This is a genomic window from Chitinophaga sp. 05T412, from assembly GCF_056396465.1.
In genome coordinates, this window is the sequence record NZ_JBFTLN010000020.1 from 1 (window position 1) to 57,671 (window position 57,671).

The 57,671-nt window shown below is 43.1% G+C and carries 51 protein-coding genes and 1 tRNA gene (1 of these 52 running past the window's edge); 21 read left to right on the plus strand and 31 right to left on the minus strand.

What is annotated here, in order from left to right; translation table 11 throughout:
* Positions 1-155 precede the first annotated feature (155 nt).
* From AC1DFM_RS31170 to AC1DFM_RS31190, 5 genes are all read right to left on the minus strand, one after another.
* Positions 156-851 (minus strand): M48 family metallopeptidase, encoded by a 696-nt coding sequence (locus AC1DFM_RS31170; protein ID WP_477080697.1) that lies wholly within the window; start codon positions 849-851, stop codon positions 156-158.
* On the minus strand, positions 852-3,902 hold the full coding sequence (locus AC1DFM_RS31175) for a type I restriction endonuclease subunit R (protein WP_477080698.1): 3,051 nt from the start codon (positions 3,900-3,902) through the stop codon (positions 852-854).
* 102 nt (positions 3,903-4,004) lie between these two features.
* On the minus strand, positions 4,005-5,219 hold the full coding sequence (locus tag AC1DFM_RS31180) for a restriction endonuclease subunit S (protein ID WP_477080699.1): 1,215 nt from the start codon (positions 5,217-5,219) through the stop codon (positions 4,005-4,007).
* On the minus strand, positions 5,213-7,693 hold the full coding sequence (locus AC1DFM_RS31185; protein ID WP_477080700.1) for a type I restriction-modification system subunit M: 2,481 nt from the start codon (positions 7,691-7,693) through the stop codon (positions 5,213-5,215). The genes AC1DFM_RS31180 and AC1DFM_RS31185 overlap by 7 nt, the downstream gene beginning before the upstream one ends.
* Positions 7,694-7,913: 220 nt before the next feature.
* Positions 7,914-7,987, minus strand: a tRNA-Arg gene (locus AC1DFM_RS31190).
* A 134-nt stretch (positions 7,988-8,121) separates the two neighbouring features.
* On the opposite strand from AC1DFM_RS31190, the gene ung reads away from it, so the two are divergent.
* Both ung and AC1DFM_RS31200 read left to right on the plus strand, forming a co-directional pair.
* Positions 8,122-8,793, plus strand: coding sequence for a uracil-DNA glycosylase (ung, locus tag AC1DFM_RS31195; protein WP_477080701.1), 672 nt, complete (start codon positions 8,122-8,124; stop codon positions 8,791-8,793).
* A gap of 11 nt (positions 8,794-8,804) precedes the next feature.
* On the plus strand, positions 8,805-9,548 hold the full coding sequence (locus tag AC1DFM_RS31200; RefSeq protein ID WP_477080702.1) for a lysophospholipid acyltransferase family protein: 744 nt from the start codon (positions 8,805-8,807) through the stop codon (positions 9,546-9,548).
* A gap of 137 nt (positions 9,549-9,685) precedes the next feature.
* On the opposite strand, the gene AC1DFM_RS31205 is transcribed toward AC1DFM_RS31200, so the two are convergent.
* Positions 9,686-12,397: a putative LPS assembly protein LptD gene (locus AC1DFM_RS31205; RefSeq protein WP_477080703.1), complete on the minus strand. Its 2,712-nt coding sequence runs from the start codon at positions 12,395-12,397 to the stop codon at positions 9,686-9,688.
* Between the two features lie 251 nt (positions 12,398-12,648).
* Between AC1DFM_RS31205 and AC1DFM_RS31210 the strand changes: the two genes are divergently transcribed.
* From AC1DFM_RS31210 to AC1DFM_RS31245, 8 genes are all read left to right on the plus strand, one after another.
* Positions 12,649-13,872, plus strand: a complete 1,224-nt coding sequence (locus AC1DFM_RS31210; RefSeq protein WP_477080704.1) for an N-acetylmuramoyl-L-alanine amidase family protein — start codon at positions 12,649-12,651, stop codon at positions 13,870-13,872.
* 128 nt (positions 13,873-14,000) lie between these two features.
* Entirely contained in the window at positions 14,001-15,002 is a 1,002-nt protein-coding gene (locus tag AC1DFM_RS31215; protein WP_477080705.1) for an MlaD family protein, read from the plus strand.
* 6 nt (positions 15,003-15,008) lie between these two features.
* Positions 15,009-16,889 (plus strand): OstA-like protein, encoded by a 1,881-nt coding sequence (locus AC1DFM_RS31220; protein WP_477080706.1) that lies wholly within the window; start codon positions 15,009-15,011, stop codon positions 16,887-16,889.
* Between the two features lie 135 nt (positions 16,890-17,024).
* On the plus strand, positions 17,025-18,236 hold the full coding sequence (nhaA, locus tag AC1DFM_RS31225; RefSeq protein ID WP_477080707.1) for a Na+/H+ antiporter NhaA: 1,212 nt from the start codon (positions 17,025-17,027) through the stop codon (positions 18,234-18,236).
* 89 nt (positions 18,237-18,325) lie between these two features.
* Positions 18,326-18,859, plus strand: coding sequence for a hypothetical protein (locus AC1DFM_RS31230; RefSeq protein WP_477080708.1), 534 nt, complete (start codon positions 18,326-18,328; stop codon positions 18,857-18,859).
* Between the two features lie 100 nt (positions 18,860-18,959).
* Positions 18,960-20,477, plus strand: a complete 1,518-nt coding sequence (locus AC1DFM_RS31235; RefSeq protein ID WP_477080709.1) for an NAD(P)H-hydrate dehydratase — start codon at positions 18,960-18,962, stop codon at positions 20,475-20,477.
* 182 nt (positions 20,478-20,659) lie between these two features.
* A complete protein-coding gene (locus AC1DFM_RS31240) occupies positions 20,660-22,876 on the plus strand; it encodes a sodium-translocating pyrophosphatase (protein WP_477080710.1) in 2,217 nt (738 codons plus the stop codon).
* A gap of 429 nt (positions 22,877-23,305) precedes the next feature.
* Positions 23,306-23,935 carry an NAD(P)-dependent oxidoreductase gene (locus AC1DFM_RS31245; RefSeq protein WP_477080711.1) on the plus strand — a complete coding sequence of 210 codons (630 nt, stop codon included), beginning with the start codon at positions 23,306-23,308 and terminating at the stop codon, positions 23,933-23,935.
* Between the two features lie 46 nt (positions 23,936-23,981).
* On the opposite strand, the gene AC1DFM_RS31250 is transcribed toward AC1DFM_RS31245, so the two are convergent.
* Positions 23,982-24,977: a helix-turn-helix transcriptional regulator gene (locus tag AC1DFM_RS31250; RefSeq protein WP_477080712.1), complete on the minus strand. Its 996-nt coding sequence runs from the start codon at positions 24,975-24,977 to the stop codon at positions 23,982-23,984.
* Positions 24,978-25,085: 108 nt separating this feature from the next.
* Between AC1DFM_RS31250 and AC1DFM_RS31255 the strand changes: the two genes are divergently transcribed.
* The 7 genes from AC1DFM_RS31255 to AC1DFM_RS31285 all read left to right on the plus strand — a co-directional run bounded on the left by AC1DFM_RS31255 (position 25,086) and on the right by AC1DFM_RS31285 (position 33,797).
* Entirely contained in the window at positions 25,086-25,298 is a 213-nt protein-coding gene (locus tag AC1DFM_RS31255; protein ID WP_477080713.1) for a hypothetical protein, read from the plus strand.
* Between the two features lie 192 nt (positions 25,299-25,490).
* On the plus strand, positions 25,491-27,875 hold the full coding sequence (locus AC1DFM_RS31260; protein WP_477080714.1) for a TonB-dependent receptor: 2,385 nt from the start codon (positions 25,491-25,493) through the stop codon (positions 27,873-27,875).
* Between the two features lie 21 nt (positions 27,876-27,896).
* Complete coding sequence (locus tag AC1DFM_RS31265; RefSeq protein WP_477080715.1) at positions 27,897-28,766, plus strand: DUF4249 family protein; 870 nt, start codon at positions 27,897-27,899, stop codon at positions 28,764-28,766.
* Positions 28,767-28,892: 126 nt separating this feature from the next.
* Positions 28,893-29,765, plus strand: coding sequence for a sterol desaturase family protein (locus AC1DFM_RS31270; protein WP_477080716.1), 873 nt, complete (start codon positions 28,893-28,895; stop codon positions 29,763-29,765).
* Between the two features lie 101 nt (positions 29,766-29,866).
* A complete protein-coding gene (locus tag AC1DFM_RS31275) occupies positions 29,867-30,256 on the plus strand; it encodes a BlaI/MecI/CopY family transcriptional regulator (RefSeq protein ID WP_477080717.1) in 390 nt (129 codons plus the stop codon).
* A gap of 10 nt (positions 30,257-30,266) precedes the next feature.
* Positions 30,267-32,555, plus strand: coding sequence for a M56 family metallopeptidase (locus tag AC1DFM_RS31280; RefSeq protein WP_477080718.1), 2,289 nt, complete (start codon positions 30,267-30,269; stop codon positions 32,553-32,555).
* A 114-nt stretch (positions 32,556-32,669) separates the two neighbouring features.
* Positions 32,670-33,797, plus strand: coding sequence for a C1 family peptidase (locus tag AC1DFM_RS31285; RefSeq protein ID WP_477080719.1), 1,128 nt, complete (start codon positions 32,670-32,672; stop codon positions 33,795-33,797).
* Between the two features lie 362 nt (positions 33,798-34,159).
* On the opposite strand, the gene AC1DFM_RS31290 is transcribed toward AC1DFM_RS31285, so the two are convergent.
* From AC1DFM_RS31290 to AC1DFM_RS31365, 16 genes are all read right to left on the minus strand, one after another.
* Positions 34,160-34,447 carry an acylphosphatase gene (locus AC1DFM_RS31290; RefSeq protein WP_291918633.1) on the minus strand — a complete coding sequence of 96 codons (288 nt, stop codon included), beginning with the start codon at positions 34,445-34,447 and terminating at the stop codon, positions 34,160-34,162.
* A 538-nt stretch (positions 34,448-34,985) separates the two neighbouring features.
* Positions 34,986-35,582, minus strand: a complete 597-nt coding sequence (locus AC1DFM_RS31295; protein WP_477080720.1) for a 2'-5' RNA ligase family protein — start codon at positions 35,580-35,582, stop codon at positions 34,986-34,988.
* A 236-nt stretch (positions 35,583-35,818) separates the two neighbouring features.
* A complete protein-coding gene (locus AC1DFM_RS31300; RefSeq protein WP_477080721.1) occupies positions 35,819-36,343 on the minus strand; it encodes a GNAT family N-acetyltransferase in 525 nt (174 codons plus the stop codon).
* Positions 36,344-36,488: 145 nt separating this feature from the next.
* The gene (gene tpiA, locus AC1DFM_RS31305) at positions 36,489-37,250 is read right to left on the minus strand and encodes a triose-phosphate isomerase (RefSeq protein ID WP_477080722.1); all 762 of its coding nucleotides are present in this window, start codon (positions 37,248-37,250) and stop codon (positions 36,489-36,491) included.
* A 13-nt stretch (positions 37,251-37,263) separates the two neighbouring features.
* Positions 37,264-38,442 carry a putative sugar nucleotidyl transferase gene (locus tag AC1DFM_RS31310; protein WP_477080723.1) on the minus strand — a complete coding sequence of 393 codons (1,179 nt, stop codon included), beginning with the start codon at positions 38,440-38,442 and terminating at the stop codon, positions 37,264-37,266.
* 69 nt (positions 38,443-38,511) lie between these two features.
* Positions 38,512-38,763 carry a type B 50S ribosomal protein L31 gene (locus tag AC1DFM_RS31315; RefSeq protein WP_145674946.1) on the minus strand — a complete coding sequence of 84 codons (252 nt, stop codon included), beginning with the start codon at positions 38,761-38,763 and terminating at the stop codon, positions 38,512-38,514.
* Positions 38,764-38,838: 75 nt separating this feature from the next.
* A complete protein-coding gene (locus AC1DFM_RS31320) occupies positions 38,839-39,330 on the minus strand; it encodes a YajQ family cyclic di-GMP-binding protein (RefSeq protein WP_477080724.1) in 492 nt (163 codons plus the stop codon).
* A gap of 93 nt (positions 39,331-39,423) precedes the next feature.
* Positions 39,424-40,158, minus strand: a complete 735-nt coding sequence (locus tag AC1DFM_RS31325) for a head GIN domain-containing protein (RefSeq protein ID WP_477080725.1) — start codon at positions 40,156-40,158, stop codon at positions 39,424-39,426.
* A 41-nt stretch (positions 40,159-40,199) separates the two neighbouring features.
* Positions 40,200-41,285 (minus strand): hypothetical protein, encoded by a 1,086-nt coding sequence (locus AC1DFM_RS31330; RefSeq protein ID WP_477080726.1) that lies wholly within the window; start codon positions 41,283-41,285, stop codon positions 40,200-40,202.
* Positions 41,269-41,826 (minus strand): hypothetical protein, encoded by a 558-nt coding sequence (locus AC1DFM_RS31335; protein WP_477080727.1) that lies wholly within the window; start codon positions 41,824-41,826, stop codon positions 41,269-41,271. The genes AC1DFM_RS31330 and AC1DFM_RS31335 overlap by 17 nt, the downstream gene beginning before the upstream one ends.
* Complete coding sequence (locus AC1DFM_RS31340; RefSeq protein ID WP_477080728.1) at positions 41,826-42,392, minus strand: RNA polymerase sigma factor; 567 nt, start codon at positions 42,390-42,392, stop codon at positions 41,826-41,828. The genes AC1DFM_RS31335 and AC1DFM_RS31340 overlap by 1 nt, the downstream gene beginning before the upstream one ends.
* 335 nt (positions 42,393-42,727) lie before the next feature.
* A complete protein-coding gene (locus tag AC1DFM_RS31345; protein WP_477080729.1) occupies positions 42,728-45,205 on the minus strand; it encodes a TonB-dependent receptor domain-containing protein in 2,478 nt (825 codons plus the stop codon).
* A gap of 312 nt (positions 45,206-45,517) precedes the next feature.
* Positions 45,518-46,453 (minus strand): DUF2167 domain-containing protein, encoded by a 936-nt coding sequence (locus tag AC1DFM_RS31350; protein ID WP_477080730.1) that lies wholly within the window; start codon positions 46,451-46,453, stop codon positions 45,518-45,520.
* 171 nt (positions 46,454-46,624) lie between these two features.
* Positions 46,625-47,056 (minus strand): hemerythrin domain-containing protein, encoded by a 432-nt coding sequence (locus AC1DFM_RS31355; RefSeq protein ID WP_477080731.1) that lies wholly within the window; start codon positions 47,054-47,056, stop codon positions 46,625-46,627.
* Between the two features lie 7 nt (positions 47,057-47,063).
* Positions 47,064-48,365, minus strand: a complete 1,302-nt coding sequence (locus AC1DFM_RS31360) for a prolipoprotein diacylglyceryl transferase (RefSeq protein ID WP_477080732.1) — start codon at positions 48,363-48,365, stop codon at positions 47,064-47,066.
* A gap of 128 nt (positions 48,366-48,493) precedes the next feature.
* On the minus strand, positions 48,494-48,907 hold the full coding sequence (locus AC1DFM_RS31365; protein ID WP_291918592.1) for a BrxA/BrxB family bacilliredoxin: 414 nt from the start codon (positions 48,905-48,907) through the stop codon (positions 48,494-48,496).
* Between the two features lie 237 nt (positions 48,908-49,144).
* On the opposite strand from AC1DFM_RS31365, the gene AC1DFM_RS31370 reads away from it, so the two are divergent.
* Entirely contained in the window at positions 49,145-49,597 is a 453-nt protein-coding gene (locus AC1DFM_RS31370; RefSeq protein ID WP_477080733.1) for an Hsp20/alpha crystallin family protein, read from the plus strand.
* Between the two features lie 214 nt (positions 49,598-49,811).
* Positions 49,812-50,645, plus strand: coding sequence for a hypothetical protein (locus AC1DFM_RS31375; protein ID WP_477080734.1), 834 nt, complete (start codon positions 49,812-49,814; stop codon positions 50,643-50,645).
* A gap of 378 nt (positions 50,646-51,023) precedes the next feature.
* On the opposite strand, the gene AC1DFM_RS31380 is transcribed toward AC1DFM_RS31375, so the two are convergent.
* On the minus strand, positions 51,024-52,424 hold the full coding sequence (locus AC1DFM_RS31380) for a type III PLP-dependent enzyme domain-containing protein (RefSeq protein ID WP_477080735.1): 1,401 nt from the start codon (positions 52,422-52,424) through the stop codon (positions 51,024-51,026).
* Positions 52,425-52,683: 259 nt separating this feature from the next.
* Entirely contained in the window at positions 52,684-53,310 is a 627-nt protein-coding gene (locus AC1DFM_RS31385) for a WbqC family protein (RefSeq protein ID WP_477080736.1), read from the minus strand.
* A gap of 487 nt (positions 53,311-53,797) precedes the next feature.
* Here AC1DFM_RS31385 and AC1DFM_RS31390 point away from each other — a divergent pair, with 487 nt between their 5' ends.
* Complete coding sequence (locus AC1DFM_RS31390; RefSeq protein WP_477080814.1) at positions 53,798-54,169, plus strand: LEA/WHy family protein; 372 nt, start codon at positions 53,798-53,800, stop codon at positions 54,167-54,169.
* Here the strand turns inward: AC1DFM_RS31390 and AC1DFM_RS31395 are convergent.
* From AC1DFM_RS31395 to pyrE, 3 genes are all read right to left on the minus strand, one after another.
* Complete coding sequence (locus tag AC1DFM_RS31395; RefSeq protein ID WP_477080737.1) at positions 54,155-54,610, minus strand: hypothetical protein; 456 nt, start codon at positions 54,608-54,610, stop codon at positions 54,155-54,157. The genes AC1DFM_RS31390 and AC1DFM_RS31395 overlap by 15 nt on opposite strands.
* 189 nt (positions 54,611-54,799) lie before the next feature.
* A complete protein-coding gene (locus AC1DFM_RS31400) occupies positions 54,800-55,177 on the minus strand; it encodes a heavy-metal-associated domain-containing protein (RefSeq protein ID WP_477080738.1) in 378 nt (125 codons plus the stop codon).
* Between the two features lie 52 nt (positions 55,178-55,229).
* Entirely contained in the window at positions 55,230-55,865 is a 636-nt protein-coding gene (gene pyrE, locus AC1DFM_RS31405) for an orotate phosphoribosyltransferase (protein ID WP_477080739.1), read from the minus strand.
* A 159-nt stretch (positions 55,866-56,024) separates the two neighbouring features.
* Between pyrE and AC1DFM_RS31410 the strand changes: the two genes are divergently transcribed.
* Positions 56,025-56,645, plus strand: coding sequence for an NUDIX hydrolase (locus AC1DFM_RS31410; RefSeq protein ID WP_477080740.1), 621 nt, complete (start codon positions 56,025-56,027; stop codon positions 56,643-56,645).
* 54 nt (positions 56,646-56,699) lie between these two features.
* Here the strand turns inward: AC1DFM_RS31410 and AC1DFM_RS31415 are convergent, their stop codons facing one another.
* The 3 genes in view from AC1DFM_RS31415 to AC1DFM_RS31425 are tightly spaced (at most 20 nt apart) and all read right to left on the minus strand, a layout consistent with a single transcriptional unit that may run on beyond the window.
* On the minus strand, positions 56,700-57,131 hold the full coding sequence (locus AC1DFM_RS31415) for a hotdog fold thioesterase (RefSeq protein WP_477080741.1): 432 nt from the start codon (positions 57,129-57,131) through the stop codon (positions 56,700-56,702).
* A gap of 20 nt (positions 57,132-57,151) precedes the next feature.
* Positions 57,152-57,628, minus strand: coding sequence for a pantetheine-phosphate adenylyltransferase (coaD, locus tag AC1DFM_RS31420; RefSeq protein ID WP_477080742.1), 477 nt, complete (start codon positions 57,626-57,628; stop codon positions 57,152-57,154).
* Positions 57,629-57,644: 16 nt separating this feature from the next.
* Positions 57,645-57,671 carry the 3' portion of an RsmD family RNA methyltransferase gene (locus AC1DFM_RS31425; RefSeq protein ID WP_477080743.1) on the minus strand. It continues 528 nt past the right edge of the window, so the window shows 27 of its 555 coding nt (coding positions 529-555); the start codon falls outside the window, past its right edge; the stop codon is at positions 57,645-57,647.

Below are 57,671 nucleotides of genomic sequence, written 5' to 3' on the forward strand. Positions count from 1 at the left end.
CGGGAAGTATCAAAAAAATGGACCATGCCCATTAGAAACTGGGGCATGATCCTAAATCAGTTTTTAACTATTTTTGATAAAAGAGTGAGAATCTAACTTTTAATTTGATCCCCCGATTTTTAAGTTTACACACTTAGTGAAATAGTCCCAATTAATCATAACGGTAGCTGATTTAGCAATGCTTTCTGCATCCGCCAATTGGGCATATACCTATTCATAAGCATAACGAAATTTTTATTGTGATTCCGTTCGAAAAGATGAACTAACTCATGCACCACAACATACTCAATACAGCTAACAGGCTTTTTGGCCAGTTCAACATTAAAAAGGATATTACCACTTTCTGTTGCACAACTGCCCCACTTTGTTTTCATCTTACGGACCTGGAATTTCGGCACCTTTATCTGCATTACCTTTTCGTAATGTGCAATGTATTTCGAAAGAACCTTAATTAGTTCCCTTTTATACCATCTGTATAGGGTACTCCTCTTTTGGCCAACTGTAGTATCATCCGGTGCCCAAAGCTCTATCTTACTATGCTTTAATATAATGGTGGTCTTACTACCTCTCTTAAGTTCCAGTAAATAGCGCTTTCCAAGAAAATGATGACTTTCCTTAGTTATATAAAGTCTCTCGGCTTCCCTGGCTTGTTCCCGTATCTTCTTTCGCTCTTTCTTAATCCAGGATAGCTTGGTGGCCAGGTAAATCTTCACCTTTTCCAAATCGTAAAACTCCGGAGACGCAACTGTTACCCTTCCATCCGGAGGATAAACACTAAGATGTAAATTCTTAATTTGCTTAAACCTAACCTCCACTTGAATCTCAGCGAGACTGATAACAGTTGTATTCATCTAATAATCATGCTTATGCATTTTCACAATCTGGTAAATTTCTTCGGCCTTCGCATTATCATGTATTACAGTTCTGATAGCATTTTGTACTTTGCGTTCTTTCATCTTATTTTCTCTGAAGCCTTCCTGCTTGGCTTCCTGCACTTCGTAATCCACTGACAAAGCTAGTTGTTCGTCATTATCAAGCGCATGGAAGATGGCCAATTTTCCTTGCGTATTAATAGACACAGGAACATCATCATCTTTACCTGTATCTACTTTACGTGCAAGTTCGGCCATTTGTTTCAAATATTCCTGATAAGATATCAAATCTCTTTTGCGTGCTTCAATCAATTCTTTGAGCAACACTGACATTTGTTCAAAGTACTTAGGATCACGCAAATGTTCTTCCACAATTTTGCTACGCACATTATTCTCCATTGTTTCGGCCATGGCTTCTTTACTCCGCCTCGTCGATTTGGGCATACTATTAATGGCCTTATCCATATCCAGGCTCATCAACTGCAATAGCGATATATCTTCAAACGGTGAAATAGATTCCGCATCCTCCGCCCGGATATAAGTATCTAGCAGGAACCGCATATCTGCTTCATAGGCTTTTAAATCAATGATTTCCTTACTTGCCAGCTTAATCACTTCTCTTACATTCAGATAATGTTCCAACCGGTCTTTGAAATGTTGAATTTTGGCGGGGCTATATCCAGCGGACTCAAAGTCTGTGGCCATGTTAGCATATGCCCGGATATATTCTACAATCGCCTTGTATAATGCCATCCGCTTATACTCATTTGCTTTCAGATCCTCTTCGATTTCAACATTTCCACAGAAAAACTGGATGAACTCTAAATCTGTTTTAGGCAATGGTACATTTTCACATATTGCTTCCAGTGTTTCCAATGCCACTTCCAGGCGATCGGTAGCAATTTTGATCCTATCTTTCAGTTGTACCTTCACTTCTTCCTCAGTAAATCCTTCACAATCCAGCTCTGAGGTATATACGTCAATGGCATCGGTTACTTTACCAAATAACTCCATATAATCCACGATGTACCCATAATCCTTATCATCGGTATCCAGCCTGTTAACCCTGCAAATAGCCTGAAACAATGTATGATCCTGCATCTTTTTATCTATATAGATATAGGAACATGGAGGAGCATCAAACCCTGTCAGCAGTTTTGAAACCACAATCAATAACTTCATTTTGGCAGGTTCCTTACGGAATTTTTCTTTGGCCTGTGTTTCGTAGGCTTCCGTTTTAGATTTATTTCCGGTTACCGTTACATGCTTTAGTAACTCCTCATAAGTCTTATATATATATTCTCTGTCTGTTTCTGTATTAGCCCCCGTGTCTTCTTTAGATACATCTTTTGCTTGCGGATTATAAGACGTAATGATGGCACATTTGCCCTTAAGTTCTGTCTGTAAAAAGAGATTATAATATTTACAAGCCTCATAGATGCTCCCTGCGACTAAAATAGCATTTCCCATCTGGGATAACAACCGGGGCTTAGTACTGAAATCGAGGATAATATCTGAAACAATTTTCTCCATCCGGCTTTTCGAACTAAGAACATTTTGCATAGTGCCCCATTTCTTTTTCAGCTCGTTCTTCTGGAAGTCGTTAAGCCCCTTGGTTTTAGCATCAAACCATTGATCAATTTTAGTTTGAGAGGTAAGGTTTTGATCTATCGCGCGGCCTTCATAAACAAGATCCTTTACCACACCATCATCCACTGCCTCTTTAAATTTATAAGTATGAATATAGCGACCAAATATATCCATGGTCGTCTTCCTATCTGCTCTTAACAATGGCGTGCCGGTAAACCCAATAAACACAGCGTTATGAAGAACAGCTTTCATTGCCTCATTCAATTTTCCTCCTTGGGTACGGTGACATTCGTCCACAAACACGAAAATCTTCCCATAAGTTTGTACAGGATTATCCCGCAAATCTTTTATAAATGTCTCATAGTCTGTCTCTGACTTATTCCCAAATTTGTGAATCAGGGAACAGATAACACTTGGCGTTGATGCCTGCAAAAACTTCATGAGTTCTTTACCTGATCCTGCCTGGGAAATACTAATTCCAACATCACCAAACACGCGTGCTATCTGATCATCGAGTTCGGTACGATCTGTGAGTATCGCCAAACGGGAATTCGGAATATTCTCTAAAATCCACTTACCCAATATTACCATCATCAATGACTTCCCAGAGCCCTGTGTTTGCCATATAATACCTCCCTCCTCCCGGCGGATAAATGGCTGCGCTTCCTTTAGGCCAAAATATTGATGCGGACGCGGGAGCTTTTTAATGCCAGCATCGAAAATAACACCGTTGTAAATGATATCAATCAGACGTTCCTTATCACAAAGCTTCCGTAAATATTTGTCAAGTTTATAACCATTGTCATCCTCTTCGTCCTCCTTCCAGTTGAGATAGTATTTTTCAGGAGTTTCTATTGTCCCATAGCGGAGCMCCTGGGTATTATTACCAGCCATTATCAGTTGAATAGTAGTAAAGAATCCCTGGCTAAAACTTTCCTGCTGATTAGAAATATTCTGACGCACACTTTCCGCAATATCCACTGTGCCTCGCTTTAATTCCAATACCCCCAATGCGATCCCATTCACATACAATACAATGTCCGGACGCCGGTTATTTTTTCTGTTATTCAATGTCACTTCCTCGGCAATGGCGAAATCATTCCGTTCCGGATGTAGCCAGTCAATAGGAAAAATCGTATCAAATTGCTCCCCTAAGTCAGGTCGGGCCTTTACGCCATATCGTAATAATGAATACATGGCTTTATTACGATCATAAAGATTACCATTATTTGAAGTAGCTAGCTGGTATACCTCTGCAACTGTCTTATCCGCTAATACCGGGGCATATCCTTGCTTCAGTAAAAAAGCCCGGAGATAATCCCGTTCCACATTGCTGTTATTTATTCTATCTTCCCAATTGCCATAATATTTGTAGCCTAATTGATCCGTAAATAACTTAATAACGCGATTCTGGGTTAGGCGTTCTACAGGGTTTACCATATCAGTACATTTTTCAGGTGGACATTTATAAAAGGGCGCGCCTACTTAGGGCATAAGTCTTGCAACGTTTTCGTCTATTTTAATAGCTATATAAACTTAATATTATACCAATCTTACTCTGCCAGTCAACAAGTCTTGCATCATGCCTTGTTTGATTTGTTGGGCTTTTTCTAATTGTGCTTCTAATGATTCAATTTCAGTGTCCATATCGGAAAGGATATTGGCGATGCGAATTTGTTCGGAAAGGGGCGGAATAGGGATAATAACATCCTTCAATCTTGCTGTTGAAATGCCCAATACCTTTGTCCCTTGTGACTCTTTTAGTATTTGTCTTTTCAGATAAGAGGTCTGCCACACATATCCTAAGTATGATTTAAAAAACACTCCAGGCAATGGTCTAAAATGAATTGTATGAAGTCCACATACAATCTGTTTATCACCTATGCAACTGATTTCTATAGCCTTCCCAATATCTTCTTCATTCTCAGAAGCATCTGCAATAACAAGGTCTCCTTCAATACAATGGGATAAAAATTTGGCGGGCGACATATCTGGATTCACAAATGGGACGTTCTCATTATCAATATTGAAATGAGTTTTAAATTGTGTGTGGATGTCTCCGTAATGTATATTATAAACTTGCCCTTCATGATAATTCAGATTATCTCGGGACAGTGAATTAGTTGGAAAAAAAAAGCCCAGCTCTCCGATCTTCTTAATTTCCCAATCGCCAGGAACTCCATTACTAACAGGTTTCGTAAATAGGTCTTGTAATGCACAATGTCTAATAGATTGGCTTTTTGCTATTGACTTCTCGAGGCATGCAATCCATGTATCAGTGTCACTCAGAACCTTGGCTATAATTTCTTGTTCAGCCAAAGGAGGAATAGGTATTTTCATCTCCGCAATAGTATCCATACGAACACTGTCTACAGATGACTTAGCTGTCATCTGTGAAATTCTCTCTAAAAAGTTATTTTGAAAATACTTAAAGAAGTAATATCCATTAACGATACTTTGAAAATTTGTAATTGCATAAACCCTCTGGTGATAATCAAATTTTCCATTGATGTAGTGAAAGACTTTACCAACACCAACTCCATCTCCCGCGGTCAAAACAGCCTCGCCATCAAACGAATAAGAGTTAATTCTTTCCACAATTTGAGACCGAACAAAAAATGGGTAGATACCATTTTCTACACGATCCTGCGTATTTCTACCACCTGTTTTAATTTCAGCAATCTCGTACACATTTTTAACACTCCAATCCTCCGGAATCACTCCAATCTCCGTCTGCCTATATCCAACTTTTACCATGACCATCCCATTTTAGCTAAATGTTGTTTTACCTTTTCACTTGCAATACCCACCTCAGCATTTAATGCCTCTAAAGTAATTGCATACCGTTCCGCTAACTCTTTAATACGTTGACTTAAATTCTGACTAACACGATCTAATTCCTGTGTAAGCGCACCTTGCAAATACGCCTTCCATTTATATTGGATGACAGCCTTCTTTATTTCTTCATCACTTAACGCAGGATACTTCAGCATTACGTTCCTCTCTAAAGCATTATTTAAAGTTTGTACTTCCTTATTAGCTTCTTTGATTTTCTCCGTCAACATCAGGTACTCCTCCAATATTACTATTTCAGACTCCTCCTCCGATATAACTGCTTCCTCTCCCTCAAAAACCAACACCCCCTTGGTTTCCTTTTTCCTTGCCTTCAGGAGCTTATTTACCTCCACCGCATTCACTTTTTCTAAATCCCCAAACAAACCATCCTCTCCCGAATTCTCCTCCTCGATTTCTTTTATACGGGAACTCATGTGCTCTATTGACTGTTCCGTTTCTTCAATAAGTTTCTTTTCTCCAGCAAAGTAGAGATCAACCAATAAAGTGGGAGGAATCATCCGACCCTCAATACCTGCAAGCCCCGGAATATCCTTATCCTTTGCAGTTTTGCCATCTTTACCTCTCTTCCCCTTTATTACCAACCGCTGGTATTCATTACCAGCTTTCCAGCCATCCAGACTAATGGAATACACATCATCCTGCATGGTTTCATTCCAATACTGCATTAAGCGTTCATAGAGATCGTAGTTGTTTATCAGTTTGTGTTCTCTGAAAGCAACTAACAAACTTTCACCCATGGAGGCAATAACTTCCTTGGGATGTACCCCTTGCTCCATAACTTCCCAACTCTGKGATTGAATATTTAACCAACCATCAAATTGCGCATGCACCTGACGATGAAATGCCGTAAACTCAGGATGTTCGAAAATCGTCTTCTTTATCTCCGCTGGCGATGTTTTCAGCTTCAAAAAACCTTCCCGTAATGAATCAAAAAGATCCACTCTTAACTGAGGGAAAGTTTCCCAATATACCTTCATCGCATCAATATCTGCCTGTGGAATTCCACCAAATAAATGGGCAGAAATGCTCTGAATATCCTCCGCTTCCTGCGTATCTACATAACGTGGTATGTTAAGGTTGTAATCATTTTTAATGTCCGCAATTTCCTTCATCGGAACCATCCTGCTGTATTTAGGCACCTGCAGCTCCTGTGTAAATACATCCGTAATTCTTCGTATATCCTGCTCCATTAAGCGATTCTTATTACCATCTTTTGCAAACCCTTTGCTGGCGTCAATCATAAAAACGCCCTTACGATTAGCTGCCTTTTCTTTGTCAAGAATGATGATACAGGCAGGAATACCGGTACCGTAAAAGAGGTTAGGCGGCAACCCGATAATGCCTTTTATATATCCTTCTTTCAGGATATTCTTTCGAATTTCACCTTCGGCATTTCCCCGGAATAATACACCATGAGGTAATACCACCGCTGCTTTACCTGTAGCCTTTAACGACTTCAGTATATGTAATAAAAAAGCGTAATCCCCATTTTTCTCAGGAGGTACACCTAATTCAAATCTTCCGAATTCATCATTATCCACTTTCACTCCATTACTCCAACTCTTCAAAGAAAACGGCGGGTTGGAAACTACATAATCAAAACGCTTCAGGGAACCATCGTCTTCCTTGAAAGCAGGACGCGTCAAGGTATTATCCGCTATAATAGTGGCTGTTTCTGCATTGTGCAGAATGGTATTCATGTGTGCAAGGTTAGCTGTGGTCATCTCCTTTTCCTGACCATAAAGATCAACAGACTTACCAGCTTCGGCACGAACCTTTAATAACAGCGATCCAGATCCACAAGTGGGGTCATACACAGTTGTTTGTCGTGTTGAGTTCTCTGGTGTAATGCCGATGACTTTTGCTAATACTCTTGAAACTTCCGCTGGTGTATAAAATTGGCCCTTGGATTTACCTGATTCGGTTGCAAAATGACGCATCAGGTATTCATAAGCATCTCCCAGAATATCATCACCCTCAGCTGTGTTTTTAGAAAAATCTAAAGAGGGATCATTAAAAATGCGGATCAGATTAGAAATTGTATCCACCAGGTCTGCGCCCTTTCCTAATTTATTTTCATCATTGAAATCAGGAAAGTCATTCAATCCATTTGCCTCCTTAATCTTGTTGAGAACCTTTTTATTGATATCATCTCCTATGTTAGTGGTGCCAATGAGGTTCACCATATCATCAAAAGAAGCTCCCTGAGGTATGGTAATCGCAAAGTTTGAATCATGCTTTGCCTTATCTGAAATATATTTCACGAAAAGTAACGTCAATACGTAATCCTTATACTGTGAAGCATCCATGCCTCCACGCAGTTCGTCACAACTAGCCCAGATGGAGCTATATAACTCAGATTTTTTAATTGCCATGATGGATCGAAAAAGGTTAGATTAAATCGTTATTTGATGTTGTTGTGATGATAGTAAACCTTTAATTTACGAATAACGATGGAAGTCAACAATATTTTGATTGGGATAAGTATCATGTTCAATATAACACTATAAAAATCTCTACACTTGACTGTCATGTCATCGACAAACTAAAAGTATCAAAACAAAAAAGGACAAATCATTCCTGATCTGTCCTTCGTGTCCCGGATTGGATTCGAACCAATGACCTACTGCTTAGAAGGCAGTTGCTCTATCCAGCTGAGCTACCGAGACTTATATATCTTCTTCCCCTTGTAGTGTGAAATAAATCGTTATATTTATCTCGTTTTGGGAGTGCAAATTTATGTAATTTTCTCTCAATAAATCAAATTTAATTTAATTTTTCTTTAAATATAGTTTTGCATACTATGGATGTACAAATAGAAAGTAGCTGGAAGGAAGCGCTGAAAGATGAATTTAATAAGGCCTATTTCGATCAGATCGTCATGTTCCTGAAACATGAAAAAGCCCTGAATAAAGTGATTTATCCCACTGGCAACCTGATCTTTAATGCCTTCGATAAAACACCTTTAGACAAGGTAAAAGTAGTGATACTCGGCCAGGACCCCTATCATGGCCCCGGACAGGCACATGGACTCAGCTTTTCTGTTTTAGATGGTGTGAAGCCTCCTCCCTCCCTGGTAAATATCTACAAAGAAATGAAAACTGACCTGGGACTGGAGATCCCTACTGGCGGCAATCTTACTAAATGGGCGGAACATGGTGTGTTATTATTAAACGCCTTCCTGACTGTAAGAGCCAGCGAACCTGCCTCACACAGCAAAATAGGCTGGGGCGATTTTACGGATGCCGTTATCAGAACCATTTCTGAAAAACGGTCAGACGTGGTATTCCTGCTCTGGGGACGGTTTGCACAGGATAAACAATACCTTATTGATGCTACCAAACATCATATTTTGCAGGCAGCACACCCCTCTCCTTTCAGCGCTGATAAAGGATTTTTTGGATGCAGACATTTTTCAAGAACCAATGAAATACTCGCTAAGGCAGGCATTGCACCAGTAGACTGGAGACTCTAAAAGCAAACACTATGTTGAAAAGTATCTTCGGCAGAATATATGCCCTCTGGGCTTTGCTGTTGTTTGCAGGCACCATGCTGGTGGTTTTTATCCCTATCTGGATTATCTCCTTCTGGCCAGATCCAACGAAATCCAGGGGCTTCCTGGCGATCGGCAGGATATGGATGAAAGTATATATGCCACTGATTGGATGCCCCGTAAAACTAAAAGGCACCAATTATTTTGCTCCCGGACAAACCTATGTGATTGTATGCAATCATAATTCACTGATAGATGTGCCGGTTACTACTGCTAAAATTCCTGGCGCCAATAAAACACTGGCCAAAGCCTCTATGGGCAAAATACCGCTCTTTAGCGTGTTATATAAAATAGGGGGCATCATGGTAGATCGCAGCAGTGAGGCCAGCAGAAAGCAAAGCGTAATTGATATGAAAGAAGCCCTTAAAATGGGCCTGCACATCTTATTATACCCGGAAGGCACGCGTAACCGCACAGACGAACCGCTGAAAGCCTTCTACGACGGCGCTTTCGCACTGGCTATTGATACACAACTGCCACTGATTCCGTCGCTGCTTTTTCACACAAAAAAGATATTACCGGTAAATAGAAAGTTTTTTGCCTGGCCACATCGGATTGAATATCATTTCCTGCCACCCATGCCTACTGCGGGTCTTACCAAAGATGATCTACCGGCATTTAAGGAAAAAGTATTTAAACAGATGTGGGATTATTATATCGCAAACGATACCAAATAGCATAAAGCATAAAGCATAAAGCAGAAAGCCTAAAGCAAAAAGCTATTAAAGCGAATGACATAAGCGAGTAATATATAACTCATACGCTTATGTCATTCGCTTTAATAGCTTTTTGCTTTAGGCTTTCCGCTTTATGCTTACAAATCGTAGAACTGTCTCGATCGGTTGATCCGAAGATCCCGCAGAATACCGGCTTTCGGGTTAATGGTGATACTAAACTGCCGGAAAGTACCAAACGGTATCAGGTTGATAGACATTTGCCAGCAGTGCAGATCCCGCGAGATATACATATTCGTATAAGCTATCTGCATATTCGTAAAGTCGAAACCACTGTTCAGACCAATCTTCCATTTAGGCGTCAGGCTAAAATCGCCGTTAAAGCTGACATATTGCGTAATACGTCTTACTACACCACCGGAATCCGGGATAATGGTATTGGTATAGGATAAGCTATAGGAGAGATCCACCCGCCATGGAATATCGAAATCCACGTACTCTCCAGGATTGTTACGTACCATTTGCAGCTGCCGCTGTTGCGCAGCAAAAGCCGCATCGGTGCTCTGTGCATTCTGTATGGAGTCGATGGTTTGCTCTTTCGCCTTGCTCTTTTTATCCTTCGATTGGAACGACGTACTCATCGAAATACTTGCATTCGTTAAACGTCCCAGAGAGATCTTTCCATTCTGCCATACGTATTTATCAAGGCGACGACCACGTGCATCTGTCTGATATGGATCAATATTACCGCTGGCGGAGATGTTCAGCTTATCGAACAGGTTAGTACGGGCGTACAGACTGAAGGTCGACAGCTTAAAGGAATCAGCCACCAGGTTATAACTGCCATTGATACCGAAACCATCCAGCAGCTTGATTTTTCGTTCATGGTTACCAGTGGTATCCTTCTTCGAATACACCTTCATTTCAAGGTTGTTATCCAATCCAAAGTTCAAACCACCAAAGGAACCGGAAGAAGGTACGCCAATAATAGCTCCATCATACACGGATACCATGGACTTATCCCCTGCATTATTGTATTGTAATAGCTTATAGAGATTTGGATTCAGGTCCGGACGGAAGCTGGCACTCAACGTAGGACGCATTACGTGACGGATAGCCTTTATCTTGGAATTTTTGTTGAATGCATACATACCATATACCGCAGTAGACAATGCCAAACTGGTGCTCACGTCACGCGCAGTAAAGAATCCAGCCTGATAAGCAGTATCAATTGCACCGTTGGTTCCTGTACCTGGATTGAATTTATTGGGATTCCAGGTACGATTAAACTTCTTGGTATACCAGTATTCGCTATAGTTAATACCCGGCGACAACGTAAAGGCCTTATTAAACACCGGAATAGAAAAGGAGATCGGAATATTGTGCTGCATACCGGTTTGCATCGCATCAAACATGGCTTGCTTACCAAAGAGCGAATCTTTGAAGTTGGCCTGGTTACGCAGTACCGTGTTATAAGAAATACCAATTTTCTCGTACCATTTCGGACTACCGATCATTTCTTTACGTTGGAAAGGATAGATAGTATTCACGGTAAACGTTCCATCCGGGAAAGAAACCGATACATCGCGGGTGCTAAGGTTTTGAGAGTGGTTCAAACCTAAGCTGAGGTTATAAGGCTTTCCAACCCATGTTTTCGAAAACGTGATAGATGATCCGATGTTATTATTAACACGCGTATTATAATCATACACATTGTACCTGTTATAAGAAGAGGTCCCGAAGTTCACTGCAGCGCCAAAGTTCACACCAGGACGGGCTTTGCTGTCCATGCTGTGGTTCCAGGTTACGCGGAAATCTTTGGAAGTACTGAACTCTGACTTCACCGCCGGGTCACCAAAGCGGGTATTGGCGAAGCTCAGGTTAAGGCCCCCACTGTACTTATAGCGCTTGCGATAGGTAGGGCTACCCGTAAGGCTCCAGCTACCGTAAGAATACACATCCCCACGCATGGTGAGGTCGAAGTTATCGCCCAAACCAATATAGTATCCACCATTTTCAAGTCCAATCCCTTTTTGTTGATTCACCACATACTGTGGCGGCAAGATGCCCGACCGTTGCCCTTGTGTAATAGGGAAAATGGCGAATGGGATGAACAACGGCGTCGGAATTCCTTCAATTTCCAGATTAGCTGGTCCGGAAATCACCAATTTATCAGGGATAACCTTTATTTTGCGGGCCCGGAAACTGAAATGCGGGGTATCCAGGTTACAGGTAGTATAACCGTTCTTAAAACCGAAGATGGTATTATCAGCCGCTTTTTTGGTTTGTGCACTGTGAATATAGCCTTCTCCGTATTGGGAGCGTGTATTGTAGATCTTTGCCTTCTGGGAAGTAAAATTATACCGGAGGGTATCTGATTCGAAGCTCTGGCCGCCATCGTTCATAACAGGGCCGCCAAACAGTTTGCCGGCAGTATCTTTGGCATTAGTAGCCTCCAGTGTACCGGTTTCCTGGTCGAAATTCATTTTTTCGGCCGTCAAATCAATGGTTTTGTATTTTGTGTTGGCAGCACCATACAAATAAAAGCGCTTATCAGGCACCATCAGGATAATGGAGTCTTTGGCTTTATAAGTAACCGGCGCATCCAGCGTGTCTTTTGATATCTTTGGAACATAAAGCGTGTCCACGGTGACTGGTCCGCTGGTATCGGTTGCTTTCGACAGCACATTAGTATCCGCTGCAGCAGCGGGCTTAACGGCAGGACGTTTGATTTTACCGGTATCTTTGCGGACTACCGGAACGGTATCTGCCAAACTTTTGTTAAAAAACGAAGTTGCATGTGGCCTGGAGCCTGCAACTGCATCTATAATAAAGGGAATGGCAATAAACATACCGGCAAAAACCAGGTATGTATGTCGAAAAAACTTTTTATAATTATTTTTGTAGCTAGCGTTCATGTGTTATGGCGGCCACAAACCTACAAGAAATTATACAATTTATTACAAATGGTAACTTGTAATGTTGAAGAAAGGATATGTGGAAAAATGGCGCAAACTCACATGGAGTAAGCCAATGATTAATTTAACAGATAAACTTATTTTTTTATTTTTTGTGATAAACAGCACCCATTAAAATGAGAATCATGCGCTGGAACCGATTTTGGATTTTAGGACTGGGAACACTATTCACCTGTACCTTTTTTATTCAGGCCAAAAATAATCCCGTTTCCACTAAACAGGATAAGCCTATACGAACGATTGTGATTGATGCCGGCCACGGTGGTACAGACCCTGGCGCTAAAGGAAGCTACTCTACCGAAAAACAGGTAACCCTCGAAGTAGCCCTCAAGCTGGGTAAAATCCTCGAAGAAAACATGCCCGATGTAAAGGTAGTGTATACACGAAAAACCGACCGTTTCGACGATCCCCGCGTAAAAGCCCAGATCGCCAACGACAACAAAGGCGAATTATTCGTGTCTATTCACTGTAACTCAACTGGTAAGATCCGTAAAGTGGTAGACTATAAAACCGTATACCGCAAGAAAGGAAAACGGAAAATAGCCGTTAAACAACCCATATATGCCTACTACCCCAGCAATGCCAAAGGCACGGAAACGTATATATGGGCTACCAGTAAGAACAACGCGAAAATGGAATCCCTGAAACAGAATTCCGTGATCGTACTGGACGACAACTCAGAAGAAAGTAAACAACTGATTGGCGATGACCCGGAAACATTCATCCTGCTCAATACCCTGAGAAACTCCTACTTMGATCAAAGCCTCCGGCTCTCTACCCTGATTGAAGACGAGTTTACCCGTGTAGGACGTATCAGCCGCGGAGCAAGACAAAGAAATGAAAAAGGTATCTGGGTACTATCTGCCACCGCTATGCCTAGTGTACTGGTAGAACTTGGATTTATCAGTAACCCGGAAGAGGAAGATTACCTCAACTCCAGCAATGGACAAACAGAACTGGCTAACTGTATCTATAAAGCGATTAAGCGTTACCGTGATGAACTCGACAGGTTCACCAACAACCGCAACTCCCAACCGTCTACTACCCGTATTTCTTCTAAAAACAAAAGTTCTCATGCCGTCGCACTGTCAGGCAAAGGAGCCAATGGCAAACCCCAGTCTGCCGATAGCTACTGCGTGCAACTGCTGATAACAGATAAATTATATAAACCAGGAGCTTCCATTTTCAGGAAGCTCCATGGTGATATCAATCGCCAACAGATAGTCATGAATAAAAAAAAACTGAACAAGTATATCTGGGGACGCTTCAAAACAGACCAGCAAGCCTCCGGAGCCCTGCGTAAGGCCCGTAAACTAGGATTCAAAGACGCTTTTGTTACCTCCTGCTAGTCCCCGCCCTCTTCCCCAATTCCCCCCCACTCTTTTCCCCCTTTCCGCTTTTTTATTAGCAACATTTTTTTCCGATCACTCCCCGTGCATGCTTTTTGATTATTTTTGCGTGAACGTATACGAATCTCATGCTCAAATTATCTAATGAAACCAAAGTTGGTATATTAACGGTGCTGGGTATAACCTTACTTGTGCTGGGCTTTAATTTATTGAAAGGAAAAAGCTTTTTTTCACATAACAAAACCATCTATGCTGTATATAAACAGGTAAATGGTTTACAGCCAGCCAATGCCGTACAGGTAAATGGCTTAATAGTAGGTAGTGTTTCCAACCTCGAAGTAATGGATAACGACGCCTCCCGCATCCTCGTTACCCTCACTATTACCAAAAAAGTGGAAATTCCACGCAACTCCGTTGCCCGCATCAGCAGCGACCTGCTGGGTACCAAAACTGTACAGATGGACCTGGGTAACGCCAGCGAATATCTGAAAAGCGGCGATACCATCTACGCAGCTGTAGACGGCTCCATGACAGACGCGCTGAAAGAACAACTCAGCCCGCTCGTAAAAAAACTGGAAGGGACCCTCTCTAATATCGATTCTGTATTAATGTCTGTGAATGCTATCCTGGATACCACCGCAAAAGGAAATCTCCAGGACGCTATCCGCAACCTGAATGTCACCATGCGTAACTTTACGCACACTTCCGCTTCCCTGAATGGTATGCTGGACCCTAATTCAGGTAATATCCAGAAAACATTCAACAACCTGGCAGCGGTTACCGGTAACCTGAAAGATAACAACGCAAAAATTACCGGTATCCTCGACAACGCCCAGAAAGCAACAGATGCACTGGCAAAAGGTAATATCGATAAAACACTGCAACAGTTACAGCAAACCGCTACTAACCTGAATGCGACCATTGCCAAACTGAATACCACAGATGGCACTGCCGGCATGTTGCTGAACGACAAAAAAGTGTATAACAATCTTCAGTATTCCCTCGGAAACCTGAATAAGCTGCTGGAAGACCTCCGCGTCAATCCTAAACGCTATGTACACTTCTCCCTCTTCGGCAAAAAAGATAAAACGAAGCCGTTACCTTCTGATACAGCAGCGGCACAACAATAAGAATCAATGCATCGATACATAAAATCAGGGATTTTTCTGGCCGTGATATGCCTGCTGGCATACTCGGCCAGCGCCCAGTTTCCGGCTAAACCAGCTCCGAAAACCGGATCTGTTATTGAAATCATTCATGCGGATACCCTCATCATGTATGAACGCGATTCTGTAAGCATGACCCGCTTCGTTGGCGGCGCCATATTCAAACAGGGATCTACCCTGTTTAACTGCGACAGCGCCATCAAAAACAATAAAACCAATGTCATAGACGCCTACGGTAATATTCATATCAACCAGGCCGACAGTGTACACATCTACGGTAATTACCTGAACTACGACGCCAATACCCGCATCGCCCTGTTACAGGATAACGCCAAATTAACCGATGGGAAAGTAACTATCACCGGCCCCGAATTACAGTACGATATGAACGCCAAAATAGGCTCCTACACAAAAGGAGGCCGCCTGGTAAACGGCAAAAGTGTGCTCACCAGCGATGAAGGATACTATTACACGGAACCGAAAGACATGCACTTCATCCGCAATGTACTATTGGTTGATCCGGAATATACCCTCAGCACCAGCGAACTAATGTATAATACCGGCACCAAAATAGCCAACATCATAGCTCCTACCACCATCAACAATAACGACAAAAGCACGATGTATGCTACCAGTGGTTACTATGATACGGAAAAAGGCTATGGCAATTTCGGTAGCCGCCCTACCATAGAAGATAGTACCAGCACCATTACCGCTGATAATATTGAAATGGATAAAGCAACTGGTATGGCCTACGCCACCGGTAACATGGTGTACAGAGATACTGCCCGCAAAATGTCACTGCTGGCCAACAAAGGCATCGCCAACCAACGCGAAAAAACGATCCTTGCCACGCAGAAACCACTGCTGATCATGGAGAAAAATAAAGATACCCTGTACATGGCCGCCGATACCCTGTTTTCAGGTGTTATCAAGCCGGGCGACAGCCTCTCTATCCCCTCCGTGGCCGGACTCAAACGCATCCCCGACGGGCCTACCAAAAACCTCCGCAGCATCAAAACCATACGACCGCCGGAGAAATTCACCGCTACCATTTCACCCGTCACCAAAGGCGACTCCATTGCCAAAAAGCAGACGGTTGCCGGCAACGTGATGATGTTCATGGCCGATAGCGCCCTCACCAAAACCAGACAGAAACTCGATACCGCCCTGGTGAAAAATGTGAAGATCGCTCCGCTGCMAATAATAACAATAAGCGACTCCCTGCCAGGCATTAAACATCATGCCGACAGCGTGGCGCTCACCGTTCCAAAAGACACAGCAGATCAACGATATATCCTGGCTTACCACAACGTAAGAGTGTTCTCAGATTCCCTGCAAGCGGTGGCTGATAGTGTGTTTTACTCTTCAAAAGACTCCACCTTCCGCCTCTTCTACAACCCGGTAATCTGGTCTAATAACACCACCCAGCTGAGTGGAGACACCATCCTGATGTTTACCAAAAACCAGACAGCCAATAAAATGCTGCTGAAAAATAATGGCTTCATCATCAACGAAGCCGGACCTGGTATGTTTAACCAGATCAAAGGCACTACCATCACCGGCTATGTGAAAGATGAAACACTCGACTGGATGCACGTGGAAGGAAATGCCGAAACTATTAACTATATTAAAGATAACGGCGGCGCCTATATGAGCGTMAACAAAGCCCAATGCGCGTATATTGATATCTTCTTCCGGAAAGGAGAAGTATACAAAGTATCGCTGTTTAAAGATGTAGACGGCACAAACTATCCGTTTACCAAACGCCCAATGGACCAGCTACAACTAGAAAACTTTAAATGGGACATCAAACGGCAACCGAAAAGTAAGTACGAGTTAATGCAATAAGCATAGGGAGTGCTCCCGAAATTGGAATTTGGGCCGGTAACTTAAACTATCTGACTAACAGATATGTATACTTTACAGGAACAAATTCCAATTTCATTTCATCCCCTTGCTATCTTCTCACTAAAACTGATAAACGTGATCCGGAATTCTATTGACATCATCCGCAAAACACTGATCTCCCCTATTCATACGTTTTTAAAAGACAGTCGTGCGGTAGGCATTGTACTCATTGTATGCACCATCGCGTCTATGGTACTGGCCAATTCAGGCATGCAGGCGGATTATATAGGATTCTGGAATAACCTCTTTGACCCTGCCGGCGGACATCATTACCAATACCGCTCCCTCCACCTGCCCAACTCCTATCTGTTATGGATAAACGACGGCATGATGGTGCTGTTCTTCTTCCTGGTAGGCATGGAAATAAAACGGGAACTCACGGTAGGAGAATTGTCGTCCTTCAGAAAATCGATCCTGCCGGTACTGGCCGCCATTGGCGGTATGCTGTTTCCTGCGTTGATTTTCTCCCTTTTCAATAACAATACACCCCATGCCCATGGCTGGGGCATCCCTATGGCCACTGATATTGCCTTCTCCCTGGGTATACTATCCCTGCTGGGCAAAAGGGTACCGGTAGGCTTGAAAATATTCCTGATGGCTCTGGCCATCATCGACGATCTCGGCGCCATCCTGACCATTGCTATCTTCTATACGCCTCACCTCGATGTAAAATATCTCCTGATCGGTGGGGGTGTATTTTTAATTCCACTACTGCTGAATTTTTTGAAAGTACAGCGACTGATCTTCTATTATATACCCGGACTGGTGTTGTGGTACTGTCTCTTTAATTCCGGTGTACACGCTACCATTGCAGGCGTACTGCTGGCATTTTGTATTCCACAGCAGAAAATTGCTGACCTCGTACATGACTTACATGATCCCGTAAATTTTGTGATCATGCCCATCTTTGCCCTGGCCAATACCGCCATACAATTGCCTTCCGACATTGCAGGCGCACTGCATAATAACATCAGTTATGGAGTGATAGCTGGTCTGGTACTCGGTAAACCACTCGGTATTTTCACGCTTTCTTTTCTAGCTGTAAAATTAAAATTGGCTTCATTACCTTCAAAAGCAGGCTGGCTGCAGCTAATCGGCGTGGGCCTCATTGCTGGTATAGGATTTACCATGTCTATATTTATTTCTTCGCTGGCCTATACAGAGCGGGAATTACAAATCATTGCCATCATTTCCGTGATAGCCGCTTCTCTCATCGCAGGCATCGCCGGATTTATTTTTCTTCGCTTATTGAAGCCAGTTGGCATTGTTATTGTAAAGCAACCGTGATTTTATTTTCGTCGTCCATATATACTTTAGAGAAAAAAGCCAACGTTTCTTAACGTGTATTTTACAGTATCAATTCAAACAACACATCTATGAAAAAAGTAGTGTTACTTTTCAGCCTTATTGCCATCCTTGCGAGTCAGGCCAACGCACAAAAGAAAAAGAGTTACAGCAACAGCGATCCTTCTAACTATACAACTGCGCTGGGTGTACGTTTAAACCCATGGGTAGTGGGCTTTACCGTAAGACATTTTATCCAGGGACCTCATGCTATTGAAGGCCTGGTTACGACAAACCACTCACACAGAAATAACCTGACGATTACCGGTTTGTATGAATACAACTGGAATATCGGTATGCCCGAGCTGAACATGTATGCCGGTGGTGGTGCGCACCTGGGCTTCTACGACCGTCGGGATTACGACTGGAGCCGTTACGAAGACAAAAACTATAAAAACGGTACGTATGTATCTCCAGGTCTGGATGCTATCATTGGTATCGAATATACTTTCAAGAAATTTCCTTTAAACATCAGTGCCGATCTGAAACCTTACGTACAGTTTGTTGGACCCACCAACTATATGGGTGAGGAGATTGGCGGTGTGTCTGCCCGGTATACTTTCTAAACCAGGCAACCACTTCATCTACAAACGGATCATGAGGCAAGCATGGTCCGTTTTTTTATGTTCCTTATTTTGAAGTATTTTTAATGCTCAACTATCGGGCATGAAAATCTTCTCAGCAGCACAAATCAGGGAGGCCGATGCTTTCACGATTGCTCATGAACCTATCAGCAGTGTTCTCCTGATGGAAAGAGCCGCAGGCCGGTGCGCTGCGTGGCTGGAAGATCATTTCTCCCCTCGTCACCCTGTTTATATTTTTTGCGGAAAAGGAAATAATGGGGGAGATGGATTAGTCATCGCCCGTTTATTGCTCGATCATGGCTACACAGTGTATACCGGCATGGTGCAGCATAGCCCCAAATCCAGTGCTGATCAGCAACACCAGTTACAAATACTGCAACAACAATATCCGGCTGGAATATATGATATAGGAGATGTATCCGACTTCCCTACCCTCCCCGCTAACGCGGTCATAGTAGACGCTATTTTTGGTACAGGTATGAGCCGGCCTCTTGAAGGCTGGGTAGCCGGACTGGTGCATCACATCAATGATCAACACGCCCAGCATACCATCGTAGCCATAGACATGCCTTCCGGCCTGATCGCCGATGAAAGTCATCCGGAGGCAACCGTCGTACAAGCACATCATACCCTGAGCTTCGAATTTTATAAATTGGCATTCCTCTTACCGGAAAATGCCGCCTGTACCGGCGAAGTGCATATACTGCCCATAGGACTGCATCCGGAGTATATAACGAAAACGCCTGCACGATATCACCTGTCCGACCGGGATATCATGCAAACCATTTACCGGCCCCGCCAGCCGTTTGCCCACAAAGGTACTTATGGTCATGCACTGCTTATTGCCGGCAGTTATGGTAAAATGGGCGCCGCCGTATTAAGCGCCAAAGCCTGTTTGCGCGCGGGCGTGGGACTGCTTACCTGTCACATCCCCCAAAGCGGCATGCAGATTATGCAGATCAGTGAGCCCTGCGCCATGTGTATCACCGATGAAGATCCATACTACAACACCCATTTTCACCACGACATTCATACCACTACTTATAAAACCATTGGCATAGGTCCCGGACTGGGTACCCAAACCGGCACTGCCAAATCCCTGGAATTATTACTGGATAGCTGGCAACGCCCGATGGTAATAGATGCGGATGCACTCAACCTGCTTTCCGTATATCCGTTCCTGTTAGAAAAAGTACCTGCGGGCAGTATACTGACCCCGCATCCGAAAGAATTTGAGCGGCTGTTTGGCCCCAGCGCAAATGATGTGGCACGACTTGAATTATTATCGAAACAGGCGGTAAGACTACAGATTTATATTATCTTAAAGGGCCGGTATACTGCGATGGCTTGTCCGGATGGCGCAATATATTTTAATAATACCGGTAATCCCGGTATGGCCACCGGAGGCAGCGGAGATGTACTAACCGGGATATTAACCGGCCTGCTGGCGCAGGATTATTCTCCGAAAGCAGCCGTATTGCTGGGGGTATGGCTACATGGCTATGCTGGCGACCTGGCAGCTTCACATCTTTCACCCGAAGCCATGACCGCAGCAGATATCATTCATTGGCTGGGGATGGCATTCCGGGAAGGCATCTGATGGCATGTTATTTTTTTTGCGCCCAAACTCATACTCAGGGGGCATGTGCGTAATAATTTTATTTATTACGTACACAATTATTAATTTATGTTTTATATTCATTTGAATATTTTTTTGGAATCCTATTATTAATTCATTACTAAACTCTTTTTGTCAACCACGTTTTTATAAATTTCGCTTACATGAATATAGTTTACCTCGTACCATGTTTTGGATTATTGGCTTTGTTATATACGGCCGTCAAGAGCTCTTGGGTTACACGACAGGATGCTGGCAACGACAAGATGAAAGAGATAGCTCAGCACATTGCTGAAGGTGCTATGGCATTTCTTAAAGCTGAATATAAAGTCCTTATTTACTTTGTTATTATAGCCGCGCTGCTATTGGGCTACATGGGTGCTACCCATGACAATTCTCACTGGTCTATTGCCCTGGCCTTTGTATTAGGTGCTGTATTTTCAGCAGTGGCCGGTTTCATTGGTATGAGAATAGCAACCAAAGCCAACGTACGTACCGCACATGCAGCACGTACCAGTCTTGCCAAAGCACTGCAGGTATCCTTTACCGGTGGTTCTGTAATGGGTATGGGTGTGGCAGGTCTGGCAGTACTCGGACTCGGATCTTTGTTCATTATATTAAAATCATATTTCGGGGCAGCTGCCAATACGCCTGAAATGATCAAAACCATTGAAGTACTCACTGGTTTTTCATTAGGTGCAGAAAGTATTGCGTTATTTGCCCGTGTAGGTGGAGGTATTTACACCAAGGCGGCCGATGTGGGTGCCGACCTGGTAGGTAAAGTAGAAGCCGGCATTCCGGAAGATGATCCCCGCAACCCTGCTACCATTGCAGATAACGTGGGTGATAACGTAGGTGACGTTGCCGGTATGGGCGCCGATTTGTTCGGTTCTTATGTGGCTACCGTATTAGCTACCATGGTACTCGGCTCTGAAACCGTTTCCCAGGATGCCTTTGGCGGTATCGCTCCTATTATCCTGCCGATGATCATAGCAGGCGCAGGTATTATCTTTTCTATGATCGGTACCTTGTTTGTGAGAATTAGTGATACCGCAGGCCTGAATACCGGCGTAGTACAGAGAGCGCTGAATATGGGTAACTGGGGTTCTATTATTTTAACCGCGATTGTTTCTTACTTCCTGGTAAACTGGATACTGCCAGACAGCGCCATGGTATTACGTGGCCATGAGTTCACCCGTGGACAGGTATTCGGAGCTATCATGGTAGGACTGGCCGTAGGTACCCTGATCAGTATTATCACAGAATATTATACAGCGATGGGCAAACGCCCGGTTAAATCCATCATCCGCCAATCGGCTACAGGTGCTGCAACCAATATCATTGGTGGTTTATCTGTAGGTATGGAATCTACCATGCTGCCAATACTGGTACTGGCAGCAGGTATTGCCGGTTCTTTCCACCTGGCGGGCTTATACGGCGTAGCGATTGCTGCTGCCGGTATGATGGCCACCACTGCGATGCAACTGGCCATTGATGCTTTTGGCCCTATTGCCGACAATGCCGGTGGTATTGCTGAAATGAGCGAATTACCGAAAGAGGTAAGAGAAAAAACAGATATCCTGGATGCAGTAGGTAACACTACCGCCGCTACTGGTAAAGGTTTTGCCATTGCTTCTGCCGCATTAACCGCACTGGCATTATTTGCTGCCTTTGTGGGTGTGGCAGGTATTCAGGGCATTGATATCTATAAAGCAAATGTACTCGCCGGCTTATTTATAGGCGGTATGATTCCATTCATTTTCTCCTCCCTCGCTATTGCGGCCGTAGGACGCGCTGCCATGGCCATGGTGGAAGAAGTACGCCGCCAGTTCCGCGAAATACCTGGTATTATGGAAGGCACCGGCAAGCCGGAATATGATAAGTGCGTGGCTATTTCCACACAGGCATCTATCCGCGAAATGTTGCTGCCGGGCGCTATTGCACTGATTTCCCCTTTATTAATAGGCTTCCTGGCAGGTCCGGAAGTACTGGGTGGATTCCTGGCCGGTGCTACCGTGAGCGGTGTATTAATGGGTATCTTCCAGAACAACGCCGGTGGCGCCTGGGATAACGCCAAAAAATCATTCGAAAAAGGCGTAGAAATTAACGGCGAAACCTATTACAAAAAGTCTGAGCCACATAAAGCCTCTGTAACCGGTGATACCGTTGGTGATCCGTTTAAAGATACTTCCGGCCCTTCTATGAACATCCTCATTAAGCTGATGTCTATTGTATCGTTGGTGATTGCGCCAACCCTGGCAGAGATGTTCCATACCAAACAACCACCAGTACCACCTACTGCTAAAACGGAAAAAGTGGCACCTGCCGCTAAAACAGTAAGCAGCAAGGCAACCGCTTATTTGGTGAAGCAGAAAGCATAAAGCGGAAAGCAAAAAGCTATTGAAGCGGATGATCAGAGCGGATCCTGTCTGTGTACAGGATTAACCTGATTATTCTGATTTTTATTTTTTGATTAAGAAAGAAGGGAGATGAGAGCAGATATACCTGCCTCAATCTCCCTTCATCTTTTTAAATCCTTAAAATATAATCAGAATAATCAGGTTAATCCTGTACACAGACAGGATCCGCTCTGATCATCCGCTTCAATAGCTTTTTGCTTTCCGCTTTATGCTTTCTGCTCAAAAAAATTTGGTGGTTTACGGATCTTTCCTACCTTTGTACTGTAATTAAAATTATTACAGATTAAGCATCTGTATTTTTTTAAACAAAAACTGTCATAATTATTATCACAATTAAAACAATCAGCACGGGCAGGCTGTATTACTAATTATCATAAAAAAACTAATAACATGAAAGTAGCCATCATCGGAGCTTCCGGATTCATAGGATCAGCCATTTTAAGCGAAGCATTGGAAAGAGGTCATGAAGTGACCGCTATTGTACGCAATCCGGAAAAAATAACACTGCAAAACCCGCATCTGACGGTTAAAAAAGGAGATGTTACCGACGAAGCGGCATTAGCGGCTTTGTTGACAGGCAACCAGGCAGTCATCAGCTCCTATAGCGCACATGACTCCGCTACTTACCTGAAAGCGATACACGCCATTATTAATGCTACCAAAAAAGCAGGTATCAAAAGACTGATCGCTGTAAGCGGCGCCGGCAGCCTCGAAGTAGCACCAGGCGTACAATTACTGGATACACCGGAATTCCCGGCAGCATGGAAGGAAGGCGCTTCCGCCACCCGCGATGCTTTCCACGTAATTAAAGCAACCAATGATCTGGACTGGACCGTAATAAGCCCTGCCATGATGATTGAACCAGGTACCCGTACCGGCAAATTCCGCTTGGGAAAAGACCAGGTAATATTTGATGAGAAAGGAGAAAGCAGAATTTCTACAGCAGATTATGCAGTGGCACTGATAGATGAACTGGAACAGCCGAAACATATCCAACAGCGTTTCACACTGGCTTATTAATAGTACAGGATATACAGGATCGGCCATGGCGGCTGATCCTGTTTTTTTATTCTCTTATTTTTGAAGGACTTACCCCAAACTTCTTACGGAAAGCATTGCTGAAATGCTGCGGAGACGAATATCCTGCCTCATCGGCAATATCCGCCAATGGTTGATTGCTGCTTAAAATCAGCTCCCGCGCCAACTCCAGCCGGCGCTCACTCAGGTAACCAAATACGGTATTGTCAAAAACCGCTTTAAACCCGGACTTCAGCTTAAACTCATTCAACCCCGCCTTCCGCGACAATTGCTCCAGACTTAAAGGCCGCTGCATATGTTGCATCAGTAAATCCCTGGCATAATACAGCTTCTCCACATCAGCAGCCGAAATTTTGGTCGCTACCGGGCTGCTGGAAAAAAGCGCGGTTTCTATCTGCTCACACTGCAACGCCAGCAACTCAATGGTCTTCGACTGCAGGAACAGCTTTTTCAGCCCACCCTGAAACCGGCACTGGCGCGCTTCTTCAATGACCATTTGCATACGCGGGGTAATCCGGGGATTAAACTTCTCCGCCAACCTGGTAGTCCGGTTACCCGCTACATCGTTGGCGAGGTTCTCCAACACCCGTCCATTATCTTCCGCCAGCTCCAAAAAACGGTTAGGCATAAAGCTCAACCCCAAAAAATGGATATCCCGCTGCTTTTTCACATCGGCAGACTCATTGGGACTGGGACTAAACATCAGATTATGTTCCCGGCTGGAGAATCTGAAATTCTTCCTTCCCTCCAAAGAGGTACTGACTTCGCCTTGCTCCATAAACATCATCACTACCCTAGGCTCCTTAAACTCAGTATGAATGTGGATGTTTTCAAACACATCAGCCTCACAATAAGCCATGCTGATGCCATCAAAACAATATTCCTGGAGCGTGGCCGCCCCGAAATCATGCCGCATTTCCTGGGTTTCCTCTACGATGGCCCTGGACCGGATCTTCCGGTAGTCAAACGGCATATTTTCCTTCAACAGTACATGGTTGGCATCATTGGTAATAACTATGCCCATAAAATAATCCGTTTCGTATAAGTGTTTATCCGTTTCGTGTAACAGCTATGTGGGATAACAACGGCAAATTTGCACAAAAAATATTCCGAATAATAAATTAATTACGCCATGATGGGAATATTCCGTACCAATATTACAACTGTTCAGGATAGAAACAACGTCATCAACGCGATTTCTGCACAATTTACCGTAAATGCCTGTAGCGTAGACCTGGAAGACTGTGATAGAGTATTGCGCGTAGTCAGCCCCCTGTCGCTCGCCGAACAAACAATCATAGATTTTGTCACCCGCCTGGGGTTCAATTGTGACATTCTCGAATAAAATTATTCAATAGTAAGTACACATATAAAGCCGCTGTAGCGAAGAAATATCTTCATCTCCGCTACGGTGGCTTTATTTCATTTATAAAAAAAATAATCTATTAAACGTAGGGGTATAATATTTTTGCCACGTCTTATTAGCACATGCTCGAAAAAAGCCATGGATTTTATGCAAACAAAGGACTTAATTTTTATGAAAACTAAGGCAACCACCCTGTTGCTGTCCCTGCTCATTCTCCTATTAGCAGGACAAACAACTATCGCACAGCAGCAACGATATACCGTAAGCGGCTACGTCAAAGACAAACAAAATGGAGAAAGTCTTGTAGGCATCTCTATTGGTAAAAGTGGCACCACTATCGGCACTGTCAGCAACCAATACGGATTCTACTCCCTCACCCTACCCGCAGGTGAGCATGAAATACAGTTCTCTTATATGGGCTATGGTACCTATAAAACAACTGTCAACCTGAAAAAGAACGCTACCATAGATGTTAACATGGAAGCCACCAGCAGCCAGTTAAATGTGGTAACCGTAAACGGTCAGAAACAGGAAAAGACCGTAAATACACTCAACACCAGTATCAACAAGCTGGATATTGCACAGATGAAAAAAATGCCCACCTTCATGGGTGAGGTAGATGTACTGCGTGCTATCCAGACCCTCCCCGGTGTAAATACCGTAGGAGAAGGTTCTTCCGGCTTCAACGTACGCGGCGGTAACAGCGATGAAAACCTCATCCTGCTGGACGAAGCCCCCGTATACAATTCCACCCACATGCTCGGCTTCTTTTCTGTATTCAATCCCGACGCTGTGAAAAGTCTGAACCTCATCAAAGGCGGATTTCCTGCCGAATACGGTGGCCGTACCTCGTCCGTACTGGATATCCGTATGAAAGATGGTAATAACCAAAACCTCGCTATCAACGGTGGTATTGGTAATATCTTCAGCCGCCTGTCTGTGGAAGCGCCGATTGTGAAAGACAAAGGCTCCTTCATCGTGGCAGCCAGAAGATCTTATATAGATCTGCTGATGAAGCCTTTTGTAAAGGGAGATATGAAAGATACCAAACTCAACTTCTACGACATCACCGCGAAGGCCAACTACAAATTTGATAAAAACAACGCCCTCTTTGTAAGCGGCTACTTCGGAAGAGACGTATTTGGATTTGGTAAAGATGTAAACATGAACTGGGGTAACAGCACCGCCACCGTTCGCTGGAACCACGTTTTCACCAACCGCCTGTTCCTGAATCTGACCACTTACTACAGTAAGTATGATTATCATCTTAACTTTAGTAATGAATCCAAGAAGAAAGCCAACGAAGATTCCCAGTCATACGACTGGACTTCCAACATCATTAACTATGGCTTAAAACCATCTTTCACTTATTACATCAACTCCGCTAATAGCTTGCATTTTGGCGTACAGGGCATCTACTATACCTTCAAACCAGGTACCGGTACCAGCGAAAGCGGCGACGTGAAAAATGTGAAACAGATGTACGACCAACATGCACTGGAATCAGCTGTGTATATTGATCACGAGTGGAAACCAAGCAAAAAATTCGGCGTTCAATACGGCGGCCGCCTGTCCTCCTACCAGTTTATCGGCAACAGCACCGCTTATTTCTATGCTGACACCACACCTGGTATCCGCAAAAGACTGGTGAGCACGAAAACATATGGCGATAACGAATTGATTAAAGGCTACTATTACTTTGAGCCAAGAATCAGCGCCAGATATGCTTTCTCCGATGAACACGCTGTTAAAGTGGCCTACAGCAGAACTACCCAGTTTATGCACCAGCTGTCTAACACCGCTTCTCCTACACCACTGGATATCTGGACTCCCAGCACCAACAACGTGAAGCCAATTGTAGCGGATCAGTATACTGTCGGATATTTCTACAATGCACCTAATGATGCATATGAATTTTCTGCAGAAGTGTTTTATAAGAAAACTGATAACCAGTTAGATTATATCGATAATGCCAACCTCCAGCTGAACCCATTAATCGAAGCAGACCTGCTGCCTTCAGAGGGCCGTGCTTATGGTTTGGAACTTTATGCTAAAAAGGACATTGGCAAAACTACTGGTTGGATAAGCTATACTTTGTCCCGCACAGAGAGGAAAACGCCTGGTATCAGCCTGGATGAGTGGTTCCTGAATCGCTACGATCGTACCCATAACCTGAACCTGGTAGTAACACATACCCTCAACAAACGCCTCTCCTTGTCCGGCAACTGGGTATTTGCTTCCGGTACACCGGGTACCTTCGCGGACAACCGACTGGAATTCCAGGATTGGGATATTCCTTACAACAGTACCGATAAACGCAACAACTACCGCTTACCATCTTACCACCGCCTGGATTTATCTATGACCATCAAAGGTAAACAAACCAAACGCTGGAAAGGTGAATGGGTAATCTCACTGTATAACGTATATGCGCGCAGAAATGCTTACACCATCTACTTTAAACAGAATAATGATGATCCAACCAAACGTGAAGCTACCCGCTTGTCTATCATCGGTTCTATTATCCCAGGTATCACGTACAACTTCAAGTTCTAATTGTCCAAAAATTAAGATCAGATGAAAAAATCATTATTCCTCATATTATTTGCAGCCGTAGTAGGGCTAATGGCCTGCGAAGACAAAGTAAACCTGGATATCAAGAAGGGTACTTCTTACCCGGTATTGGATGCATGGATTACTGACGAAGCCGGACCTCAAACGATTAAGTTTACAATGTCCGTACCGTATACAGACGATAACCCCGCGCCTGTTATTGATGACGCGCAAATCACTTTATACGATGTCACCAGCGGGGCTTCTTACCCATTTACATTCAAAAACAAAATGTATAGTTACGATGCTACTGCCAAAGCGATTGGTATAGTTGGTCATGCTTACAAGCTGAAAGTAGTGTACAAAGGAGAAACGTTTGAAGCATTGGATACTGTCAAACGTGTACCGCAGATTGATTCTATCACCTACGAATTCAAAAAGAAAGAGGAAGCCATAAGTGGTAAAGAAGGCTACTACGCTACCTTCCACGCCAAAGATCTAAAAAATGCCGTAGATTATTATTGGATTCGTTCTTACCGGAATGATACCCTTAAACGTCTGGAAGATAATTTCTCCGTAGACGGTTCTTATGATGCAGGCATTTCCGATGGCGCCATCTTTATTTTACCTATTGCAGAAAGCATCACAAATTATGATAAACCCTTCCTGGCAGGAGAAAAAGTGATCGTAAAAATCAGGTCTCTTAGCTATCCTGATTACGAATTCCTGAAACAGGTAAATGAGCAGGTGAATTCAGGCGGCCTGTTTGCCAAAGTGTTGGAAAATGTAAAGAGCAATGTGAAGAATACAACCACTGGCGGCCAAACAAGAATATTAGGCTGGTTTGGCACTTCTGCAGTTAGCAGAGCCGAAAAAAGCTTCCCGGGTAAGTAAGTTTTATAGGTTAGTATTAGTTAAAGTTGAAGTGCAGCGGGGGATTCCGCTGCACTTTTTTTATACTACCGATTCATCAAAATGGGACAAAAATCGTTAACTTCCATTACTGAAAGTTACAACGATATGGCTCCCGACCTAATTACATATGCCATCCCAGGATTTGTGTTGCTCATGTTACTGGAGATTGTGTTTACGACCATCGAGCATAAGAATATGTACGAACCCAAAGATGCCCTCAGTAGCATCGCCATGGGGCTGGGCAACTTATTTGTCGGGCTTTTTACCAAAGCCGTCATCTTCAGTATCTATCTCTTTCTATACCAGTTCCGGTTGTTTACATTAGGCTTTACCTGGTGGGCATGGGTATTGTGTTTGTTTGCAGATGATTTCAGTTATTATTGGTTCCATCGCAGCAGTCATACTATCCGGTTTTTCTGGGCCTCCCACGTGATCCACCATTCTTCAGAGAAGTATAACCTGGCTACGGCCCTGCGGCAAAACTGGACCGGTAACCTGACCGGCACCTTCGTTTTCTGGCTCTGGATGCCATTGATAGGCTTTCATCCCCTGATGGTGATGAGTATGCAGGCCATCAGCCTGATTTACCAGTTCTGGATACATACAGAAGTAATCAATAAGCTGCCAGCCCCAATAGAATATATCTTCAACACGCCTTCCCATCACCGGGTACACCACGGCTCCGATCTGGATTACCTGGATCGCAACCATGCCGGTATACTTATTATATGGGACCGCATGTTTGGTACGTTCACCGCAGAGAAACAGCGCCCCGTATACGGTCTTACCAAAAACATACACAGCTACAACCCTTTCCGCATCGCTACCCACGAATGGGTGGACATCTGGCGGGATATCCGGACCGCCCGTTCGCCACGGGAAGTATGGCATTATATATTTGATGCGCCAGGCTGGAGCGCCGATGGTACCCGAAAAACCACCCGGCAGCTGCAACAGGAAAGCGATTCCTTGTCTTAAAATAAAAAATTGCCTAAACTATTTGGTTATTACGAAAACTGTCGTACATTCGTTTACGAAGATATTCGTACAATAATTATCATCCTTTAATACAGATTGCTTTGAAACAGATCCGGCCTACAGAAAGTGAATTGGAAATTTTGGGTGTACTCTGGGAAAAAGGCCCCAGCACCGTTCGGGAGGTACATGATATCTTATCTCAAACGAAAGATGCCGGCTATACGACTACCCTGAAACTGATGCAGATTATGCATGAGAAAGGATTGCTGGATCGCGATACCAGCAATAAAACACATGTATATACTGCAGCCATTTCACAACAAAAAACGCAGGAACAACTGGTCAATAAAATGATTGATACCATTTTCGGCGGATCAGCTTCGCAGCTGGTTATGCAGGCACTGGGACATCATCAATCATCGGAGGAGGAATTGGATAAGATTCGTCAGTATTTAGCTACAATAGAACAACAACAAAAGAACAACAGGTAAATCTGGTACCATGAACTTATTACCTATTACGGGCGACTTTGTGCGCGCCCTGGGATGGACGATCCTTCATTCCATGTGGCAGGCATTCTTTATCCATGCCTGTTTGCGAATAGTGTTAAAACTTTGGCCACTAGCCGGTGCACGAATCCGGTATAACCTCTCCCTCCTATCATTGACAGGCATTTTCACCTGGTTCCTGGCTACCTTGTATATGCATATGCAACGCCTGCAGGAAATACAGGAAAACATACTGTTTGCAGGCAATCATGCGGTATCCATATCTGCAGCGGCTTCCCAGCCTCCGGTGTATCCCAGCCAGGACCCGCTGATGTGGATGTTTCCTAATCTGGAAATGTGCTTTCCATTCCTGGTGATGCTTTACATAGCAGGAATGGCAGTCATGACCATCAAATTATGTTCGGATCTTTTTCAATTGCAACAAATACGTACTACGCGGACAGAGCCCATGGGCGCTGCGTGGGACAAACACCTGAACCGGCTTGCAGCTCAGTTACAGATCCCCCGCAAAGTAAAATTGCTGATCTCCAGCCATGTGCAGGTGCCGGTAATGCTGGGCTTTTTAAAACCTTTGATCCTGCTGCCAATAGCCATGGTCAACAATCTCACCGAGGCACAACTCGAAGCAGTATTGTTACACGAATTGGCGCATATTAAACGCAATGATTATCTACTGAATATCTTCCAATCAATCGTTGAAACCATTCTATTCTTTAACCCTTTCGTATGGCTGATTTCCAAAACCATCCGTATAGAAAGAGAACATTGCTGCGACGACCTGGTTATTGCGAATACCGTGCAACCGCTGCAATATGCGCAGGCACTGGTAGCGCTCGAACAATACCGGTTAACCGCCAACCGGCTCACCATGGCTGCTGCAGATAATAAACAACATCTGTTTTACCGCATTAAACGCATCATGGAAATGAAAACAACACATCTTAATTATAGCCAAAAATTTTTAGCTGTCCTGATCATTGCCACCGGCCTTGTATCCATTGCCTGGCTCAATCCGGCTAAAGGAAAAGATAACGCTACCGGACAAAATTTAATCGCTGAAAAACATGCACTGAATGCTTTGTCCGGCAACAATAACGCAACATCCTCCAGACAAGCGAAAGATCAGTTCAAACGCCAGCTGGACGCCATCGCGATAGATACTGCAATAGACCTGTCAGCTGCAGGCATTCCTGCTCCGCCCCCTGCGCCCGATATGGTAGTTGCACCAGCTCCAAATCCTGCTCTGGCACCCATTGCGCCGCTGAAAGGCAGTCTATCTGGTACCCTGGCACCTATCACACCGATGCCGCCCGCACCGCCGGTACCTCCGTCCAACTTTGATTTTAGCTTCAATTCCAGCTTCTATCCAATAACAGACAGTACACCCATCAACATCTCTACAAAAATCAACGATGTAATTTGTGATGCTGATGTGCGGGTAGACAAGGAAGAAATACGCAGACAAATCCGAGAAGCACAGCGCAGCGTACAAGTGGCCATGAAACAGTTGAAAGAAGTAGATATGAAAAAAGTGCAGGCCGAAATTCAGGCTGCCACCAAAAATATCAACTGGAGTGATGTTTCAGAACAGGCCCGCAAGGAAAGCATCGCTGCCATGAAAAATGTGAACTGGGATGAGGTAACTAAAGCAAAGACAGAAGCCGCAGCTGCCCTGAAAAATATCGATTTCGCCGCCATCAATAAAAACCTGAATCAAGCCTATGCCAGCATCGATATGGCTGGAAACAGTGCCACTAAAAAGGAAGACATCCGCAGGCAAAGAGCCGCTGCACTGGCTGATGCCGCCAAAGCCAGACAAGATGCCGGAAAAATACGGGCAGAAAGTAAAAAAAGAAACGCTGATATCGGCAAAGACATAGACGAACAAAATGCCGCCATTGACCAGGAGCAAAAGAAAGCAGATGAACAAAGGGCGCTTGCTGACAGGAACAGGAAAGTAGCGGATGAACAAAGAGCGCAGTTAGATAAAGCACGGAAAGTAGCGGACGAGCAAAGAGCACAAGCAGATAAAGCCAGGAAAATAGCCGATGAAAAAAGAAAGATAGCTGATAAAGGCCGCCAGGAAATGATCCGCGAAATGGAAGCAGATCATTTACTGGATACCAAAAACTATAGCATTGAGAAAAACAGTAATGGATTGTTTATCAATGGTGTAAAACAACCTGACAATGTTGCCAGCAAATACAGCAAATACCTGAAAGGAGATCATATCACCATCAAAAGCTCTAGCAGTAGTTCCAGTACACACACTGAAAACTAATTACTGCAAAGCAATTGCAGATGAGATTTGTACCATTACCGTTCATACGGTAATGGTATTTTTTATTATATGAGTTCCCTTATCTTTAGGTTAACAAATCAACGACTTCGTATTATGAGAACATTTTGTCTTACTCTCGCCATGTTTGCCACCACCATGGTATATGCCCAGGAAAAAGGCATGGTGATCAACAACCTGGTAAAAGGAAAAATCAATGCTGCCACGCCGGTTAAAAATCAGGGAATGACAGGTACCTGTTGGTCATTCTCCTCCACGTCTATGGTAGAATCAGAATGCCTCCGCAAAGGACTTCCTGAACTGGATCTGTCTGAAATGTTTACTGCCCGCAATGTTTATATCGAAAAAGCAAAGAACTATGTACGCCGCCAGGGTTTTGCACGCTTCGATGAAGGCGGCCTCGCTCACGACGTGATCCGTTCCATTGCACTCTATGGCATAGAGCCAGAAAATGTGTACAGTGGCCTCAAAGGCAATACTACCGTACATAATCACGGTGAAATGGTAACCACCATGAAAAAATACCTCGATAGCATCATCAAGGTTTCTCCGGTGCCAGACAACTGGGTATCTCAGTTCACCGGCATCCTGGATAATTACATGGGCCAACCACCTGCTACTTTCGAATACAATGGCAAAACCTATACCCCGCAAACATTTGCGAAAGAAGTAGTGAAGTTTAATGAAGATGATTACGTATTCCTGACCTCTTTTACGCACCATCCTTTCTATCAATCTTTCGTTGTTGAAGTACCAGATAACTTCTCTAATGGCGCTTATTACAACGTGCCTTTAAAAGAACTCACCAGCATCACAGAAACAGCGCTGGAAAAGGGTTATACTGTGTTGTGGGATGCAGATGTAAGCAACAGAGGTTTTGCTGGCAGCCTGGGATACGCGATGTTAACTCAACCTAACGGCTCTTTGAAAAAAGATAGCATCAATCCTGATATGGCGGAGCCTTCCTATACACAGGAGTCACGTCAACAACTATACGAAGAACTGATCACCCAGGATGACCACCTGATGCACATTACCGGCATCGAGAAATCACCTAAGGGAAAAACCTTCTTCCTGGTAAAAAATTCCTGGGGCACTAAGTCTAGTCCGTTTGGCGGCTTTCTGAATGTGTCAGAAGCGTATTTCGCCGTAAATACCATTACCATAGTAGTGCCCAAAGCAGCATTGGATAAGACATTACAAAAGAAATTCAGTCTCAACTAAGCGTTGATCCGCAATAAAAAGGGTAGCTTCTACAAACAGGAAGCTACCCTTTCTGTTTGTAATACTATAGGGAAATAAGCCTGCACATAAAGCAACGCATCCTCGTAACCCTCATGGGAGCGCATTTTTCAACTATGGGGATGTATACGTTCTGTTTAAAAATTAACAGCTAAGTGTTTAAATAATAAAAGCGCAAAGAAATTTAAACGGTTGTATTCAGTTGCGTTGCTCCGTTAAATTTCTTTGCGCCTAAAAGGTTCTGGTTAACTTTTTCACTGCGATTTCTAAATGCTCCTAGTTGAACAACTAAAAGCTCCGGGGGCATAGGTATCTGAACACCCGCTGTTAAACCGAACCAGGATTTATGAATAAAGGATAGTAAAGCCTTTAATATGTTGCACCTCACCAGTGGTAATGTCTAACTCCTTTACTGCCGCCATGGCAGGCCCTGATTTGCACCAGTCGATGAAGTCTTCCATAACAGATTCTTCTGCTTCTGCCAGAATCCATACATTCCCATCTAACAGGTTTTTTACTTGTCCCTGTACTTTCATTGAGTCGGCTACACGCTTTGCATTAGCCCTGAACCCTACTCCCTGTACACGGCCTTTCACAATAATTTCCTTGTGTACTATTGTCTTAGTTGCCATAAAATTTACTCGATTAACGCGGTTGTTGCCCTATTCTGACTGCATGCTATACAAATGAAGAAGGACACATTCTTAAATACATTCAAAATTTCCGCTAAGATACAAACAACTAAAAACTTATTACAAAAGGGGGATTAAATAGTGACAGGCCCATGAAAGTGTAATAGCTATCAGATCTCCGATGAAAGGTGTATTCACACCAAAGACTCATCAAAGCCTTACGCCTCACCTGTTTTCAAAAGATGGACTACTAAAAATAATTATCTGAACCAGGAGTTGCCGGATCAATGGATGCGCAGCATCATAAAATGGGAATGCTAACGGATCAATAACAGCTGCAGCAGTCGCTCACCAGGTATGGAGGGTAAACAACATATTGCAACAGCAACAGTATGAAAGGATGGTTAACTTGAGGGAAACAAACACTGATGATGAACATTGATATAGGGGATAACAAATTATTTTCTCCGCCTACAAATCCATCCATTCTGCGAATCTACCACCCGGCAATCCCTGAATCAGACAATATTATGGCTGTTTATGCAGCATAGTTGAACAAGGAACCAACCATGTGTTCAATATCTCCAAAAACAAAGTCTTTAATGCGTTCATATTTACCTCCGGCAGCAGGTCTTTTCAGCAAACTAAAACAATGACAATTAAAGCTGCGAACAAATAATTGCTGTGCCAGCAAAGGCATTACCATGTTGACTTCCGCATCGTGTAATCCTCTTGCCAGCATAATATGTGGTTTGAAGGATTGCGGTTTTAATTCAAATGCCTGCATGATATTACGGTGTAGCTCAACCAGGGGCTTGGGGTTCGCCACATTGATGAAAACACTGTTATGCCCGTCTGCATGTCTGAAAGCATCCATTTTAGAGGTATAAACGGCAAATCCTGCCTGCTTACGCGCTACCTCTTCCAACATGCTGATAAAGTCCTCCTGAAAACGCTCAGGGAAGGCTGATCTGAACAACGCCACATGAACTGGCGCTCCCGACATTCCCACATCATTTAATTCTGTGGCAACAAACTGGCGAACACGGGTCACATCCTTCGATACAGCTGCATCCGGATTCACCACTAACAAATAATCAAATAACTCTTCCGAAGTTTCATAATTCGTATTCATAACCTGATATTTTAATTCTTCCTGTTAGAATGACAATACGAATATACAACCTTTTTCCGGAAATACTAATTTTTTTAGCATTTTTTACTAAAAAAATGAGGATTGCTAAAGAAAATAATGAATCAAAAATGCACAGATAATTGAATATCAATCAAAATCCAGCAGATGTAAAACGCCCTGTAAATGCATCATTTACAGGGCGTTTTATAAATATCGCTATTCCGTTCACCTCATGCCTATAACTCAAACGGATCTGCTTTACTGATATAATACACCAGGCTCTTTACCTGACCAGGCACGTCATCCAGCTCCCCATTCAGCACCATATCCGACTTCTCCAACACCTTAATGGAAGCCTGATTAACTGGTCTCACCACCGCATATATTTCAGGGAAATTTAATTCCTCAAATCCAAATTGAATGGCCGCTTTACATAACTCTGTCGCGTACCCTTTCCCCCAGGCACTTTCCGCGAATCTATATCCCACATTTATTCTGTCAACATCACCATACATTTTATGACTCAACCCTCCATATCCGATAACGACTTCCGGCTTACTTTCCACACTGATTTTCCAGGGCCCGAAACCATATCGCTCCCAATGATCCGTAAACCTTTTCATATTGGTTTTCGCCGCCGTAATATCCGGCACCGGACCAAAAGGATTATACAGATTGGTGCGGATGTCACCATAAATTTCAAAGTAAGTAGTTACATCTTCCAATGCAGGCTTGGCTAATATGAGTCTTGCTGTTTTCATACCATTGCTTTTAAACAGAGAAATCAGGAACAATATCGCGAATATTCCCCTGCTCCCAATAGCATCTTCATTTCAATTTATACCAAATAAAAAAGGGCTATCTCCCAGGTAATAAGAGATAGCCCTTTTCAAAACAATATATCAATTATGATAACTTTTCTATAATCGCCACGAAATCAGCAGCCACCAAAGACGCGCCACCAATAAGGCCTCCGTCTACATCCCGGTTGGCAAACAATTCTGCTGCGTTACCAGGCTTTGCACTACCACCGTATAAAACAGAAATATGCAAACCAGCTTCACGGCCAAATTTGTTAGCGATCTGTGAACGGATAAACGCATGCATATCCTGCGCCTGTGCTGCGCTGGCAGTGAGTCCGGTACCAATGGCCCAAATAGGCTCATACGCAATCACTACTTGTTTCAGCTGTTCTGCTGTCAGGTGATACAAGCTTTCTTCCAGTTGTTTTGCTACATAAGCATTTTGTGTTTCCGCTTGTCTTATTTCCAGCGGCTCACCACAGCAGAAAATAGGTTTCAGTCCATTTGCCAGTGCCTGGTTAACTTTCTTTGCCAGCATCGCATTGCTTTCCTGGAAATATTCTCTTCTCTCAGAGTGACCCAGAATCACATAATCTACGCCTATTGATTGCAGCATTTCCGCAGACACTTCACCAGTATAGGCACCAGACTTTTCACTGTGGCAGTTCTGTGCAGCTACATAAAAACCAGGATAATTTTTCAGCAACGCTTTTGCTTTCAGTAAATAAGGAAAAGGCGTAGCGACTACTACTTCCTGTCCTTCTTTCAAAGTAAGGCCGGCCTGCAGTATGTCATTGATCAACTGCTCGCCCTGCGCCAGCGTAAGATTCATTTTCCAGTTACCTGCAACAATTTTCTTTCTCATAAATACTGTGATATTAAGTTTTAAGGTCTTTCTGATGTGTTAATTCATATACTGCTGTCAATATCTCCCGCTCCTTTTCCGATAAAGTATGCCCCTTTAACGCCATCCAGTTTCCGGCATCTTTCAGCGCTTCCGGCAACCGGTAAGCCTCCTGATCCCCCCAACTGAAAGAAGGCACAAATTTAGGCGGAAAATGCCCGCCAAATACATTGGAGGATACGCCTATCACCGTGCCGGTATTTAACATGGTATTGATGCCACAGCGACTATAATCGCCCATCAACACCCCACATTTTTTACCTGCTGCTACCGCCGTTCCACTGGCTTCTTCCCATACCTTTACGGTAGATACATTATTCTTCAGATTGGAACAGGAAGTATTGGCCCCAAGGTTACACCACTCTCCAATCACGGCATCTCCCAGGTAACCGTCGTGCCCCTTGTTGGAATAGCCAAACATCACGCTGTTCTTAATTTCTCCCCCTCCGGTACAAAACGGCCCAAGTGTGGTGGCGCCATATACTTTGGTCCCCATTTTCAACACTGCTCCTTCTCCCAAAGCAAAAGGTCCTCTGATCAAACACCCTTCCATTACTTCCGCATCTTTTCCGATATAAATAGGTCCGGTACTGGCATTGAGCACACTGCACGATACTTTCGCACCGGGTTCCAGGAAAATGTCCGTATGATTGATTTGTTGATTGGTGTGTGATAAGATGGCCGATGTCCGGCCCGCTGTAAGCAGCTGAAAATCTGCCCTGATTGCTTTGTCGTTGAGCGCAAAGATATCCCAAGGCTTATAAATTCCCAGTACTTCTCCCGGATAATTTTTCCGGTCAGCTGCCTTTAGGGATGGCGCCTCCGGTCCCAGTACGGCTTTAGCCAGCAACTGCTGGTCTTTATATAGCTCCTGGTCCGGCTCCAGTGCAGCAATGGCGGCTACTAATCCGGCATCCGGCAGTATATGTCCGCTCAATAAAATATTTACAGTATTGCTGTCTTTGTGCAGCAACGGAAATTTTTCCTGTAAGTGCGGTACAGTAAAATGGCTTACTCCTGTACCCAGCCAGTGTTCCCATTTCTCCTGTATGGTGAGTATCCCTACTCTGCAGGCGGCAATGGGTCTGGTATGCGTAAAAGGGTATAACAGTTCACGTACGGGCGTGTCAAAAAGAATATAATTACGCTCCATAAGTGGCTAAAATAGAAAATCCCATCGACACGCCGATGGGATTTAACTAAAAAATATTTTACTTAGCAATTATGCTTTCTTAGCATAGCGCTTGTTGAATTTATCAATACGTCCTGCGGTATCCACCAATACGTTCTTACCAGTATAAAAAGGATGAGAAGTATTGGAAATTTCCAACTTAATCAACGGATACTCGTTGCCATCTTCCCACTTTGCAGTTTCTTTGGAAGGAGCAGTAGAGCGGCTTAAAAAGCTGTCACCGTTTGACATATCTTTAAATATCACGAATCTGTAACTTTCTGGATGGATTCCCTGTTTCATATCAAAATTATTGTAAATACAGGGTGCAAAGTTAACTAATTTTCTTTAACACCCAAAKATTATTCGTAAAAAAAATCAGGATTTCATGTTAATGTACTGCAAAGGTATACCCAGGTTGGATTCCTTCGCCTTTTGTATAACTTCCTGTAAGTCATCAATTTTTTTACCGGTTACCCGTACAATATCGTCCATGATGGCCGCCTGTACCTTTAAGCCTGCGTCTTTAATCATTTTCACAATCTTCTTGGCATCTTCCTGCTTAATACCATTCCGTACCGGTATATCTTTCTTAAATACCTTACCGCTCTGGTAAGGCTCCTTACTCATATCGTAAATAGAAGCTTCCAGCCCCTGACGCATAGAACKACTTACCAGCACATCCAGTACCTGTCCCAGCTTCATATCACTGTCAACCTCTATATTCAACACTAATTCTTTCTTATTCAGCGCTATTTCCACATGTGAACCCTTGAAATCGTACCGGGTGGTAATTTCCTTTTTCACCGTGTTAATTGCATTATCCAATGTCTGTAAATCTATTTTACTAACAATATCAAAGGACGGCATAACTAAAAATTTTATATTCGAACAGCAAATATAAAAAAGAAAAAGCAGGTAGAGAACTACCTGCCGCATATATACTCTAAATCTAACTTGTTACTAAATTTTGCTGATCCGGCCCATGCCTGAGATAGACTTTGTTACACCCGGATCACCTTTATATTTTATAGACCCCATGCCGGAAATGCTGGCGGCCAATTTCTTCTGTGCAAATACCTGCGCTTTACCAGTACCGGAAATATCTACAGAAACATCATCGGAAGATAAATCCAGTGCCTTGATGTCTGCCGCGCCGGATATACCGTACTCCGCTTTATCAGAACTACCTTTCAGCTTAATATTGCTGGCGCCGGATAAACCTACCGCCAGTTTCTTTGTGTTGATATTCAGATCAGCATCTGCCGCACCACTGAAGTCCAGCTGAATGCGATCGCTTTTTAAAATACCTGTATTGCTGAACCCACTCGCTCCACTGGCAGATAATTTATCCACCTCCTGCAGGGTTACATATACAGTAATACCCTTCGTAGGCTGGATGTTATACCCTTTTTTAGACTGGATACGCAGTTCACCACCTCTGATCTCCGTAACAATATAAGGCAACAGGTTTTCTTCTGCCTCTACCCGGATACTATGACTGTTCCCCTGGGTAATCACTACTTTATATACACCAGAAGTGCTGATATCCGTGAATGAACTGGCATTCCGTGATTCTTCTTTTACAACACCATTTCCTCTTATCCGTTCTTCGGTGATATACTTAAAAGACGTTAATACACCCACGGCTAACATTAAAGGCAGGGCTAACATTAAAAAGGTACTGATACGTTTCATATGTGTAACAAATTTTTTAAGGTAATAGAATGGCGTTTTTTTTATTGAACATCCAGTTTAACATCGGAGTTGGTTCCCTGTATTTTTATATTGGGAGATGATTCACTTCCGGTGGCCGACAGCGCGGAGTACGTCAAATTCGACCCTCGCTGGTTAGATACCACATTCTTCAGCTCCAATCCACCAGTACCGAGGTCTCCGTTGACCAGGCTCGCATTAATAGACAGCGGCTGTTTACGGGTGAAAACGATTTTTGCATCAGAATAAGTGAGTTGCAAATAACCCTGTTTAAAACCTGTACTCACTTTCGCTATTTTCACATCTCCATAAGTCATTCTTAAATTAACGGTCTGCTGTAGCTCTCCCACTCTTACATCTGAATAAGTACAACGTCCTTCTACCTGCTCTGCCGCCTCAATTTTATAGTCATCATAATTGGCCGCTACTTTCAGGCTACCCACTTTTCCAATCGTATACTCGCTGTAGTTAGAGCTGGTTTCCAGCCCCTGCAGCTGATCTGCGCGGATGGTAGAGTAATTGCCGTGTACATCTACTTTACCTGCTTTTCCGATTTTTCCTTTATCACAGTAGTTGATCCTGAAACTGAGGTCTTCTGCCTCTCTGATATCAAATGTGCAATAGTTCAGGTTCAGCGAAACCGGGAACGTAAATTTATCTGCAATCACATCTCCAAATTGATTGTCCACCAACAACTTTTGCAGACTTTGTGGAATGTATACGTCGTAATCAATATTCACGTAGTCTTTTGAATCCATTTTTCCTCCCCAGGAAAACCAGCCGGAACTGGCTTTAGATGGGGCATATACGCTGCGTAACGCTACTTCAGAGCTACTGCTTTTATCGGTGGCAATGTCTACCAGGTCTGCTATAGACTGGGCCTGCGAATCACTTTTACCAAAGCCGGTAATTGTAATGGTCGCCTTTATTTCATTCTTGTTCCAGGCATGGAAAATGATCTTTCCATATTTATTTCCGATACTCAGTGTAGCGTTATCACTCACCGTGAAATTCTTAACAACTGTTTTTTTGTAAGCTGTTCCTCCCCCGTGAGCCTGTGCCAATAATGGTAATAACAGGAATAACAAGCATTTAAATCTCAGCTTCATATTGCTTTTTTGTATGACTCGGAGTTACGCGCTTCGCCTGTAACTCTTCTAATATTTTGTCCAGTAAATCCAGTTTCAACTGGTAGTAGCGTACAAGAGCAGCGCGAATTCTTTCATTGCCGGGATTATTTTTCAATTCCCTCTCCAGCGCTTTATAGGTATCGTTGCGAAGTTCTAATTCTTTACGGGCAGCACTATCAAGCCCCAACTCTTCTACAGGATAAGCATTGATCAGTTTCAGCTTTTCGTCGATACGGGTGGTATAATACGCCTTTGCTTCCTGCATTTCCGGCGATATTACGGCCAGCTCCTGTTGCTGATGCTGCTTATGTTTTGCGAAATAAAACAGGGCGCCCGCATTTGCCAGCAACACAATAATCACGGCTGCTCTAAACCAGTTTTTCTGTAAAAGCTGTACTACCCGCCCTTTCTTTTGCTGCGTGAGCTCTTTTTCCAGTGCATCCCAAACCCTTGGAGAAGGGCCGGGCATCTCAAAATCTTCCCGATGCTGCTGGATAAAACTTTCAAAATTGTCTGGCATTAACGAGTTACATTTTGCTGTTTTACAATTTGCCTTACTTTCTCTTTGGCGCGCATATACTGCGTTTTCGCGGTCGATTCAGTGATACCCAGCATGTCTGCTATTTCCCGGTGAGAATACTCTTCAAAAAGATAGAGATTCAATACGGTACGATATCCCTGCGGTAAACCATGGATGGCCGATTTAACAGCAGCTACCGTCCAGGTAAACTGTGCCTCGTCAATGCCATCTTCTGTCATCACTTCCACTTCATCTACCTCTTCAAAATACACTTTCTTTTTTCTAAGTGTATTTAAACAATGATTTACCACGATCCGCTTAATCCAGGCACTCACGCTTTGCTCGCGTTCCAGCTTACCAATGTTCCGGTGTACCTGGATGAATGCCTCCTGTAAGGTGTCCTCCGCATCACTTACGTTGCTGGTCATCCGCAAACAGATATTGTACATAGCCCCTGCGTACGCGTCGTATAGTTCGCGGAATGCGCGAACATCCCCCTTCTTACAGCGGTCTACTACATTCTCTGCTATTTGCGTTTGGTTCAAGTTAGTTGCTGATGCTTTCATTATAAAGACAGTAATTGTAAAAAAGGTTGCATGTGCTTTGGAAGGATTTTCCAATTTATTGTCACTTAGCGCTTTCTGCCAGGGTCATTACCTATCTATCTATTTAATTATTAATACTTTACAGAGATGATAAAAAGGATAGCCAGTGTAAATTTTTTTTCAAAATTAGCCAGATGGGACATTGTCGACGATCAAATTACACCAAAGGGCCTTTTTCTGTGACGAAACCCGTATAAACAGCGACTTCAACATTTGAAAGGAAAACGCAGCCCAATGAGAGGCTACGTTTTTCCATCCTTATATACCTAAAAAACCATCTTTAGGACAGGGTTGATTTAGTTACCACCCTGTTTTACACGATTTTGTTCTGCTTCCAGGCCAGTTTGACGGCTACGTGCTGCCTTCACATTGGTGTTACCAAAACGATAGTTGAAGGTTAAACGAACCTGCTGGGCATCCCATCTGCTGTAAATCGAAGTATATCTGCCTGCATTATTAAAGTCGCCACGGAAGTAATTGGTTCTGAACACATCTGTTACGTTCAGCTTCAATGAACCCTTACCTTTCATTATTTTCTGTGATACACCCAGGTCCAGAGAGCTCATAGACTTCATTTTAAATAAACCCTCGTTGGTTACCTGTGGAGATACATAGAAGAAGGTTACTTCTGCTGCGGTGTTCTTGCTCAGGGTGAATGTTTGCTGCGTGCGGCCAAAGAACGCGCCGGATGCCAGTTTCACCAGATTGTTATCCACCACTGTTTGATATTTGGCATAAGAAACAGACACTGTTGTAAAGCTCATCCACCATTTAGTGATGGGCATAGGTACCGAAATGTTCAGGTTAAAGTTATCTGACTTGGCCACATTCTGGTACTTGTAACGTATCACGGAAGTATCACCGGTTGTTCTGTCTACCTCTGCTTCCAGAATTCTTGTCATCATATCTTTTGTATGAGAATAACCGATGGAGGTGATCAGGAAATCCTTAAAAGTATGCGTCAACTCAAAGTTGTTGGAATACTGCGGACGGAGATAAGGATTACCGGATTGCTTTGTATATCTGTCTATATAAAATTCAAATGGATTCAGATCTTCATAGCTCGGACGTTCAATACGGCGGCTATAAGTCAGTCCCAGGGTGTTACTCTTGTTCAACACATAATTCAATCCTACATTGGGAAACAGGTTGAAATAGCTGGAATCATTCTTTACTACGTTGTTGCCTTTTGCATTCACGGATTCAGATGTACCGGAGATATTGGTTTGTTCTCCACGCAGGCCCAGCTGTATATTCAGCTTTTTAAACTGCTTGTTAAAGTTGATGTAAGCGGCGTTCACATTTTCTTTGTAGATAAAATGATTGGAACGGTTATCATCTAATATCCAGGCATTGTTTCTCAGTGAATCAAATCGGGCATTATTATCTGTAGTAACAAAACTCATTTTCACTCCAGCTTCCAGCTTCGCCTGATTTTTCAGTGGATGTACATAATCCAGCTTCGCAGTTTTAATTTCTATGCGGGATGGCTGATTATTACGGGAGGTATCGCTACCCAGGATGCTCTTGCCTTCTGCATCGCGTGACAGGGAGTAAATATTGGTAGTCTGTTTGTCTGTATTCCGCGCATAGTCCAGATCAATATTCAGCTCTCTGCCGGTTGAATCCAGGATGCCGCGATAGTTGATATTATAACTACCTCTTCTCCATTTGCTATCATAATTACTATTGGTATGCAAAGTAGAGTCTACACGCGTGCCGTTGCCAATATTGGTAATGGAATTTGAAGGATAGCGTTGGGTTCTATCAGCCAGATCTACCATTACACCAATAGTATGTCCTTTACTGATGAAATAATCCGCACCTATTTTGCCGCCCTGGTAGTCAGATTTCTGGTGCATTTTATTCGTCTGATCATATATTCTTAAGCCATTTTCATCGGTGAAGGAACGATATACGCCCAGGTCCTGCTGTGCTTCCCGGTGACTGTAATTATAAGAACCAAACACATTGAATTTAGCATTGCGGTGATTCAGGTTCAGTCCACCGTTCCAGCGGGGCCGGATTCCCTGTGCTACGCTGGCGGTCAGGTTACCATTGGTACCGTAGCTGGTGTTTTTCTTTAATTTCAGGTTGATGATACCCGCATTACCGGCTGCGTCGTATTTAGCAGAAGGATTGGATATCAGCTCAATCTGATCAACATTGGTAGCGGGCATGCTTTTCAGCATTTCTGCCAAATCCAGGGAAGTCATATTGGTAGGCTTTCCGTCTATCATAATAACAACACCGGCTTTACCTTTCATAGACACATTACCATCTTTATCTACATTGATGGTAGGGGATTTTTCCAGTACTTCCATGGCAGATCCGCCGGCGGCGGTAATGCTGCTTTCCACATTTACCACCATTTTATCTGCCTTTTGTTCTACAAACGGCCTGCGGGCGGTAACGTCAACACCTTTTAATGCTTTGGAAACGGCTGCCAGTGATACAGTAGGTACCTGTACTTTATTACCGGTTACATCAAAAACAGGGCTGTATGTTTTGGTCATACCAATCGATACGGCGGCAATCAGGTACTTACCTTGTTTTACCTGCTCAAATTCGTAATGACCATTAATATCTGCGATGGCTCCTTTTACTAATGTTGAATCTTTTGCTTTTAATAAGGTTACAGTAGCGAACTCTACGGGTTTGTTTCCAGCCTGGTTAACTTGTCCTGCCACGCCGGTTGCATTTTGGGCACTGGAGGTTAAAGCTGCAGCTAACACACTCATTGTTAATGTAATAGCTTTAATACTTGTGTTCATATAAGGGCGATTTAGAGGTATTCTATTTGGTTTTTTAGATCCTTAGCTTGTCTACTACAGTAGTTAAACTACTACAGTAGATTAACTACTACGATGTAAAAGTAGGTATTATGTATTACACAGTACATAGCATTACACAAGCGGTATATAGCTAGGGACGAATGGTAAAAAATAATGAAACGACTAAAAAGACGATTGAGGTGACACAATGTTGCACGGGGAGGTGCACTATATAAAATAGCGGTGTTAATACGGGATAGCCGGTATTATAAGGGGATAAATAATCAGGAAGATGGGAAGAACAGCGTCGTTTTAATTCAGACGCTCATCAAAGTCGATCATTTTACGATAGCCGGACTTACGGCGGTGGTGGTAGAATTGCATCAAATAAATAAATAGTATCATGCATAAGCATACCAGCAACATCGATAAAGTACTGCGTATACCTAGCAACAGGCTTTCAGCAGATAGGGAACGACTGCTAAAAAAACTTTCCTGGGGTGTCCATCGGGCCGACTCATCAGTGCGGGGGTTAAAGTCGGTATAGCTATTTCCATTGGTAAAACTGGCCAAAGCAACCACGCGCTGTAGCTGCGCTTTTATAATGGACACATCACCTGCCTTACCAATTGCGGTAAAACACAGTGAACCTCGTCTTCCGAGCAGGCGTAACTCATAATTCAATACAGGCGTAGCTCCGCCAGCGAAATGTAGTATCCGGGCCCAGTGCAGAGAACGACTACCTTTATCAAAGTAAGGAGGAAATGCCCAGTCCATGCTGGTAATTTCACCGGCGCCATTACGGCGACGCAGCATATTCTCATTCTTGAGCTCCTCTTTCATCTCATGGAGCAGCCTATTATAATTGATATTGCCGGCCTCCCGTTCATCCAGGTATCCGAAAGGTTCAAATGAAATCATTACACCACGAAACTCCTTGTTCATAGGACTTACGCGCGCAGGCAACAAAATGCCCAACGTATTAGGATTATCGGGATTTCCCCATAAACCCTCTATCAGTTGCCGGCTTTGTGCGGCATCCAGCAAACGGAAACCATCGGGCACCTGCAAGGTTACCCCTTCTCCCAGTTCCTGTTCACCCGTCTTATAAGAAAAGGATGCCACGATAATGTCAGATGAATCCAGCTTGTCATACTTACTTAGACTGTCTTCCCTGGATAATCCCAGACTTTTGAGGCTGACTGCCAGGCACAAAAAAAACACAAAGCTGCAATAAAATGTACGCATAACTCTTATTAAATAGCCACAGGTTATTTACCAGCTCAACAAACAAGGATAAAGCAAGGAAAAGGGTTACGATTAATAGTCAGATTAAATATACAGATACCTGGTGCTACTAAAACTCTACTGAAAAATTACCGCTAAAATTAAAGGTGGACAATAACACGTTAAATCCATTTATTCAAGGGCCAGTTGTAATCCATTCAATAAGTCAGGCAACTCCTGCTGCAGGAGTTCAAAAAATTCCCGCTCTTCTTTGCGGATATGTGTTTCCAGATTGGTAGCCAGTATATCCATGGCTGAATCGAGGTCTGTGCTATCTGTAAGGGTGGTGTACATGCGGGAAATTACAAGGTGCTCCGCCTGTAATTCCTTTATCATAGCATCAATGGCGGCACTTTTGCCTACACATTTTTCAAAAAGGTATTCTTCTTTCTGGATGTGTGGGACCATCACTTCCTGGAATACCTTGACAATATATTCAAACCTGGCTTGTGTTTCCAGGGGAAAGCCTTCGTAGGGTGCTGCATCTTTTTTGAGGTAGCGGCACACAAACAACAGGCGCTTATGTTCGTGCGACAGTGAAATTAAAGAAGGGTGACGTTGCATATTGTAATTAGGATAGCTTATTTGCGGCAGTACTCTTTTTTTGGTAGATGACAATCAGTATAATACCACCAATTACCAGGAGCGTAGAAATAATTTCTGCCTGGGTAGGATGAAAACCGAAGATATCGTAACGGGTGTCTACTCTTATCTTCTCTATAAAAAATCTTTCTATACCATTTAATATCAGGTATATACCAAATATAACACCTGGTATTTTCACTTTTTTGCGAATGCCCCAAAGCACCAGGAAAAGCGCCAGGCAGACAATGATCTCATATAACGGTGTAGGATATACGGCAATAGGTAATACTTTACAATAAGCTCCATCGCAGCCCGCTATCTGCACTCCTTCCTTGATGACGTTGTGCGGATATCCGTACGCGAAAAGCCAATCAGGCATAAAGCCCAACGCGGCAGGTTTTTCAAAGGCTGCATGCGGAATGTGGTCCTGGGGACCATATTGTTGTTGGAAGAACAGTATATTTTTTTGTACCGCATCATCGAAAGAAGCTGGCGCCATTTTCACAGCGTGACCAGTATTGGTATCAATACCATAGGCGCTGTTATAAATACCCCAGTCGCCATCTCCGGAAAAATGACAACCCATTCTACCAATAGCATAAGCCAGCATTAATGCAGGTGCTGCACTATCAATCAATGCGCGGATATTAAATTGCTTCTTACGGGCATAGCTGATAATCACAATAGCGGCTACAATGAGTCCTCCATAAAAAGTAAGTCCACTGAAAGATAACAATGCCCCAATAGGATCTTTCACAAAGTCGCCCCAGTTCTCCAGGTTATGGAAAATTTTTGCACCGAGTAAGCCGGCAATCGCCGCCATTACAATGATATCGGGCACACGGTGATGCGGCATTACCATCACTGTTTGCTCCAGGGGTTTAGGCAACGCCTTTTTCTTTTTAGTATAATATTTATAACCTGCCATCACAGCGGCTAACAAGATACCTGCCACCAGGCTGCCCTGACTGGAAAAAACAAACGACTGCAAGTCTGCAGAGGCAGTATCCCATTGAAAGAAGATGCCCAGTATTTTATATCCGATGATAAATCCTACAACCGCATTACCAATAATTTCTCCCTGCGTAGCAGGCAACCCTATCACTACTTTCTCAGGAACGCCTTTCAGCAAACCTTGTTGCTCATAGCGTTTCAGCTCACGCGTTAAAATGTAAGCGCCTGCCAGGAAGGCGATGGCTACAAAAAAGCCAAACGTCTGAAAAATCTTTAAAAATGGAATCTCTAAGCCAAGCAGATCTCTGAACGCGTAATATAAATTAGGATACATAGCCTTAAAAAAAATTGGTGATCTGAACTTTCCTATGAACAAAGCCGAATTTAATCAAAAGGAAAATCAAACCACCAAAGTACGATGCAATTTCGAATTTCTAAATTTGGATTTTAGAAATATGAATTTTAGCAATATTGTTCAAAAGCGTCCAGCAGGTTCGCAGCAATCATTTGCGCGGAACGGCCTTCAATCATATGACGCTCGATGAAATGTACCAATTCACCATTTTTAAATAACGCAATCGCCGGAGAAGAAGGAGGATAAGGCAACAGATGCGTACGGATTTGTTGTACCGCTTCTACATCAAAACCTGCAAAACTGGTCGTCAGTCTGTCTGGTTTCTTTTCGCTGTGTGCTACCGCCATTAATACACCTGGACGGGCAGTACCGGCAGAACAGCCACATACCGAATTGATCACCACCAGTGTTGTTCCTTCCTGTTTCAGTGTTTCGTCCACGCTACCTGCTGTCAGCAGTTCCTGAAAACCATTATCCGTTAACTCCGCCTTTCTCGGCATTACTAATTCCGCTGGATACATATGTTATAGTTTTTTCTGTTTAATTTTTTACAAAGTTAGTTATATGCAGCCAAAAAGTAAAAAAATGGATATCGAAATAGACTTTTTGACATAACAAATACAATACAAATGACACAATGTCGCAATCTGTAACCTTTTTACTAACAAAATAGCAGTTTTTATGGCATGGTATCCCATTTGATCTGTATCCGGTATCAAACAAAAATTGATTTCACACTAAAAAAATTTATAGAAACTATGACACACATTAAATTTAACCACAGCCCGCTTCCCAAATCATTTGGTGGAATTGTAGAAGACATTCTGAATGGAGGATTGAATAAATATGTAAAAGATGATTTTCTGACCAACGATTACTTTACCACGCATCCTCCGGTAAACATCGTTGAAACACCAGCATCTTTTGTGCTCGACTTAGTAGCACCAGGCTTCTCCAAAGAAGATTTCAAGATCAATGCCGATGAAAAAGCGATTACCATCAGTGCAGAAAGAAAAGCTGAGACTAAAAATGAAAGCGACAAACAAGTTCGTCGTGAGTTCAGCTTCAAATCTTTCAAACGCTCCTTCACCATCAGTGAATTAGTAGATGCTGGTAAGATCAATGCAAAATATGAAAATGGCATCCTGAAAGTAACCCTTGGTAAAAAGGAAAGCAAACAGGAAGCTCCTAAAGAAATAGTAGTGGAATAAGGGAAGCAGGCCCCCGCCTATCGCGGTGGCTTACAGTAAAGGGAAAGCAGCCTCACCTCGGTGGGGCTGCTTTTTTTATGGCGTGCACAACCGCTTTACGGTGCTTTTTTGCTGAAAACTGATAGCTAAATGCTATTCGCTGTGTATAATTCACACGAACGTTGAATTCCCGGTACTTTATTATATGATAATTTGCCCCTCTAAGCGCGCAACCATGGCAAAGCTCTTCCGACAAGGCTGGTTATTTATAAAAAGTATTTACCTGAACACTGAAAAAAAGGTGATCGGGGACGTGATCCTTCATACGGAAAACACTTATGAGCAGGCAAAAATCAAACTCATCTTTGACTATGCTTTCTTCTATATTGTTATGCTCATGACTATTCTTTTCATCAATATGCTAAGTCAGAATATCGTAAACATGCTGCTCATCCCGTTGATGATCAGCTGCCTGATTATCTGTCTTTGCTTATTGAGAAAAGGGGTATCGGCAAAAAAAGTGGGATTGTTCACCTCCTTCACCACCTTATGTATTCCCATCATTTCGTCCCTGCTGAATAATCAGGACCTCAGTCCCAAATACACCATGATATGGGTAATGAGCATTTTGCTTTGCTATATCACCGTGAATCTGACCCTGGCGCTTACCTGGAGCCTGATTCTTTGCAGCTACCTGGTGGCCATTGCTTATGTGAAGCTCAACAATATATCCATATACGTTAGTCCGGGCTATTCTTCTGCTTTTCAATACCTGGCTAACCCACTGATTGTAGGCATGTACCTGCTGTTCCTCATCAGGGCATTGGGACAATACTACCGCAATATCATTTCCATGGAGCAAAAGCGAACCGCCGAAAAGCAACAACAACATCTTTCCCTGATCAATCAACACCTGACCAAACAATTTCTGCTGGTAAAAGGATTTTCCCGTTCCGGCAAATCGGCCTTCATGAAAGGAGAACTGGAGTTACTGGAAGAATGCTTTACGGAAATTGAAAAGCAATGTGGTACCGCTATTGACTATCTCAACGATTCTCAAAAAGGATAGGACTACACATCTGTGTTATGTAACAAAGCTATCATATTACTGTTTATAACACTATATGAATAAGTAAATATTACCATTAGTGTCATTTTAGGGCAACATGATAATATATTGTTGCTAATACAAGTATTTCTATTAAAACAAGATTAGAAAAAATTACAACTTTCGGGGTTTACCAGTGGTAAAGGAGAGATATATCTTTGCAGTACAAAAATATTCATCTCCTATTTTCCCTTATGCCGGTGAATATCATCTAACCTATGCCATGATAGGGCTTTCACTAAAATGAAAGCCTTTTTTTTATACTGAGAGAAAAAAATGAAAAAAAATAAGCCCCCCGAATAATCGGGGGGCTTTCAGTAGGATTACTAACCCATTTTTTTAATAACCCAAAATCTTCAACATGCTCTGGGAAGTCTGCTCTTTCGCATACAACCAGTCTTTCAGCTGACCGTTTTTGTCGTACCCTACAATCACGTGCTTGGGCGAAGGAATAAGGCAGTGTTTAATACCACCATACCCGCTCAGCTGATCCTGATAGGCGCCTGTATGGAAAAATCCGATATACAGTGGCTCGCCCGATGCCTGCTGCTTAGGCAGAAACACCGCATTTATATGTTCCTCAGATGTGTAAAAATCGTATCCATCGCAGGTAAGTCCACCGAGATGCACTTCCTGGTATTCCTGGTCCCATTTATTAATAGGTAACATCAGGAACTTTTCTCCAATGCCCCAGGTATCCGGTAATGTGGTAATGAAAGAGCTATCGATCATGTACCAGGACTCCCTGTCGTTCTGCATTTTCTCACCTACCACGCTATAAATTACTGCGCCGCTTTCTCCCACTGTAAAAGAGCCAAACTCTGTGTAAATGTTAGGTACAGGTACCTTATTCTTTTTACACATACTCTTGATGTTGGCCACAATTTCATTCACAATGTAATTATAGTCGTAGTCGAAACCTAAAGAGTGCTTAATCGGAAATCCACCACCCACGTTGATGCTATCCAGTTCCGGACAGATCTTCTTCAGTTGGCAATAAAGGTTCATTACCCGGTTAAACTGACTCCAGTAATAGATATCGTCTTTGATCCCTTTATTCATAAAGAAGTGTAGCATTTTCAGCTCAAACTTCTCATTGCCTTTGAGTTTATCTACATAATACTCCAGGATATCACGGGGAGGAATACCTAAACGGGAGGTATAGAAATCAAAACTTGGCTCCTCTTCCGCTGCTACGCGCAGCCCCAGCTTCACTTTGTCTTTACTTCTAACATTCCGCTTGTAATCTTCCAGCTCCTCTTTATTATCCAATACTGGTATTACATTCTTAAACCCACTATTGATCAATCGCGCAATAGCCCTAGTATAAGACTTGGTCTTAAAACCATTACAGATCACGTAAGTTTCCTTGTTAATCTTTTTCCGCTCATATAACTTATTGACGATGTCAATATCATAGGCGAAAGAAGTTTCTATATGTACTCCATGCTTCAGCGTTTCTTCCATTATAAAGGAGAAATGCGAGCTTTTAGTACAATAACAATAGAAATACTCTCCATCGTACCTGTTCTTTTTGATAGCATCATGGAACATCTTCTTTGCCTTATTGATCTGCATTCCGATTTTAGGAAGGTAGGTCAACTTAAATGGCGTTCCATACTTGTCAATCAAAGCCTTAATGTCCAAACCATTAAACTCCAGGTAGTTGTCTTTTACTTCAAAGCCCTCCTGGGGAAATTCAAAGGTCTGTTTAACGAGGTCTGTGTAGGTGTTGTTCATTTAGTACTACAAATGAATTTTTAGGAATTATTAATAGAAAAAAAACAGGATAACATTCCTTTTTTCCCTTACTGGGAAACTCCTGGTTTACACACCTACGTCAGTTCGAACCCCAGCAAAATAGGTTGCAAATCTAAATATTTTGTTGATTGCCACCTTAATTTTTTTCAGGAGGTATTGCTTAAAACAGCACAATTACCCAGGCAAATATACAAACAATTACAAACCAGCTAGTTAAATAATATTACTGATAATTTATTTAACCTTGTCTGATGATACTCAGGGCTTGTTTTCCCTCACAAAAAAGCAGATCCAGCACACTCAGATCAGAAATAAATCCAGTACGATCCTGGAATACCTGGGTATATGTCGGTTCTCCCACTTTTACTTCTCCCGGTAAAATACTTTCCCTCGCGTCTGTTACCCCAATTACTTCCTTCTGATAGCTTTCGGTAAAGGTAACCGGTATCTGAATGCCGAGCTTGCTATTGGCCCATTCAAAACAAGTGAGGTTCCAATCAAGTAAAAAGTTAAAGGGCCGCTCAAATAATTCCTGTAACTCGGCTTCATAATATTCGAACCAGGGAGAGCGGCGATAAGCAGACACCAGCGTTTTCCAATGCAGATCCTGCCATTTCTCCTCATTACTGATCCGAACATCCTTCATCACCGTCCGCTGATTCTTACCTCTCGATAAAGGCACACTTAAAATCATACGGCCATTTGGGCCGGCCACATAACAACGGTTCCGGTAACTGAGCTTTTGATAGTGCTCATATTTTTCTATCTGCAATATGTCGTGTTCAACTAAAGTTTTATATGCATCAATTGGTGGAAAATATTGAGATTCAATTAATAATATCTTCTCTCCTGCATTCTCTGTCATAATGTCAAAATTTTATAGCCGGGTGTGGGGAAATGGTTCATCGCACCTGACAATCACTTATACATAAATACTTAACAATTAACTTTAAGTAAATGATTAACAGTTCATAGCATTATTAATCATATGCTAAAATTATTAGCTTCTTACTTTTATCGTCAAAAGTTTCTGAAATGCAAAAATACTAAAGAAATTAGTTGCTTTTTTGTTCATTTTTAGCGAACAGAGGAGGAAACGTGAAGATAATCTATTTTTTTAACCCACGGCTTTATTTATATGTGTTTAATATTTTATTCTTCCAGTCCCCTTTTATTGCTCCGTTAAAAGTTTCCCAATTCAACCACTCTTTTTTGATAACTAAAACCTTTGCAGTAGGTTTACATAAATTAAAATACCTGGTCAGCCGATGAAACTGTTGCGCATATTTATAGTTGTGTTTGCCATTTGGGGAGTAGCAAGCTCTTGCGAAAAAACGAAAGATTTGCAGTTTGTGAGAGTAGCCGGCATCGATTTGGATGAGCTTGGCATGAGCAAAAGTATTGTACGGATGACCCTGGCATATTACAATCCGAATAATTTTCGCCTCCAGTTAAAAGACGCCAATTTCKATTTGTTTATTGACGATACCGAAGTCGGCCATTCCATGCAGGATACCACTATCGCCATCCCCGCCAGAGATACTTTTTACTTCCCGGTGAAACTGGAAGTAAATATGGGCAATGTCTTCAAAAATGCCCTTAGCGCATTCTCCAATAAAGAAGTAACTATTAAGGCCACCGGTAATTGCAAAGTAGGTAAAGGCGGTATTTTCCTGCCCTTCCCTATTAAATGCGAAACCAAACAAGCCTTAAACTTCTTCTGATAATAAAGCCATTATTTCCAGGATGTGATTGCTTTCCGCTGCATTTCTAAGCGGCGACAATCGTATTTCCTTTCTTACCCGGTTCAGGTCTCCCAGCAGATCTCCCGTTAAAGTATGGTGCTGCCTGGCCACCCACCAGGCCAATGCTGTTTTAAGTGCAGCAGCCTTCACCCGAAGCGTATGCGGGCTATATCTTCCCGGATGCAGGTGGATGTACAATGCCTTATCTGCTGCTAACCGCAATATCCATCTCGAAGTATCAGATAACACCAGCGTGGCATAGTGATTCTTTTCTGCCAACCAGACTTCATAGCCATCACGACTGTCAATGCCTGCCGCCTTTAATTGCACACGTATCTCCTTAAAAATTTCTTCCGGAGAAAGCCGACCTGTATACATATCCATTTGTGAACCTCCCAGCGCCAGTAAATGAACAAACAAATCGGTAGGTGTATAAAGGGAAAATGTATGCCGAAGCGCAGCAAGATGATGCTTGAGCGGATTGAACAGAACGGGAATAAGGGTAGTTTTTAAGATGTAAATATGGTTCGGGGTTACCACAAATAAAATTGCCTTTAGCCGTTATTTACCGTTTTTACGATAAATCCACTACTAAAGGCAATGACTATATTAATTTTTCTTCTCCTTGGCCATGCCACCGCCATCTTCCGGCTTCTTGCAGCAGGTAGGCAGTTTCGCATAAGATTCAGGATTAGCAGTGATGTTATCTGCATCATATCCAGCATTGGCGATACCAGTTTTGATATTCTCCACGTTGGTACGATCGGTAAAGTATTTTACAGTAGTAACGTGCTTTTTAAAATCAACTTTCACTGATTGTACACCTTCTTCCTGCAACATATATCTTTCAATACGATTCTTGCAGGACTCGCACTGTACGGTCGGCGTATTGATTTTTACAGTTTCAATAGCCTTCTGTTTCTGCTGCGCCATAGCCATACCTACACTGGCCACCAGGAACAACATTACTAATTTTAGGATACGCATAGTTGTAATATTAATACCCGAATATACAAAAAATATGATATGCAATTATCTCCTATTTGCCCCACTGATCAGGCGCGCTTCTCCAGGCCTGTAAGGTGGCAATTTCATCTGCGGAAACAATTCCTTTCTCTTCTGCCAGTGCAATCATCGCGCTGTAATTGCTGAGAGAATGGAAAGGCACCCCGGCTGCTTCAAAAGCTTTCACCGCGATATCAAAACCGTAGTTGAAGATAGATACCATACCCACTACTTCCCCACCCGCTGCGCGAATGGCTTGTACTGCTTCCAGGCTGCTTTTACCTGTAGAGATCAGGTCTTCTACTACTACCACAGGCTGACCTGGTTGTAATACTCCTTCTATCTGGTTGCCCATACCATGTTCCTTCGGTTTGGATCTCACATAGATAAAAGGCAGTTTCAGCTGATCCGCTACCAGCGCACCGTGAGGAATACCTGCKGTAGCTACACCAGCAATCACTGCGGCATCCGGGAAAGTTTCGAATACCAGGTTGCACAGTTCAGATTTAATATAATCGCGTACATAGGGAAAAGATAAAATTTTCCTGTTATCGCAATATATCGGCGATTTCCAGCCGGAAGCCCATGTAAAAGGCTGCGCAGGGCTTAACTTTACGGCCTGCACCTGCAGTAACTTTTCTGCAACTTGTTTTTCGCTTACTTTACTCATACAATCGCCAAAAGTAACAAATTGTTACAAATAGTAGGTTTTATACTACAAATAGTAGGTAAAGGGACTCTTTACCTACACCGTAACTTCTCATTATTATCATTCAAAATTCCATTGCTTTTTTTATCTACTTATAATGATCCTCATTACATTTGCGGCATGCAAGCACCTATTACGATCTATCTCAACGAGCGACCACTCCTATTGAGTGCCGATAACAACGCGATTCCTGAGCACTTCGCAAAAGTGAAAGTATACAACAACCCCGATCCCGAAAAGATGGAAAGTGTACTACAAAAACTGGAAGATGGGAAAAAAGAAGCCGCAGTATTTATTGCGCCGGATGTAAAACAACTCTTTAAAAAAGTATCCCTCCACTTTACCACCCTGGTGGCGGCGGGCGGCCTCGTTACCAACCCAACCGGAGAAGTATTAATGATGTTCCGCAGAGGAAAATGGGATTTGCCAAAAGGGAAACAGGACCCGGGAGAAGACCTGGAAACCTGTGCACTCCGTGAAGTAGCCGAAGAAACAGGCCTGCACAACGTTTCATTGGAAAATAAAATCATCGAAACGTTTCACTACTATCCGATGAAAAATAAAAAGGTATTGAAACATACCCATTGGTACCGGATGCAGTTTACCGGCACTGAACTCACCGTGCCGCAAATAGAAGAAGATATACAGGATGTGCAATGGGTGAAACCGGAGCATGTAGACAAATACCTCAAATTCTCCTATGAGAATATACGGGAAGTATTCAGGGCTTCCGATCTGTAAAGGATAGTTGGGAGATGTAATGCCGCCAACGCAGCATTACATCTCCCCGCAATATTATCGTTTAGCCAGAATAGCCACAGTAAGCCGACTTACACATACCAGTTTATGCTGATCATCTGTAATACGGATATCCCAAACATGACTATTGGAGCCAATATGCAAAGGTCTGGCACAGGCATGTACATAGCCACTCTTCACGCCTCTGACATGGTTGGCATTGATTTCCATTCCTACACAAATCTGTTTTTCCGGATCAATAATTAACCCTGAAGCCACACTACCTACTGTTTCCGCCAATGCAGCAGACGCCCCACCATGTAATAACCCATAAGGCTGTATAGTTCTGTGATCTACCGGCATCATCAGTTTAAGATAATCCGGCCCTATTTCTGTGAACTCCATTCCCAAATAAGCTGCCATTGTACCATTACCCATCTCGTTCAGCTGGTCCAGTGAAATTTGGGTAGAATGCCAGATCGTTTTCATATCAGTTTACTTTAAAAAAATTATTGCTTAATACGCTTAATCCCTTCTACTACTTCCTTTGGCAGGAAAGCCGTTACATCTCCTCCATAACGGTAAATATCCCTCACCAACGTGGAGGCGATACTTGAATATTGTAAAGCAGTACTTAAAAAAATGGTTTCAATACCAGGTGCCAGGGTCCGATTTACGTCGGCAATGGCTTTCTCGTATTCAAAATCACCTATGTTGCGGATACCTCGTAAAATAAAACGGGCGTCTATTTTTTTACAGAAATCAATGGTAAGACCGGAGTAGGAAGTAACCTCCACGCGGGGATCATCTTTATAAATTTCCTTCATCCACGCCATCCGCTCCTCCAATGCAAACATAGGCGTTTTGCTGCTGTTTACACCTACTCCCACCACCAGGCGGTCAAACAAATCAAGCCCACGGTTAATTACATCCGTATGCCCCAATGTAATGGGGTCGAATGTACCAGGGAATAAGCAAGTCCTCATGATGTATAAATTACTGTCAGCGTTTTAAAGCTTCGCGGTTAAT

Bases quoted from the DNA above. Each gene is read 5' to 3' on its own strand.
- AC1DFM_RS31170 (WP_477080697.1), bottom strand. From the start codon at position 851: ATGAATACAACTGTTATCAGTCTCGCTGAGATTCAAGTGGAGGTTAGG.
- AC1DFM_RS31180 (WP_477080699.1), bottom strand. From the start codon at position 5,219: ATGGTAAAAGTTGGATATAGGCAGACGGAGATTGGAGTGATTCCGGAG.
- ung (WP_477080701.1), top strand. From the start codon at position 8,122: ATGGATGTACAAATAGAAAGTAGCTGGAAGGAAGCGCTGAAAGATGAA.
- AC1DFM_RS31200 (WP_477080702.1), top strand. From the start codon at position 8,805: ATGTTGAAAAGTATCTTCGGCAGAATATATGCCCTCTGGGCTTTGCTG.
- AC1DFM_RS31205 (WP_477080703.1), bottom strand. From the start codon at position 12,397: ATGTTTATTGCCATTCCCTTTATTATAGATGCAGTTGCAGGCTCCAGG.
- AC1DFM_RS31215 (WP_477080705.1), top strand. From the start codon at position 14,001: ATGCTCAAATTATCTAATGAAACCAAAGTTGGTATATTAACGGTGCTG.
- AC1DFM_RS31230 (WP_477080708.1), top strand. From the start codon at position 18,326: ATGAAAAAAGTAGTGTTACTTTTCAGCCTTATTGCCATCCTTGCGAGT.
- AC1DFM_RS31235 (WP_477080709.1), top strand. From the start codon at position 18,960: ATGAAAATCTTCTCAGCAGCACAAATCAGGGAGGCCGATGCTTTCACG.
- AC1DFM_RS31240 (WP_477080710.1), top strand. From the start codon at position 20,660: ATGAATATAGTTTACCTCGTACCATGTTTTGGATTATTGGCTTTGTTA.
- AC1DFM_RS31245 (WP_477080711.1), top strand. From the start codon at position 23,306: ATGAAAGTAGCCATCATCGGAGCTTCCGGATTCATAGGATCAGCCATT.
- AC1DFM_RS31250 (WP_477080712.1), bottom strand. From the start codon at position 24,977: ATGGGCATAGTTATTACCAATGATGCCAACCATGTACTGTTGAAGGAA.
- AC1DFM_RS31255 (WP_477080713.1), top strand. From the start codon at position 25,086: ATGATGGGAATATTCCGTACCAATATTACAACTGTTCAGGATAGAAAC.
- AC1DFM_RS31260 (WP_477080714.1), top strand. From the start codon at position 25,491: ATGAAAACTAAGGCAACCACCCTGTTGCTGTCCCTGCTCATTCTCCTA.
- AC1DFM_RS31265 (WP_477080715.1), top strand. From the start codon at position 27,897: ATGAAAAAATCATTATTCCTCATATTATTTGCAGCCGTAGTAGGGCTA.
- AC1DFM_RS31270 (WP_477080716.1), top strand. From the start codon at position 28,893: ATGGCTCCCGACCTAATTACATATGCCATCCCAGGATTTGTGTTGCTC.
- AC1DFM_RS31280 (WP_477080718.1), top strand. From the start codon at position 30,267: ATGAACTTATTACCTATTACGGGCGACTTTGTGCGCGCCCTGGGATGG.
- AC1DFM_RS31285 (WP_477080719.1), top strand. From the start codon at position 32,670: ATGAGAACATTTTGTCTTACTCTCGCCATGTTTGCCACCACCATGGTA.
- AC1DFM_RS31290 (WP_291918633.1), bottom strand. From the start codon at position 34,447: ATGGCAACTAAGACAATAGTACACAAGGAAATTATTGTGAAAGGCCGT.
- AC1DFM_RS31295 (WP_477080720.1), bottom strand. From the start codon at position 35,582: ATGAATACGAATTATGAAACTTCGGAAGAGTTATTTGATTATTTGTTA.
- AC1DFM_RS31300 (WP_477080721.1), bottom strand. From the start codon at position 36,343: ATGAAAACAGCAAGACTCATATTAGCCAAGCCTGCATTGGAAGATGTA.
- tpiA (WP_477080722.1), bottom strand. From the start codon at position 37,250: ATGAGAAAGAAAATTGTTGCAGGTAACTGGAAAATGAATCTTACGCTG.
- AC1DFM_RS31310 (WP_477080723.1), bottom strand. From the start codon at position 38,442: ATGGAGCGTAATTATATTCTTTTTGACACGCCCGTACGTGAACTGTTA.
- AC1DFM_RS31315 (WP_145674946.1), bottom strand. From the start codon at position 38,763: ATGAAACAGGGAATCCATCCAGAAAGTTACAGATTCGTGATATTTAAA.
- AC1DFM_RS31325 (WP_477080725.1), bottom strand. From the start codon at position 40,158: ATGAAACGTATCAGTACCTTTTTAATGTTAGCCCTGCCTTTAATGTTA.
- AC1DFM_RS31330 (WP_477080726.1), bottom strand. From the start codon at position 41,285: ATGAAGCTGAGATTTAAATGCTTGTTATTCCTGTTATTACCATTATTG.
- AC1DFM_RS31335 (WP_477080727.1), bottom strand. From the start codon at position 41,826: ATGCCAGACAATTTTGAAAGTTTTATCCAGCAGCATCGGGAAGATTTT.
- AC1DFM_RS31340 (WP_477080728.1), bottom strand. From the start codon at position 42,392: ATGAAAGCATCAGCAACTAACTTGAACCAAACGCAAATAGCAGAGAAT.
- AC1DFM_RS31345 (WP_477080729.1), bottom strand. From the start codon at position 45,205: ATGAACACAAGTATTAAAGCTATTACATTAACAATGAGTGTGTTAGCT.
- AC1DFM_RS31350 (WP_477080730.1), bottom strand. From the start codon at position 46,453: ATGCGTACATTTTATTGCAGCTTTGTGTTTTTTTTGTGCCTGGCAGTC.
- AC1DFM_RS31355 (WP_477080731.1), bottom strand. From the start codon at position 47,056: ATGCAACGTCACCCTTCTTTAATTTCACTGTCGCACGAACATAAGCGC.
- AC1DFM_RS31360 (WP_477080732.1), bottom strand. From the start codon at position 48,365: ATGTATCCTAATTTATATTACGCGTTCAGAGATCTGCTTGGCTTAGAG.
- AC1DFM_RS31365 (WP_291918592.1), bottom strand. From the start codon at position 48,907: ATGTATCCAGCGGAATTAGTAATGCCGAGAAAGGCGGAGTTAACGGAT.
- AC1DFM_RS31370 (WP_477080733.1), top strand. From the start codon at position 49,145: ATGACACACATTAAATTTAACCACAGCCCGCTTCCCAAATCATTTGGT.
- AC1DFM_RS31375 (WP_477080734.1), top strand. From the start codon at position 49,812: ATGGCAAAGCTCTTCCGACAAGGCTGGTTATTTATAAAAAGTATTTAC.
- AC1DFM_RS31380 (WP_477080735.1), bottom strand. From the start codon at position 52,424: ATGAACAACACCTACACAGACCTCGTTAAACAGACCTTTGAATTTCCC.
- AC1DFM_RS31385 (WP_477080736.1), bottom strand. From the start codon at position 53,310: ATGACAGAGAATGCAGGAGAGAAGATATTATTAATTGAATCTCAATAT.
- AC1DFM_RS31400 (WP_477080738.1), bottom strand. From the start codon at position 55,177: ATGCGTATCCTAAAATTAGTAATGTTGTTCCTGGTGGCCAGTGTAGGT.
- AC1DFM_RS31410 (WP_477080740.1), top strand. From the start codon at position 56,025: ATGCAAGCACCTATTACGATCTATCTCAACGAGCGACCACTCCTATTG.
- AC1DFM_RS31415 (WP_477080741.1), bottom strand. From the start codon at position 57,131: ATGAAAACGATCTGGCATTCTACCCAAATTTCACTGGACCAGCTGAAC.
- coaD (WP_477080742.1), bottom strand. From the start codon at position 57,628: ATGAGGACTTGCTTATTCCCTGGTACATTCGACCCCATTACATTGGGG.